The sequence below is a fragment of the Clostridium sp. CAG:265 genome (genome assembly GCF_000436575.1).
GTDB lineage: Bacteria > Bacillota > Clostridia > Clostridiales > Clostridiaceae > Clostridium > Clostridium lentum.
On the sequence record NZ_FR886630.1, the window covers coordinates 1 to 51,548 of the forward strand.

Sequence of the window (51,548 nt, forward strand, 5' to 3'; positions counted from 1 at the left end):
CTACATAAATGATTTAAAAATCATTTATGAGACGTCCCCTTATTTTTTATATTATTTTCTTAATTATTTGCTTAATTGAGCTTTAGCAACTTCTACTAAATCAGCAAATGCTTTTGGATCGTTTATAGCTATTTCAGATAACATTTTTCTGTTCATGTCGATTCCAGCTAATTTCATTCCGTTCATGAATTTTGAATATGATAATCCATTCATTCTTGAAGCAGCATTGATTCTAGCAATCCATAATCTTCTGAAATCTCTCTTCTTTAATCTTCTTCCTACATATGCATTTCTTAATGCTCTTATTACAGTTTCATTAGCAGTTTTAAATAATCTGCTCTTTCCACCGTAGTAACCCTTAGCAAGTTTTAATACTTTTTTATGATTTTTACGTGAATTAACCGCTCTTTTAACTCTAGCCATTCTTAGTTCCTCCTAGGTAATAATATTATAGGTATGGTAATAATTTCTTCATTGCTTTTTCTTGAGTAGTTGAAACATAAGCACCTTTTCTTAAGTTTCTCTTTCTCTTAGCGCTTTTCTTAGTTAAGATATGGCTCTTAAAAGCTTTAGCTCTTTTAAGTTTACCTGTACCTGTCTTTCTAAATCTCTTTGCTGCACCTTTATGTGTCTTCATTTTTGGCATGATAGTAACTCCCCTCTACTTTTGTTTTTTTGGCTTATCTATATGTGCAAACCTCTTTATGAAAAAAATAGAGGCAGCATGAAGCCGCCTCTACTATTTATAAACACTAGAATATCTCTTTTCTAGATATAATTCAATAGCTCTATACCTTACTAAGCTCTGCCGTAAGGTGAGAAACGGCTTGTTTCTACTTTACAAACACTATTGTATCATCTTTTTTTCACCCTGTCAATTTTTTTTATATTTATTATATATAAATTTTTAGTTAAATAACCCTTTATAGTTTGTTTTTATAATTGTTTAACTTATATATATTTTTAATATACTATATACCTAATTAACTATTTATTCTTTTTATTTAAATAGAAACCTACACCTGCACTTACTACACCTATTGCAGATAAAATTTCTGAACTAACCACACTACCTGTTTTTGGCAGTGATTTACTTGGTTTGATTTCTGGTTTAACTTCTGGCTTGACTTCTGGTTTAACTTCTGGTTTCACCTCAACTTCTGGAGTCCCAGGAACTTCAACATTAGTTGGAATAGCAAATCCTTTTTGAGAAGTTGTTTCATTGCCTTCTAATGTATTCTCATACATTAAATAATAAGCTGATGCAGACCAACTGAAGTTTTTAGTATGTAATCCTTCTCCAGTTAATGGATTGTAATTTTCTCTTATTGGTCCATCTCCCATTAATCCTTCAGCATTATTGAACATCTTTTTAGCAGATGTCACTGCTTGATCATAGTAACCATAGTTCTGAAGAGCTTCAACTCCATATAAGGCTTGGTCTAACCAAACTGGTCCTCTCCAATATTGATTTGCACTGAAACTTGGATTATCTTGAGAAGCTGTTCCAAATGGTACAGTTGTATTGAATTTATTTCCATCTAACATATTTTCTACAACTTTATCTGCTTCTTCTTTAGTAGCCATTTTAGCCCATAATGCTATCCAACCTTCTGGTCCTTTTCCTCTATTAACTAGTAATTTCTTCTCTGAACCATCTTCATTTATTTGTAAATCATAGAAATATCCACTTTCTTTGTCAAACATATTTTTACTTACATATTCTCTTACGAACTCTGCTTCTTCAGTATATTTTTTAACATCTTCAGTTTTTCCTAAAACCTCAGCCATTGATTTTAAGAATCCTTTTTCAGCATAAAGGTATGCATTTAAGTCTACTGATTCTTGATTTATAGAATATCCTAAAACCCTTCCATCTTCAGATTTATTTTCAAATACATCTATACCTGTATCTTCTTCACCATATCCTCCAACATCAAATCTTGGAGCATTATCCATTCCACTTTCCCAAGCTGCTGCTAATATAATTTCTTCTTTTGAATTATTTAATTCATGAACCATTCCACCGTCTCCTCCTCTGGCTTCATCTTTGTTATAGAATATAGCATCAATTATTGTTCCAAAATCTTGTGGTCTTAATTTATCATCTTCTTTAATTTGGTAATCAAATAATGCTCTTATATTATTTTTAGCTAATTCTCCATCAAATTTTGCTGTAGCTACTGCTTGTTTCCCTGAATTCCAAGCTCACATTCCAATAAACCATTTATATGACATTGAAGGAACTACACCATCATGTAATATATCTCCTGCTGCACTTCTCCAGTTAGTAGTTAATGTCTCAATAGATTTTATAGCTGCATTTTTATAACTTTTATCATTATTCCCTTTTATATTAGCAAAAGTCTTATCTAAGTAACCTTGCCAACGAATATTATTTTCTTCAAAATATTTTTCTGAATTCTTAAACATATCTTGAATTTTTGATTGCTCTTTATTTAACTCCTCTGTTGTAAATGATTCATTTGACTTAATAACTACTGGAGCTATAAGGTTTGTTTTATAAGAGTTTCCTTCAACTATAGTTTTAGTCTCACCTTCATAATTAACTACAAATTTAGTTTCTTCTGTTGAGAAGTAGCTCCAAGTTTCTCTAATTTTAGAGAAGTTGACTTGCACTCCATTTTCAGTAGCTTGTAAGCTTTGTCCTAATTTATATACTTGGCCACCTTATTTTTCTTTGAATTGATTAAATATATTTCCTGTCCATTCTAAGTTTAAATTTAAATCTTTATCTGTTTTATTATCAATTTTAGTTCTTATTAATGCAGTTCTGTTAGAAACAAATATTAATTCTAAAGTTAATTTAAAATCTGTTAAATCATAAGTTTGAACTAATTTTCATTTAGATTATTTACATGTCCAATTTTCGGAGATTTTTTTGTATAAAAACAACTCCCAATAATTTCATGTTAAAATTTATTCAAATAAATTTCTCTATACTAACATATTTATTTTTTTTATATAAAATTTTAAACTATTTTTTAAATTTTAATTAAAGCCTCCTAAAAATATAAAATATCACCATAAGTAATCGTTGTCAAATAAATTCTACTTCTAAATATATATTTTGTGATAAGCTTTACACTTCAGCCTTAAGACTATCTATTATTTGAGTAGGAACTTTATTTATTTCTTCTATAAATTTATTTATCTTAATTCTTATTTTTGGTAATATTGGAAATATTGAATACATTTTTTATTAATGTTAGACTTATTTATATACATTTTTTTCTAGGAGGTATATTATATGGGATTTTTAAAACCTAATTTTGAAAAGGAAGGTAAAGGTGTTTCTAAAGATACACCTGAAAAGACTGGTTTCGCTTTATTTGTAGATACATTGATTAGGGAATTTTGGAATTTAATAAAACTTAATTTCTTATTTCTACTATTTTCTATTCCAATAATCACCATTCCAGCTTCTTTTGCTGCTTTAACTAATGTTTCTATGAAAATTGCTCGCCAACAACATATATTTGTATTTTATGATTTTAAGGAATCATTTAAAAAGAATTGGAAGCAATCTTCACTTTTAGGTATAATTTTTCTATTATTATTTTCATTAATAACTATTTCCTTAATTTTTTATTCTAATGCATCATCTAATAATAATCTTTTATACGTACCTTTATTTATTTGTATTTTTATTAATTTGCTATTGGCCTTTTCATTTATATACAGTTTCCCTTTATTAACAACTGTAAAATTATCCTTAAAAGATATTTTTAAAAATTCATTCCTTTTAAGTATAATTTCATTAAAAAACACTTTAATTGCTATTGCCCTAGCTATTATAATCTTTTCAATAAGCATATTTTTATTGCCATTTACAATTTTTATAATTTTCACTTTAAGCTTTAGCTTGATTGCCTTTGCCAATTCATTCTTTAGTTGGCCTGGGATACAGCAGTATGTAATAAAAAACTAAAATTAAGAAAGCAAATGAGACTAACAACGCTCATTTGCTTTCTTAATTTTACTAAATATTATATTTTGTACTTATTGGCTCAATTTTCATTAACATACTTTTATATTCAGGAAATTCTTTAATAATTCTTGCTATAAGCTTTTGGCAAAATTGCCTTCTTAAAATTTCATTAGTATTTAAAGTACTTTTATATCCCCATAAATGAGTATATCTTTTTTGCTTTCCGCTTAATAATCTCTCTATTGTTTCCATTTCATAAATCTTCAAATTCATCTTTTCTGCAACCATAGATATTATCCTCTGCTCAGCAAAAACCATATTAGTTATCCTATTGTCATCAACCTTTGCATTCTCCATAAATACTATGGCTGCCTTTGTATATTCCTTGATAAATTTTTTATCATTAAAATAAGCAAAAGCTGTATTACAAGGCTCTACTTTCCAGTTCCATGCATCATCAAAACTATACCCTTCCTTAAGATTAAAATATTCCTTATCTGGGTATACTAAAGGATCTATTCCTTCTCTATGAATAACAGCTAAACTACTTTCTTTTATTAATTCCTCTAGTGGCTTCCATACGATAAAGTCTGTATCTATCATTGCTATAGGCCCATCTTCCATGGATAAAGCATAAACTTTCCCTGCTGCCCAAAATATCTCCTTGTTTACTAAATCATATATACCATCTAATTTACATTCTATACCTAAATCCCATATAGCTTCTATACCGATTTTTTTATAATACTCTTTTCCAGTCTTATCAGTAACCATCTTTATACTGCCATTTTTTTCTCGCCATTTTAATGCAGATAATATGGTCATCAATATTTCATAATCCTTCATTTCATAAGTGCTACTATTTATTAAATATGGTGCTGTCCAGTTTGAATGAAATGCCTTCATTAATTAAATTAACCCCTCATATCAGCTCTACCCCATAGCAACAGTAAGAAGACCCTACTTTTGAGCCCTCTTTTTTTACTGCACTTGTTGAATAGAGTTTCTTTCTTATGTTTTCTTCTCTCATTATAAATAACTCTTTTTCATCTTTTATTGTGTATATCATCTTACCATCGTCTAATCTTATTGGATACCTTAACTTACTATTCATAAATTATATTCTCCTATAAATATGTTAATGCTATTTTAATAAACTTCTAATTATTCTTGTGGCATCCATATATTTTGCTATTGACTTACCATAATTTAACCTGTTTATTATTCTTGATAAAAATTCAGACATATCAACAGCATTAAACCATTTTGCTTCTCTAAGCTCTGGTGAAATATATGTTAAATTAGTTGAATATACTTTAGCAATTATTCCATCACTATAATATTCATTAAACTTTTCAAGTCCTTCCGTAAAGAAAGCAAATGTTGTTGCAACATAGACATTTTTTGCATTCCTCTTCTTTAATTCTAATGCTATATCAAGCACTGATTCACCAGAAGCTATCATATCATCAACAATTAAAACATCTTTCCCTTCAACTTCTCTTCCCATATATTCATGTTCTACAATTGGGTTCTTTCCATTAACAACTGTTGAGTGATCTCTTCTCTTATAAAATAATCCTACATCTACTCCTAATACGCTAGAATAATATATAGCTCTATCCATAGCCCCTGTATCAGGACTTATAACTAATAGTTTTTCCTTATCTAAAGATAAAGTATCTTCATTAGATATTAATGATTTTACTATATCGTAAGTTGGATATAAATTTTCAAATGATAATAGAGGAATTGCATTTTGCACATTAGGATCATGAACATCAAATGTTAATATTTCATCTACACCTAATCTTTCTAACTCTTGTAATGCTAAAGCACAATCTAAAGATTCTCTTCCTTTTCTTCTATGTTGCCTTGATTGATATAAAAGAGGCATTATAACAGTAATTCTTGCAGCCTTTCCTCTTATTGCTGATACTGTTCTCTTAATATCTTGAAAATGTTCATCTGGACCTTTATGATTAGTAAATCCAAACATCTTATATGTACAGCTATAGTTTCCTACATCGCATAATATATATATATCTTTTCCTCTAACTGTTTCTGGAAGTTTAACCTTACCTTCACCATTTGAAAAACGTATTTCATTTGTTGGTATTAATAAAGATTCTTCAGTATTTCTCTTTTGCTGTATAATTTTATTTACTTGCTCACCTAGTTCTCTACAACTTTCTAAAGCAATTATTCCTAGTTCATGATTTATTTCGCTCATTTTTTACACCCCTTCTTCTATCACTTTATTGCCCTTTAGTAATTATATACTATTTTTATATATTTTAAAACATACTTTATACTAAGCATTTTATGCTTTTTTAACTTTTATTAAATAGTATTCTATTGTATTACTCATTAAATTTCTATTAATTTATCATTTACTCTTTTAATATTCTTATTAATTATGTTAAAGTTATGTATATATTTATTATAATTAGGAGGCTAAAATGAAAATAAATTACGATAAGAAATTACTCACATATTCTATTTATGTCATATTTACTGTTATATCCATATTTATTGCTATTAATTTAATGTCTAATATAGGTTTAATATTTAAAACATCACTCTCATTATTAACAAGTTTTTTCTCACTAATTAAACCATTATTAATTGCCTTAGTTATTTCTTATTTGTTATACCCAATAACTAAGTATTTAGAAAAAGTATTTAAAGATAACAAATTATATAAAATAAAGAAAGAATCAAATAGAAGAATACTTTCTATAGTTTTATCCTATGTATTACTAATTGGACTAATTTTTGCATTAATATGCGGAATATATTTTATGATAGGAGGACAATTATCTAAAAATACAACTATTGCTAATATACTCTCAGATATTAATAGTTATATTAACAGTGCTTCATTTTCTAGCAACACTCTTCCTCAAGCTATTAAATCACTTAATATACCTTTATTAAATACTTTAGAGCCTTACATAGTTGATATAATAACTTCTATGCAAAATTACTTAATTACTAATATAGGAAATATGACTGCTAGTATCATGTCTATTGGTAGTAGTATTGCTTCCTTTTTAATTGCTATTGTTCTAAGTATATACCTTCTTAAAGATTCTGAATACTTCATTGGACTATGGAATAAACTTTATTATTTAGTGTTCAGGAAAACTAAAGCTGGCATATACACCAAGAAAATATTCTTAATAATTCATGATGTATTTTCAAAATTTATCCGTGGACAATTATTAGAAGCAGTATTTGTAGGTGTATTATCATCTATTGCTCTTATTATTGTAGGTATTGACTATGCTGTTGTAATTGGTATAATCGCCGGAATATGTAATATGATTCCATATGTGGGTCCTATTGTTGGTACAATTCTAGCAGCTATTATGGGACTTCTTAGTGGTAATCCTATTAAGATAATATATGCTATTATAGCCATGCTTATAGTACAGCAAATTGATAATAATCTGCTAGCTCCTAAGATTGTTGGTGAAAGCGTAGGTTTACATGCAGTATTTACGATGCTTGCCATAATAATTGGTGGAAATGCTTTTGGTCTTATAGGAATGCTTATAGCTGTTCCTTTAGCTGCTTCTTTTAGAGTTTTATTTAACATCTGGTATGAAAAAAAGGTTAATCAGATTTAAAAAATGAGCATCTGTTATATTTTTATACAGATGCTCATTTTTTAACCTGAATTTATAATATGTTCCTTCCATTGCTATCCTAAATGTTAAAAAGCATCAAGATAAACTAAATTATCTTGATGCTTTAAATTATTGTGCTAATCTTGCAGTATCTCTCGCTATCATTAACTCTTCATTAGTTGGTATAACATATACCTTAACTCTTGAATCGTCAGTTGATATTTCACCAATTTCTCCTGCTATTTCATTTTTCTTAGCATCTAAATTGAATCCTAAGAACTCTAATCCTTTTAAGCTTTCACTTCTAACTAAAGCTGCATTTTCACCAATTCCTGCTGTAAACACTATAACATCAATCCCTCCCATTGCACCTGCATATGCTGCAATTTGAGTTTTAATCTTATAATGGAATATATCTAAAGCAAGTTGTGCTCTTTCATTTCCTTCTTGTGCTGCTGCTCTTACATCTCTAAAATCTGATGAAACTCCTGAAACCCCTAAAACTCCTGATTTCTTATTTAACATTTCATCAACTTGTTCTATTGTATATCCTTTTTCTTCAATTAAGAAAGATATAACAGATGGATCTATACTTCCTGCTCTTGTTCCCATCATTATTCCTGCTAATGGTGTGAATCCCATAGAAGTATCTATTGATTTTCCACCTTTAACTGCTGCTAAAGAACAACCATTTCCTAAATGACATGTAACTATCTTTAAATCTTTAATATCTTTTCCCATGACTTCAGCAACTTTATTTGAAACATATTTATGTGATGTTCCATGGAATCCATATTTTCTTACACCATATTTTTCATATAACTCATATGGTAATGGACAAATATAAGCATTCTTTGGCATTGTTTGATGGAATGCTGTATCAAACACTGCTACCATTGGAATATTTGGCATTAATTCTCTACAAGATTCAATTCCGATTATATTTGGTGGATTGTGTAAAGGTGCTAAAGCAATACAGTCTCTTATTGAATTTAAAACTTCATCAGTAATTAATACTGACTCTGAATATTTTTCACCACCATGTACTACTCTGTGTCCAACTGCTGAAATTTGATCCATTGATTTAATAACACCATATTCTTCATTTACTAATGCTTCTAATACTAATTTTATTGCATCTTTATGATCTTTTATTTCTGTATTAATAACATGCTTACCTTTTCCTGGTGTCTTTTGTGTTAAAGCAGAGCCTTCAATCCCTATTCTTTCTACTAAACCTTGAACCATCGATTCTTCATTACTCATATCTATTAATTGATATTTTAATGAAGAGCTTCCACAATTAATAACTAATGTCTTCAACTCTCTTACTCCTTTTTTATTTCATGATTATATTGTACCTAACTATTATTATACTATAAATTTCAGGAAATTAAAAATAATTCATTATTCTAATCTTTCAGAATTGTCAATCAATTTTACTATTATATGCAGTATTAAATATTATTTAGCCATTCTATATATTCTTTATCACTACTTTCATTAGTTAACTTTTCTTTTAATGCTTTAAGTTCGTTTTCCATACCATATATCTTATAGATTTCTGGTATTAATCTCTTCTTAATTTCTTCATTCTTACTCTTCATCATCACTGCTAAAGTTTGCTTTTTAAACTCTAGATATACATTTGATCCGTATTCTTTACTTTTTTCAATTCCTGAAACAAGCATCATTTTAATAGCTTGATTTTCTGGATAAGCCATAACCATATTTAAATACCAATTAAGTAAATTTCTTTCACCTAAAAGTAACTCTTTATCTAAAAACTTTCCTTGAATTAAAGTTTGAGTTAACGAATGCCCTAATGACGCTAAATAATGTAGTACTTCCTTATCTTCTGGAAGACTATAAAACTCAATATTACTTTTCTCTGCTCCAGCTAGTTCACTTCTTAGTTCTTTTATCATTGCGTTAAATCTATTACCAAAATTATCTTTTTGAATGAACATCTCTATTTTCTTTGATGACTTATCACTCATATTATAAACAATATTTTTTATTAAGTATCCTATTTCTGCATTTATTACACTTCCTGTAATTACTATATCAGCATTTATTTTCTTACCTATATCCTCTAGAGCTGCCTCATTATATTGTTTATTTGTTATAACTGGACCGAAATCTTTAACAAATGGCATTACCACTTTATTATTATAATCTGTATAATAATTTATCATTTCACTTACATATAGAGGAATTCCTCTTGATAACATACTTGTCTCATTATCTTTTTGATAGCCTCTTATCTCTTTTTCTCTTACAGTTTCATCTGCATAAGGAAGAACTGCTATATTTCCTTTTACTTCTTTATTATTTATAAACCATTTACTTGTTTTAAGACCATACTGCCAAACGGGATTATCTAGTACCATCATATTTATTTGTACGTCTTTCTTTGCTGTAGATACTTTTTCTTCCACTTTAAGCTTATCGAACTTATTAGATATTTTAAGTAATACATTTTTTAAATCTGCTCTTTCTAACATCATCAATTTATTTAATAAACTTTCACCTTTTTGTATTTCCTTATTTTGAAGATACGCTTGTAATAAATTTAAACCTACTCTAATATCATTTTTATTAAAATCATATACTGGTTCAATTAACTCTATTAATTCTTTGCTATAACCTTTAGCACCTAATTCACCTGAAATTACAAGTAATGCTTCCTGTGTTAAATGCCCCTCACTTAAAGCAATTTTCAGAAGTTCTTTGGCACCTTCAATATTTTTTTCATTTAACTGTTGTCTTGCTAAAAGCAATTGTGGAAGCCAGCTTCCATTTATTTCACTTGCTCTTCTTAACGCATCAATATATCCTTCCATTCCATCTTTATCTTTACATATAGATGCATACCATGGAAGACCGTTGTTTTGATTTGGATTAATAGTAAGTCCTTCCCATAAAACTTCCATTGCCTTTTCTTTTTCATCTTTTCCATAATAACTCTTAGCTAAATTAGTAAGTATTGTTCCTGTCTTTGGATTACTTTCTAGATATTCTAATAATAATTCATTAGCTTTATTAAACTCTTTATTTTTTAAATAAATTATTGCTAATGTATTATAACCTCTTTCCTTTATTGTATCTATTTCTTTCAAATGCATTGCTGCATCTTCCACATCACTTATAAAATTGTTTTGAATTGCCTTTAGTACATCGTTATATAACAAATTAGCATTATACCAATGATTTTTTAAGGCAATTGGTAGAACTTTTTCTCTCCACTCATCCATAGTAATCTGTATTCTTTTTCCATTTTGGTCAATAATATTCATCATCTTTACATTTTCTTTAGAAGATTTATCTATTGAAATATTTGTTATCTTACTTTCTCCACTATCAGTGGAGCTATTAATCTTCTTCACATTTAAATCATTTACATCTTTTTTTTTAATTTCTTCATTAGTTTTTGTACCCTGTTCTTTTTTCCCTAATATTTTATTAAATAAACTCATCTAAATACCTCACTAAATTTTATATTATACACATTTATTGTACCATAATATTACAACTTTTTCTTTTATTAATTAATTTTTATTTATTACTATAAAAAACATTAAAGTTAAAGTTTTTTTACGTAAAAAAAGGACCTAAACTAGATCCTTCTTTTAAATATTATTTTCTCTTCTTATAAATTCCTAAACCACCTAATAATGATAGTACCCCAATTGCTTCCACTGGTATTGGTGCACCAGTATTAGGCAATGTTGAAGTTGATGTTCCCTTAGTACTACTTAATGTTGTAGGTGTAGTTGATATCTTATTAGCACTTCCTAAGCTTCCAATTGTTCCACCTGTTGTTCCGCCTATTGTTCCGCCTGTTGGCCAATTAATTGATGGCCAATTACCTGATGGTTTATTTATACTTATATCTATATTAATGTTATTATCATTACCAATATTAATGTCAGTATCAATATTAATATCGTTATCAGTATCTGGTAAATCAACATCTGGAAGTTCATTTTCTCCTAAAACCCTTACAACTGCTTTTCTAGTTCTACAACTATCAGCTGTAGAAACTGTAATATATGCTTTACCAGGTGCTATAGCAACTACATTTCCATTTCCATCAACTGTAGCTACTTCTGGATTACTACTGGTAAATACTACTTCACCAGGTGAATGTAATACATTGATTGTATAGCTTTCTCCTACATGAACAATCCTTAATATATTATCAATTACAAAAGGTTGTATTAATACATCTTCATTTATACTACCTGAATCTTCTGTAATGTCTGGTGTAACAGAAATATCTGGTGCTTCTGAAGTTTCTGGGGACTGTACTGATGTTTCAGGAACAGTTATTTCAGGAAGTTCACTTACAATTTGCTCTACTGCATCTTTATAAACATTACCTGCATTATTTACATAATCGCTCCAATTAAAATCAACTGTATTATTAGTTGTACCTTCTGTTGCACTTTCATCGGCATTATTACTAAATGAGTAATTATTAATATACTCTATCATCTTATTTTGCACATTAGATAAGGCTTCATCATTTACTGCTGCATTGGCTTCTATTGAAAATCCGCTAAAAGCAATTATTGCCATTAAAATTAATTTTCTTTTCATTCTTATTCCTCCCACAAATTAAAATTAAGCCTGCTTTAAATACCTTCATCCCCTTTAAACCAACTTTTATTTTTTAATATAGATTCACTTTCTATAGTTTATATTACCATATTTTATATTATTTTCCAATTATTTTTTTATTCCTTTTTAGAAAAAAGAACTGTAGCACTAAATAATTAGTGCTCAGCTCCTTTAAATTATCTATAGATTTTTAAATTTAGCTAATAATTTACTAAAAAATCCTTCATCATCTGTTTTAACTGTTTTTTTATTCTCTACTTTACTACTCTTTTTATTTTCTGCTTTTATGGCTTCTGTCCTCATAATAAATTTAATATTGCCAGTCATATTTTCATTTATTCCTGAGTATAATCCATAGTCATCTGCCATTTTCACTAACTCATTTTTTACATCTTTCAATTCCTCTATAGAATCTACTGCCTCATTTCCCAAATTACAAATTTGATCTAGCCCCTCTTCTTTTATCTGCTTTGTTCCATCCACAAGCTTACCTGTGGCTTCTAACACCTGTTTTGATTTATCTCTCAATGTGCTAGTACCACCTGCTAATTCACTACTACCTTCAGCAAGCTTTCCTACTGCATCACTTAACACTGATCCTCCATCAGCAAGTTCATTTCCTCCTTTTGCCAAGGCTTCAACGCCTGTACTTAATTCGCTTGAAGCAGACTCTAATGTCTTTCCTCCTTCTGACAAGCTATTGCTTCCTTCTGCCAGCCTACTTACTCCATCTTTCAAAGTACTAGTTCCTTCAACTAACTTACTACTTCCTTCCGCTAACCTATTTACTCCTGATTCCAATTCACCAGAAGCACTTTTTAAACTTGAGCTTCCTTCTGCTAAATTACTTGTTCCTACATATAATTCATTAGCTCCATTTACCAAATCATTACTTCCAGCATATAAATTAGTAACTCCTTCTTTAATTTGCAAAGCACTTGTATTTATATTATCTGCTCCATTAACAAGAGCATCGAAATTTTCCATAAAAGAGTTGGAGCCCTCTGACACTTCACTTAGCCCTCCCTCAAGCTGACCTGCTGCTAATAATGCTTCATTAGATTTACTTATAACTTCATCTATTCCTTCTCTTTGTGCTGTTGATACATAACTTAAAGAATTACTTATATTAAGTAATTGTTCTGCTGCCTCTGGATTTGATTCTTTTATAGCTTCATATACCTGATTTATTTGAAGATTTAAACCATCTATAGTATCAGTAGAATCTCTTAGACGTCCTATATCATTTATTCCTTCACTTAGTCCAATCTTAAGTTGGGAAGTGCCATCTTTTGCTGCCTTAATACCAAAATCTATTTTATTATATCCATCTCTTAAACTCTTTATACTAGATGTAAATCCATTTACCCCTTCTGTAAATATACTTTCTGAATCATTTAAACTTGCTAACCCTTCATTTAATGAAGTAGCGCCAGCAGCTAATGTTTGCATATTATCATTGACAGTATTTATTCCATTATCTACTGCAGTTATTCCTCCTTCAAGTCCTGGAATCTTACTTTGCAATTCATTTAATCCACTATTTAGTTCTGTTGTTCCATTATATAATTCCGGTGCTTTATTATTTATTTGACTAATACCATCATTTAATTCTCTTGCTCCATCACTCATATCCTTAATACCCTGAACTAATTCAGGAGACTTTCCATACAATTGATTTATTCCATCCCTTAATTCTATCATTCCAGCTTTTATTGTAGGAATCTTATCATTTAGCTGTGATAATCCACTATTTAAATCTTCACTGCCTGAAGCAGCCTTGTCTACCCCTTCATCGAATAAAATGTAATTTTCTTGTAACTCTTTTTGTCCATTTAGTAGTTCCTCTCCACCTTCTTCTAATTGATTTAATTTATCTTTTATATCTGAAAAAGATTCTACTTCATCTAATCCATCAAGTTCTTCATTAATAACTGTACCCACTAATGCTATATAAGGTACTTGAAAATCTGTAGTATTTCCTTCTATCTCTATACTATCCTTTAACTGAATATCAAAAATATTTTCCTTTTTCTTAATACCCTTGGTTAATTCATTTAAATTCAAAGACTCCTCTAATCCTGGTATGGAAATTAAAGTTATCATTGAATTGCTTCCATCATCTATAATCTTCCCTGCACTTACCTTAATATTAGAGAAAACATCATTAGGCAATATACATTCTGTGGCTGTCAATATTGGAAGATATATCTTTCTATCTTCTCCTTTAATCCTCTTTGTTTCATATTTATTATTCTTTACATTAATACTTATCTTAAATGATCCTTCTTTGCCTAAAACATCTTTAGGATCCACTTCTTTATTATTAAATTCATATTTTATTTCTATACTTAAAGGAAGCTCTTTTTCACTATTGCCTTCATAATATAATTCATTAGAATTAACATTCCATTTTAAAGTCTCACCATTTATCTTCGCTTTCTCATCACTTTTAACATTTTTTATATTACTCAAAGATGATTTATCTTCAAATTCACCTAATACCTCATCACTACTTATTTTATCTGATACAATATTACTTGTTGGTTTTCCATTTTCATCTAAAATTACATATACAGTTTCATCCTTATGCATTTCCCCTGCATAAGCAGTAAAATTACTCATTGTTGTTGCCATAACAACTAAAAATACTAATTTTTTAGATAATGACTTTCTTTTCATTTACTTTTCCTCCTTCTTACACATTATAAAAGATTTACTTGTTTTTACAATTATACCTTCAAACATTAATAAAACTCCTGGTAATACAAATAGTATAACTAGCATACTTATTATTGCTCCTCTGGCCATCAACACACATAGTGAACTTATCATTTCCAATTCTGAAATAATCCCTACTCCTGCTGTAGCTCCAAAGAATGTCAATGCACTAGTTATTATTGATCTTGATGAACTTTGTAATGCTTTTATCATTGCTTCCTTCTTATCATTAGTGTTTGATAACTCTTCTTTAAATCTTGAAGTAAGAAGTATTGCATAATCTACTGTGGCTCCTAATTGTATTGTTCCTATTACGATTGATGAAATAAATGGAATTGTGGTACCTGTGTAATACGGTATTCCAAGATTTATAAAAATAGCTAGTTCTATGGCTAGCACTAATAGAACTGGTACTGATATAGATTTAAATATGACCATAATTATTAAAAATATTGCTACTATTGAAAATATACTCACCTTTTTAAAATCACTATCGGCTATTGTTACAAGGTCATTGGTAAGTGGTGCTTCCCCTCCAACTAATCCTTCTGGATCATATTTCTTCACAATCTCATTAATTTCATCTAACTGCACTGCCACTTCATTGGTAGCTGATTTATATTTTGAATTGACAATAATTCCTTCATAGCCACCTTTCTTTACCTGTTCTAATAACTCATTAGGCAAAAAGTTTTCTGGTATTCTAGATCCTAATACAGATTCTAATGCTGCCGCCATGGTAACACCATCTACATTATTTAATTCTTTAACCATTTCTTTAACCTTATATCTATCTAAATCATCTCTCACCAAGATAATGTTGGTTGATACCATATTAAACTCATTCTTCAACTTATCATTAGCAACTATTGAAGGTAAATTATCTGGCAGTGACTCATCAAGATTATAATAAACACTAGCCTTTTCCTTACCTATAGCTGCTGGAATTAATATCAATAGAGAAATTAAAACTATTACTTTATGATGTTTAATAATAAAACTACTGCTTTTTTGAAAAGTAGGTAATATATTTTTATGTTTGTACTTATGAATTACTTTATCGAAAGTTAAAACTAAAGCTGGCAATATGGTAATTGTACAAATAACTCCTATAACAACTCCTTTTGCCATTACTAATCCTATATCTTTTCCTAAAGCTAAATCCATAACACATAGTGCTAAAAAACCTGCTACTGTTGTCAAAGCACTCCCCACAACAGATTCTATGGTAGCTTCAATAGCATTAGCCATGGCTTCAACCTTATTCTCTCTACTTTCCCTCTCCTCATCATACCTATGAAGCAAGAATATTGAATAATCCATGGTAACTCCAAGCTGAAGTACTGCTGATAAAGCTTTAGTTACATAAGATATATTTTCAAAGATCACATTTGATCCCATATTATAAATAATTGCTATTCCTATACTTGATAAAAAAACAATTGGTATCACATATGATTCCATGGTAATTGATAAGATTATAATTGATAATATTACTGCTATCAGTACATAAATAGGAGTTTCTTTATTGGCCAGATCTTTTGTATCCTTTATCACCCCTGCTACACCACTAAGAAAAGCTTGTTTCCCAGCAATCTTACGGACATCACTTAAAGCATTTTCTGTTTCAGTGCTGGCATCTGTGCCAGCAAATTTAATTATCATTAATGTGGAGTTTTCTGAATAGAAAATATCTCTGATATCTTCTGGTAAAATTTCTTTTGGTACAGATAAATCTATTGCATCATCAATCCAGATAACATCATTAACCCCTTCTACCTTCTTAACTTCTTCTTTTAATTTGCTTACATCTTTGTTTTCCATATTTTCTACTATAAGCATTCCTAATGATCCACAATCAAAATCATCTTTTAAAATAGATTGTGCAATCCTCGTATCTAATTCATCTGGTAAATATCCTAAAATATCATAATTAACATCTGTCTTTAAATATCCCAATACTGATGGTATTAATAAAAGAAATGCTATTACTAATATAAGCATCCTACTTTGGGCTATGGCCTTTGATACTTTATTCATCTCTATTCCCCCTCTCGTTGTGATACATTTTAAACTGACTAGTTAGTTTAAGCAAAAGGAATTTTATGGTATTTTTTTACATTTAATCTATCCAACTTTTATTTTGCTTGATTATCACTGTAATTCTTTATTAAACAGCTTATATCTTTGTTTTTAATTAGTAGTACTAATCTTTATTAACTTTTTATTAATTAATTTTAATTTTTTCTGTATCAAGCTAAAAAGAGCCTATTTCTTATAAAATTTATTTTTTATTATATTTACAAATTTGTAAAATTTATTTTTAATTAAGAAATATTTTTTAACTAAAAATAAATGTTTCAGACTATTCTATAAATTATGATATTAAAGATATTTTAATGTATACTATCTTTAGAGGTGATTTTATTATGAATAACAATTTAGATATCATTACTGATTCTGGACATGAAAAAATAGCCTTAGTGCTAAAGTCATTGATAGTTGGTATTATTACATCATTAGTTGTTATATTATACCGATTTGCATTATCATATGCAGAAAAAATAGCCTTTAATATTTATGAATATATTTCTAAAAATAAATGGGCTATTCCTCTATGGTTTTTAATATTATTTTCCATTGCATACATAGTTGGCAAATTAATGGATAAAGAGCCTTATATCAGTGGCAGTGGTATTCCTCAAATAAAAGCTATAATGGGTGGATATATAAAAAATAGACCTGTCAGTACCATAATAAATAAATTTATCGGTGGAACTCTTTCAATTCTAGGAGGACTTTCTTTAGGTCGTGAAGGTCCTTCTGTACAACTTGGTGCTTGTACAGGCGATCTGATAAGCAAGTTTTTTAAAAGTTCAAGGCTACAAAGGCGCCTTTTAATAAGTAGTGGTGCCAGTGCCGGACTATCAGCTGCTTTTAATGCACCATTATCAGGAGTACTTTTTTGCTTAGAAGAAATATATAAATATTTTTCTCCTGTTGTTTTATTATCTACAACAGTAGCTGCTGTATCCGCAGATTTTATTTCAAAACACTTTTTTGGCTTAAACCCAGTATTCAACTTTACTTCAACTAGTGCATTACCACTTAAAAATTATTGGATTTTACTTTTTCTTGGCATAATGCTAGGAGCGTTTGGTTCCTTTTATAATTGGGCAACATTACTTACTCAAAAGTTATACAACAAAATCAAGTTATCTACTTCTATGAAATTATTAATTCCTTTTGCTTTAGCTGGTATTTTAGGACTTACATTTCCAGTATTACTATGTGGTGGACATGCAGCTCTTGAAGAATTTTCTCTAAGTAATACATTATTGCTTTTATCTTTAGTTTTTATTGGTAAATTATTATTTTCTATAATTAGTTTTGGTTCAGGAGCTCCTGGTGGAATATTCTTTCCTTTACTTATTATTGGTGGATCAATTGGTTCAATATTTGGATATATATGCATAAATTATTTTTGCATTAATGAAACCTACTTTACAAGTTTTATTATATTATCTATGGCAGGTTACTTTACTGCCATTGTCAGAGCTCCTATAACAGGTATAATTTTAATTACTGAAATGACAGGTTCTTTCAATCATTTGCTTCCATTATCAATAGTATCAATTATCGCTTACATTATTGCAGACTTATTGAACAGTGCCCCTATTTATGATTCATTAATGGAAAATTTACTGCTTAAAAATAATATTAATGAATATCATAAACATAGCAAGAAAAAAACTCTAATAACAAATATGGTTCACTATGGCTCATTAATAGAAAAAATGTCTGTTAAAGATATTAATCTTCCAGAAAATACATTAATTGTATCTATAAATCGTGGTGAAATATCTATCACACCAAATGGTAATACAATAATTAAGGCTGGTGATGAAATCATTACCATGACAAATCTTAAAGATGAATGGAAGGTTAGAAAATTTATGGATGAATTAACAGAAAAAGAATATACAGACCCAATGGAGTAATACTTTAAAAAAATAAAAAAGCTATCTTAACATTTAACTTAAGATAGCTTTTATTATCCTCTATTTATCCATACTTTTAATAATTCTTGAAATATAGCTTAAAGTATGAAAATCTCTATCAATGTTTTCTTTTATATATTTCATCCCTTTAATTAAGGTTTCCTCTGAAAATCTTTCCTTTAAAATCATTATTGATAATCCGTTTATTGAACCTTCTTTTGTATCTAATACTCTAGATTTCTTAATATATTCATTTTCCATTGCAGAAAGAATTGCCATTTCTAATTCATTACTAATATCTAAATGTGGCATTTCATCATATACTCTAATCTTAGGACTGTTTATATCAAAATTCTTTGCTGTACTTAAATCACAACCTACAAAAGTTGTATTGATAAATTTAGCGTCTCTAAAATCTACATTTGCAAGACTTGCACCTTCAAAAATTGCATCTTCGAACATAGCTTCTCTAAATTTACATCCTTTTAAGTTTGAGCCTATAAATTCTGCTTCTTTAAAGCTACATCTATAAAAATTACATTTCTTAAAATGCGCTCCTCTTAAGCTGGTAAAATCAAAATTTGATCCTGAGAAATCACAATTATAACATTTACTTCTTTTTAAATTTTTATATACAAAATTTTTATTAATTTTACTTGTATTGTCATAAATAAAGTTTTCTGGTGTACTTCTATTTATTGCCATTATTACCTCCATACATATAACTTTTTATTGGTACTATTTAAATATCAATCCTTCTTATGTATAGTATATGTAGTTTTGGTAAAAGTCAACGAAATAATCTAAAAAGTCCTATTAAAAATCTCTTCTAAGTTGTGATTTTAATTTCTTCATCACTAAGTTCTATTCTTTTTTTCTTGGGCTCCATATATCCTTCTACCCTTGTAAATATATCTGTCTTATTCTCATTAGTATTTTCAATAACACATGTTCCTCCGTACATATTACAACTTTCTGATATATACTGTAACAATTCTACTGCACCTTTGGAATAATTTAATAATTTCACTCTAACTAAAAGCCCTCCAGGATTTAACGAAAACCTATAACTAATGTCTTCATTACCATAAATAAAGTCTAAATCATTAAAAACTTTAATATTATCCGGAAACTTTATATAATGAAACTCTACAATTGAAGCAAACCATCTTTTTATTTCAAAAAACATTTTTATGGTATATTGAATATTAGCAATCACTGCCTCAAACTCATTTTCATGTATTTCAATAACTTTTTGATACCTTTTTTTAGATATCTTTAATATGCTATTTAATTTAAACCACTGTTCTTCTTTTTCAATAGTCAGCACCTTAAGCTTTCTTTGTCTTTTGCTATTACTTTTTAAAATATAATTGAAAGTAATCCTAGGTTTACCTTTAAAATGCTTAACTGATGCTTCAAGTTCTCCAAAATCATTAGATTCTATATAACTAGTTATCTTGTCCATATTTATTTCTCCTTAGAAATTTCTTACTTTATTATCGCCTTATATTAAGTTTTCTTAATTATGTTATCAAAAAAACATATTTTTTCCTAATATATTTGATCTATATTTATATTATAACTTTATTTTACACCTTCTTATATCTAAATATATTACAGTTTTATTACATTTTTGTAATTCTATTTTTATAATTAAAAAAGAAAAGCATTAGGTATTTCCTAATGCTTTTCATGTTGCGAGATAATCCATAAGCGGAGTTCTGTATTAAGCAATCATCTATCTAGGCTTACTGTTGCCAGCAAGCTCAAGCGACACACCACATGGCGGGACGGGCCGCCCCATAAAGCCATTACTCGGTCTTGCTCCAGGTGGGGTTTACATAGCCGATATGTCTCCATACCGCTGGTGAGCTCTTACCATCACCTTTCCACCCTTACCAATTGCTTTAAGCAAACTCAAATCCTAAGATTTTCTGGCGGTATATCTCTGTTGCACTATCCTTCAAGTCGCCTTGACTGGCCGTTAGCCAGCACCCTGCCCTTTGGAGCTCCGACTTTCCTCTCCTAGCTTAAAGCTAGCAGCGATTGCACGTATCACTCGCAAGATTTATATTATCATAAATTCTATAATAAAACAAATGTTTTTTAGATAAATTGTAAAATTATAAAAAGCATTATTATTATTAACCAACTGTAAAAACTTATGCCAGATAATAAAAGGGTCAATATCATTAAAACCAATACACAAATGCGTGCTCTTGGATTTGGAGTACTTGGTAACTTAGGACTATTTTTAATAGCACAAATTACATCATTAACAGTATCTCTAACCACTTTGCCCCAATCTGTTTTTTTAGACATATGTTCCTCCATAAAAATCTTGCTTATAATTATTTATATGCAAAAATAGAGCGTAAATCGCTCTATTTAAATAAGTATTTATATAAATGTATATGGATCTTTACATTTTTTACTTTCTATAACTTCTACATCTTTAAAATCTTTATATAAACCTTCCATAACCTTTAAGAATATAGTCCACTCTGATCCAAAATGCCCTATATCTATAATGTTTATTCCCATTTCTTTATAATCTGAAGCAAAATGATATGTAGTATCACCTGTTACCACAGTATCTGCTCCCATTGCTACTGCTTTACCTATAAAATCCTGTCCGCTACCATTGATTATTGCAATCTTCTTAGCACTTTCATTACCTTTTACCAATCTTCCATGGTTAATCCCTAATGCTGCCATTACTTTTTTAGCATAATCTTCTATGGAAACTTCCTCTTCTAGCAAACCTATTCTTCCTATTCCAGCTTTATTATCTTTAAAATTTACTTCTATAAGCTTACTTTCTTTTAATCCTAATATTTTTGCTATAGTTTCATTCATACCATTTTTAGCACTATCCAAGTTAGTGTGAGCAGAGTATAAGGCTATATCGTGCTTTATAAGCTCCATAATCTTACTTCCCTGTAAAGTATCAGTTGTTATACTACTTGGCTTTCTAAAAATCAATGGATGATGAGTAATAATTAAATCTACGCCATTTATTTTAGCCTCTTCAATAACCTCATTTGTGCAATCAAGAGCAAGTAATATTTTAGAAATACCTCTCTTCTTATCACCTACCATTAATCCTACATTATCAAAATCTTCCTTGATATATTTAGGAGCAAAATCTTCAATTAATTTTATAATATCACTTAATAACATCATAACTATATCACCTTATTTTATAAATAATTCATCATGGAATTTATTATACTAATTTTTTCTTCTACTTCTTTCTTTCTCAAAATAGCACTTTCGCTATCTTCAGATATGAATCCTAATATTTTAGAATAATTTTCTATTTTACTTTCTAGATATTCTTTCATTAAAGGATGTTTTTGTTTTAATAACATTGGACTTACTTCATAATAGATACTGTCTAGTTCAGTTGCATGATCTTCTGCTCTTTTAACCTTAAATAATTCATAATAAACACCTTCATCAAAACATAAATCTTCTTTTATTATTTCATAATTATTTTCATATAAGTATTGTCTTAAAACTTCTGGATTTTGTGCTGGAACTAATATTAATTCTTCTAATGAATTTACCTTTTCTATATCAGCTTCAAGAATATCTCTTATTAAATTTCCACCCATTCCAGCAATAACAACTGAATTAGCTTCTTTAATTTCTAATGGTTTTAGTCCAGAACCTAATCTAAAATCTATTTCATCTCCAACTATACCTTCAAGAATAGCATTTAATTTAGCCTTATCTAAAGGATCCTTATTTATATCACATGCAATTACCTTATCAGCCTTTTCTCTTTCTAAAGCTAAAAGGGGAACATATCCATGATCAGTTCCTATATCTGCTAAACATCCAACTTTATCTAAGCTATCTACTATAAATTCTATTCTTTTACTTACATCCATTTTTCGTACCTCTTTTTCTTCGTATTTTAAAAATATTTATCTACAAAATAAACAATTTAATTTATTAATGTACATTTTAATATTTTTATTTTCTCATTATTTTCCATGAATCACAAAACATAAAAATTAGCACCACAAGGTGCTAATTCTTAATCTAAATAATCTTTTAATTTCTTACTTCTAGATGGGTGTCTTAATTTTCTTAAAGCCTTTGCTTCAATTTGTCTAATTCTTTCTCTAGTTACATTAAATTCTTTTCCTACCTCTTCTAATGTTCTTGCTCTTCCATCATCTAATCCGAATCTTAATCTAAGTACTTTTTCTTCTCTAGGTGTTAATGTATCTAAAACATTGATTAATTGTTCCTTTAACATTGTAAAAGCTGCAGCTTCAGCTGGTGCTGGTGCATCATCATCAGGTATAAAGTCTCCTAAGTGTGAATCTTCTTCCTCACCTATAGGTGTTTCTAATGAAACAGGCTCTTGAGCTATCTTTTGAATTTCTCTTACCTTTTCTACAGGTAAATCCATAACTTTTGATATTTCTTCAGGGAATGGATCTCTTCCTAATTCTTGAAGTAATTGTCTTTGTACTCTTATAAGCTTATTTATAGTTTCTACCATGTGTACAGGTATTCTAATAGTTCTAGCTTGGTCAGCTATAGCTCTTGTTATCGCCTGTCTAATCCACCATGTAGCATAAGTAGAGAATTTATATCCTTTTCTATAATCAAACTTCTCTACAGCTTTAATTAAACCTAAATTTCCTTCTTGAATTAAATCTAAAAATAACATTCCTCTACCAACATATCTTTTCGCAATACTAACAACAAGTCTAAGGTTAGCTTCTGCAAGTTTTTTCTTTGCATATTGGCTTCCTTCTTCTATTTTCTTAGCTAATTCTATTTCTTCTTCTGAAGAAAGTAGTGGCACTTTACCAATTTCCTTAAGATACATTCTTACAGGATCATCAATTGCAACACCTTCTGGTATTGATAAATCTAATTCTAATTCTTCTTCTTCAACACCACTAACTTCGTTCATATCTCCTTGAACTTCAATTCCCATTGATTCAAGAACTTCATAAATCTTTTCAATTTGTTCAGGTTCTAAATCTATATGGTCTATTTCATCCATTATTTCCTTATATGTTAGTATACCACTCTTTTTACCTTTTTCAATTAAACTCTTAACAATAACCATTTTATTAGTTCTATCTTTATTTTCTTTTACCTTAGCTACGTTTGCTTTTGTTTTTCCTTCCACTAATCAATTACCTCCTTCATGACCACTTACCCTCTTTTTCCATTATTTAACCGTTGCATTAATTGTGATAATTTAATAGCTAATTTAATGGACTCTTCTACCTCGCCTTTACCTTCTAATACCTTTTGTTGTCTTTTTAAGTTTTCAATTTCAATTTTTAAATTTTGAGTTTTTATTTCATTAATAAAATCATCAATTTGCTTATTAACATCACCATCTAAGAATATTTTGCATTCTTTAATTTTTACTAGTTCTGCAATTGTTTCTGCAGAACCTAATTTGGACTCTAAGTAAGATATAATATTATTAATATTTTCCCCTCTACCCTCAATAATAACAGTGAAAATTTGTTTATGTTCTTCCAAAATAAAGTCTTTTTCAGATATTCTTTCCATTATATAGAATAAATACTCTGCTTCTATAATCATAAACTTAAGTAATGATCTTTCTGCCTTTATATATCCTGCTTCAGCATGTATTTTTTTTTCACTTTCTCTACTAAATCTGTTTTTGCTATTTTCCATAGCACCATTTAGCTTTTTACTTAAAATATCATATAAAGCTTGCTCTTTAATTCCTGTATTTTCAGATGCCTTTTTTATGTATACATCTTTTTCTAAAGGATTTAGATCTGCAATAATTTCCATAACATTTTGTGAATATTTAATTATTGCTTCAGTATTTTTAAAATTAATACCTTCTTCAGCTTTTCTAAGCCTGTAATCTATCAAGGGCTCTGCTGAATTTACTAATTTTAAAAATGCTTCCTTACCATTACTTTTTATGAATTCATCTGGATCTTTACCTTTTGGTATCGATAAAACTCGTACATCAAAGCCTGCATTCCTAAGTATTTCAAGTCCTCTCATAGTTGCCATTTGTCCTGCCATATCAGCATCATATGATATTACTACCTTATCGGCATATCTCTTTAATAACCTAGCCTGATTGATGGTTAGTGCTGTTCCTAAAGAGGCTACTACATTAGTTATTCCACTTTGATATAAAGCAATTAAATCCATATAGCCTTCAACTATAATAAAATATCTTTCTTGCATATTGCTTTTTAAAGCAAAATTCAAACCATATAAATTAGTTCCTTTTTGAAAAACTAAAGTTTCTGGTGAATTCAAGTATTTAGGCTTTGAGTCATCTAAAACTCTTCCTCCAAACCCTATAACCTTTCCTCGATAATCAAACACAGGAAACATTACACGATTTCTGAACCTATCATATTTTCTACCTTTTTCCGCGTTAATAGATATTAATCCTGCTTCAGTCATAAGTTCTTCAGAAAAACCTCTTTTTCTTAAGTGATAAATAAGACTGTTCCAACTATCATTTGAATAGCCTAAACCGAACCTCTTTATAGTTTCAATCTTTACTCCTCTATTTAAGAAATATTCTTTAGATTTTTGATTATTCATTAAATTTGAAAAGAAAAATCTTGCTGCCTCTACATTTATCTTATATAACAAATCTTTTTTTTGTGCAGTCTTATTATTTTCTTTATTACCAAAATCTAAATGTATATTTGCCCTATCTGCAAGATATCTTACAGCTTCTAAAAATTGCATATTTTTTGTCTTCATGACAAATGAAATTACATTACCTGCTTCACCACATCCAAAACATTTATAAATCTGTTTTTCCTGTGATACAGAAAAGGATGGGCTTTTTTCATTATGAAATGGGCATAATCCACTAAAGCTTCTTCCTGTCTTTTTTAACTTAACAGTTTCTGAAATAATATCTACTATATCATTTTGTTCTTTAATTTTTTGAATAATTTCTTCTGAAATCTGCAAGGAGATTCCCCTCCCTACTTTATATTTAAATTAATGCACATTATATAATTCGACATATTTTAATAAATTCCTTCTCAATTTATTTAAAATTTATTATTATGATTTTTTAATAATAAATACTTATAAAACTTTATATTTTATAACATATATTCTACCCTAAAACTCTATTTTAAACTGATTTTTCTAAAAAATTACAAACTTAGGTACATAAATTTTATTAAAGGTTGCTAAGCAATAATCATCACTCATTCCTGCAATATAATCTGCTACAGCTCTTTTAATTCCTTCACTCTCTTCTATTTTTTTATATACATCTGGCAGTTCATTAGAGTTTTTAACATAGTAATTAACTAACTGCTCTAATACAAATTTAGCTTTATTTCTCTCTTCTTTTAAATGTGCACCTAAATATATATTTTTAAACATAAATTTTCTTAATTCAATCATAGCTTCTTTAACTTCTTTGCTTTGAGCTACACCATATTTACCATCACCAATATTCTTGATTGTCTCTTTAATAATATCATTTACTAAAGTATCTATTCTTTCTGAACGGCTATTTCCTAATACGCGTATTATTTCTTTGGGCAAAGATTTCTCAGTTAAAAGTCCTGCTCTAATAGAGTCATCAATATCATGATTTAAATAGGCTATTTTATCACTATACCTAACTATACGACCTTCTAAAGTCTTTGCTTCTGAGGTACTTTCCCCCAGCCCGCTATGATGAAGTATTCCATCGATAACTTCTTCTGTCAAATTAAGACCTCTTCCATCATTCTCTAATCTCTCCACTACTCTTACACTTTGTTCGTTGTGCCTGAACCCTTCATCTAAAAAAGCATTTAACACTTCTTCTCCATTATGAGCAAATGCTACATGCCCTAAATCATGTCCTAAAGCAATGGCTTCTATCAAGTTTTCATTAAGACCAATACCAACTCCTATAGTTCTTGCAACCTGTGAAACTTCTAGTGTATGCGTAAGCCTAGTTCTATAATGATCTCCAAAGGTCTTTATATATACTTGAGTTTTATGCTTTAACCTTCTAAAAGACTTTGAGTGAATTATTCTATCACGATCGACCATAAAACAAGTTCTAACGTTGTCACTTTCTTCTGTTACCTTTCTTCCAGAACTATTTTTACTGAAAGTTGCTTCTCTTATTAATGTCAAGTCCTCAAACTTTTCTATTTTTTCACGTATTATCATTTAACTCACCTCAAAGTAATTTATTCTATAAGTATCTCAAAATTCCTCTATTATTATATAAATAATATATACATCCTAATGAATGTATATGTATATTTCCAATATAATTCTAATATTATTATAATGAATATTGATGAAGGAGTTTTAATATGATAAATTCAGAAAATTCTTCAATAGATGAACTTTTGACAATTGATACTATTAAAAATAATATTTTACCTAAATATTCTATATATAATGCTGATATAAATACTGTTAAAATCAAAGATACCACTAAGCAACGGGCTGTATTTAAGATAAATTATAATAATAATTGCTATTGTATAAAAAAGGTTTATTATGATGAAGCAAATCTTTTATTTGTGTATTCTGCTATGGAATGGCTATATAGAAACGGTATTAAAGTCCCAAAACTTCTCCCTGCAAATAATGGTAATAGGTTTGTTATATATAATAACATGTTATTTATTTTAACTTATTGGGTAGAAGGAGACAAGTGTGATTTTGATAATATTAATCATCTTTATTTATCATCTAAAACTCTTGGCAAAATACATAAAACAAGTAAGAATTTTACTCCAATTTTTGGCAGTGTCAAAAGACAATCTTTAGATGATTACCACCTTACACTAACTAAACATTTAAATTCAATTTTGAAATGTGCTAATTTAGCTAATAATTATCAGGATAAGTTTTCTAAAATATTTCTGAAAAATTTAGACTACAATTTAGAACTTGCCAAACTTGCCCTTTCTTTTACTTCATCTATGGATAAAGATGATTTATCCACCTCGCTTTGCCATGGTGACTATGTAAATAAAAATATAATAATTAATAAAGATTGTATATGGATAATAGATTTTGATAAATGTTCTTATGATTATTGCTCACATGATATCGCCTATTTCTTAAGAAGATTATTAAAACGTCCATCTTCTAACTGGAGCACTTATCTTACTTTAAAAGTTATTGATTCATACTTAGAAAATAATTCTTTAACTGAATCTGATTTTAAATATATTTTAGCTTATATTGCTTTTCCTCAAAAATTTTGGAAAATCTCAAGAGATTACTATAACAATATCAAGAAATGTAATCCTATTTCCTTTTGCACATTGCTTGAGAAAGGCTTAGAAAGAAGTGAAACTCAATTAGATTTTATCTATAGACTTGTTCGAATTTTAAAAGATAAATATTCCATAAATATTTTATAAAATTAATAAGAGACTATATCATTTCTAATATAGTCTCTTTATTAATTATCTAGGATTTTTAACTTGAGCTTGTGCAGCAGCAAGTCTTGCTAGAGGTACTCTAAATGGTGAGCATGATACATAATCTAAACCAACATTATGACAGAATTCAACTGAAGATGGGTCTCCTCCATGTTCACCACAAATACCTAATTTAATACTTGGTCTTGTAGCTCTTCCTTTTTCTGCTGCCATCTTAACAAGTTGACCTACACCAACCTGATCTAATTTAGCAAATGGATCTTGTTCATAAATCTTTCTTTCATAATAATCATTTAAGAACTTACCTGCATCATCTCTTGAAAAACCAAAAGTCATTTGAGTTAAATCATTAGTACCAAATGAGAAAAACTCAGCTTCTTTAGCAATCTCATCAGCTGTTAATGCAGCTCTAGGTATTTCAATCATTGTACCTACGTGATATTCTAATGTAACACCCTTTTCATTCATTACAGCCTTAGCAGTACTATCAACAATATCTTTAACAAACTTAAACTCTTTAACTTCACCAACTAATGGAATCATTATTTCTGGTACTATATCATACCCTTTTTCATTCTTAACTTCTATAGCAGCTTCTATTACAGCTCTAGTTTGCATTTCAGCTATTTCTGGATAAGTTACAGCTAATCTACATCCTCTATGACCAAGCATAGGATTGAATTCATGTAATCCCTCCACAGTAGCTTTTAATTCATCGAAATCTAATGACATCTGTCCTGCAAGTTCTCTGATTTCTTCATCACTATGAGGAACAAATTCATGTAGTGGTGGATCTAAGAATCTAATAGTTGCTGGTCTTCCTTCCAAAGCTTCATACATGGCCTTAAAATCTCCTTTTTGCATTGGAAGAAGTTTTCCAAGTGCTCTTCTTCTTTCTTCTTCTGTTTTAGCAACAATCATTTCTCTCATTGGCATAATTCTATCTTCATCAAAGAACATATGCTCAGTCCTACATAATCCAATACCTTCTGCACCAAATTCAACAGCTTGCTTTGTATCCCTTGGAGTATCAGCATTAGTCCTAACTTGAAGCTTTCTTATCTCATCTGCCCAAGACATAAATGTTGCAAAATATCCTGATATTTCTGGAGTAACAGTCTTAATTGCTTCTCCATAAATATTACCAGTTGACCCATCAATAGAAATATAATCCTTGTCAGTATATACCTTACCTCCAACTTCTAAAGTTCTCTTTTCTTCATCTACTTTTAATTCTCCACATCCAGCTACACAACAAGTACCCATACCTCTAGCAACAACAGCAGCATGTGATGTCATTCCTCCACGAACTGTTAAAATACCTTCAGCAGCTATCATACCTTCGATATCTTCTGGTGAAGTTTCAAGCCTTACTAAAACTACCTTTTCACCTTTCTCTGCTCTTTCCTTTGCTTCTTCTGCTGTGAAAGCTATCTTTCCACAAGCAGCACCTGGTGAAGCTGGTAATCCCTTAGCTATTTCCTTAGTACTTTTAAGTGCTGAAGCTTCAAAGGTTGGATGTAAAAGTGAATCTAATTGTTTTGGTTCCACCTTTAAAATAGCTTCTTCTTTACTTAACATACCTTCTGAAACTAAGTCAACAGCAATCTTCAAGGCTGCTTGAGCTGTTCTCTTACCATTTCTTGTTTGCAAGAAGAATAACTTTCCTTCTTCAATGGTAAATTCCATATCCTGCATATCTTTATAATGATTTTCAAGTTTATTAACTATATCAATAAACTGTTTATACAAAGCTGGATTTTGCTCATTTAATTTAGTGATTGAAAGTGGTGTTCTAATACCTGCAACAACATCTTCTCCTTGTGCATTCATTAAATATTCACCATATATTCCTTTTTCACCTGTAGCTGGATTTCTTGAAAAAGCAACACCTGTTCCAGAAGTATCTCCCTTGTTACCAAATACCATCTCTTGAACATTAACTGCTGTTCCCCATTCCCCTGGAATATCATTAAGTCTTCTATAAACTATTGCTCTTGGATTATCCCATGATCTAAATACAGCAGTTATAGCTTCAACTAATTGTTCCTTAGGATCTTGTGGGAAATCTTTTTTCATTTCCTTTTTATATAAATCCTTAAATTTAACTACCAATTCCTTCAAATCATCTGCTGTTAATTCAGTATCATAATGAACACCTCTCGCCTCTTTCATTTCATCAATGATATTTTCAAATAGCCTTTTTTCAACACCCATTACAACATCTGAAAACATTTGCACAAAACGCCTATATGAGTCGTAAGCAAACCTTGGGTTATTTGTTTGCTTTGCTACCACTTCCACTGCTTCATCATTCAAGCCAAGATTTAAAATAGTATCCATCATTCCTGGCATAGAAACTCTTGCACCTGACCTTACAGATACTAATAGTGGATTTTCTAAACTTCCAAATTTTTTACCTGTTATTTCTTCTAATTTTGCAATATGATTTTGAATTTGTTCAAGAACTTCTTCTGAAATTACTTTTCCATCATTATAATATTTATTGCAAGCCTCAGTTGTAACAATGAATCCTTGTGGAACAGGAATTCCTAATATGGTCATTTCTGCTAAGTTTGCTCCTTTACCTCCAAGTAGGTTCCTCATTGTTTCATTTCCCTCTTTGAAAAGGTAAACATACTTTTTATTATTCATCTCAATACTCCTCCGATCATTTTAATCTATAAATGTATATACTATCGAAGCTTAGCTCCGTAGCGCACTTAAGTATAAAAGCTTTCATAAGCCTTTATTTTGAGAGTAATAATAAATACTTATAAATAAACTATTTATAAGTATTTAAATTAGCTAAAAGCCACTATTAAATAGCTCTTATCCTACGTATGATATAAACCCTTTTCTTTTGCAGTTAATTTTATTAACCTTAGTTCTCTTCCCCTAATCCTGCAAATAGTTTTGTAATATTTGTCTTTGACATCTTACCAACTATCTTAATTACTTCCCTAGAACCATCATCACTTTTTACCTTTTCAACAATTGGTATACTGTCTATTTCATGTTCTATTATTTTTTTAGCTAGAATTATTGCACTATCGTCCCTGCTACCACATATTATGTTAGGCATTCTTGTCATTATTACACCTACAGGTACCTTATGAATATCAGTGCCACCAATAGCTATCTTTAAGAAATCCTTTCTAGACACTGCTCCAACTAAAGCATCATTATTTTCTACAAATAAAGTTCCTACATCGTTTAAAAATAAATATACTATCGCATCGTAAACCATAGTATTTTCATTAACGGTTACAGGCTTTGACATTACGTCTCCTGCTCTTATTTTTAGTAGGTTTTCCAAAACATCTCCATTGGTTTTTCGTCCTAAATAAACATATCCTACTTTAGGTCTTGCATCTAAAGTCCCTGTCATTGTTAGTATAGCCAAATCTGCTCTTAAAGCTGCCCTAGTAACACCTAGTTTTTCGGCTAAATTTTCACTAGTTATAGGCTGTCCCTCTTTGACTAACTTTATTATTTCCTCTTGTCTTTGTGAAAATTTCAAATTAATCCCTCTTTCTAAACAAATAGAAATATTCAGATAACTTTTATATTTTCATATTTACAGTATAATTATAACATTTTATCTTTTTTTTTCTATGCTGATTTTTCTGAAAATTCAATCAAATTATCTGAATACATATAGTTTATCATTATTTCAAATGAAATATCTCTATTTTTCTTTTATTTTCTTCGCTATTCTTTTTTATCATCTATATCTTCAAATTTAACAGTGTAAGTAAACGTATTTTCACCTAGGTCTGTATCCTTATTTTTTGAAGTACTACTGCCTATATCTACATTAATATCTTCAAATTTTTCTTTTACTTTTTCTGTTAAGTCTGCTGCTTTTTCTTTTACATCATTAACAGTCTTGGTAATGTATTTGTTTACGACTTCTACATTTCCATCACTCTTTGTTATTTCAATAGTAACTTGCGTTACCACCGCAGCCACTACTACAAAAGCTAAGATTGGTGGAATTATGATACTGATTATACCAGCTGCAATTCCTGCATTTACTGGAACATCAACTAATACCTTTTCATCCTTTGATACTCTTATTCTAGATATATTTCCCTTGTTAATAAGTTCTTTAAGCCATACCTTAAATTCTTCAATAGTTTCTGTAGTATTATTTCCTGCCATTTTATCATTAGAGGAATTTTCATTTTTCATTTCATCTTCTAAAAGAATAATTGCATCTAAAACATCGCCTTTAGTATGCTCTAATGTTTCTTTTGCCTTAGCATAAGATACTCCTGTCCTTTCCCTTACCTGATCAACTTTTTCAAGTGTTATTTCCATACCTATCACTCCTTTATATAACTTAACATTTCCAAGCTCTTTGGTCTTTTAGAGTAATTATTAGCAATTATATTAGTAACCACTCTTTCCATCTGCTTTTTTATTTCATTATTTACGTTTAGCCTATATACTTTATCCATTGGTGTATTCTTTAAAAATCTCAATGCATTATATGCAGGTTTACTGATAAAAAAACCATATTCTTTATTGCATTCATCACAAACTCCACCATAATGTGATAATGATATATAATCAGCTACTGCTATCTTATTTTTACAAATACAACATTTATCTAACTCTAAGTTATATCCTGTTGCTTCTAAGAGCCTTAGTTCAAATGCTCTTACCAGTAGCTCATAATCTAGTACATCTGTATTTAATAAATAAAGACAGACCATAAATTCTTTAAATAGTGTAGCATTTGTTTCATCACTTTCTACACATATATCAATTAGTTCACATAAATAAGATGAATATGTTAACTTTTCCAGATTATTCAATAACCCTTGGAATGAATTTATTATTTTTCCTTCCTGAAGATTATATAAATTCTTGCCTTTAAATAACAGATATTCACCAAAACATAGAGGTAGTGTAACTGATAAAAGCTGGCTTTTACTTCTCTTTGCACCTTTAGCTATACAAGTTACCTTACCTAACTCCTCTGTATACATCCATAGCAGTTTATCATTTTCCTTGTAATCTTGTACTTTTATAATGACTCCCTTAGTTTTTACCAGTGCCAAAACTGTCCATCCCCTATTATTTTAATTTCTTATATCCTAATTCCTTAAGTAGTAAATTATTATCTCTCCACTCTTTTCTAACCTTAACCCATATTTTTAAGTTTACCTTTGCATTTAAAAGTTTTTCTATTTCATATCTTGCAGTTTCACCAATTTTCTTTAGTACTGCTCCATTTTTACCTATTATTATTCCTTTATGTGATGTTTTTTCACATATTAAGTCTACTTCTATATGATATGTTCCTTTTTCATTTTGCTTCATTTGTATTATATCTACAGCTATACCATGTGGTACTTCGTCTCTTAAATTTCTTAATGCTTTTTCTCTTACTATTTCTGAAACTATAAATCTTTCTTGTACATCTGTTATCATATCTTCTGGATAGAATTGTGGACCTTCTGGAAGATTCTGAACCATAAGCTCCACTAAAGTATCAACATTTTTTCCTCTTAAAGCTGATATCGGTATTATTTCTTTAAAATCATATTCTTTTGAATACATATCAAGTGTTTTTGCTACTCTTTCATGAGTATTTTCATCAACCTTATTCACAACTAAAAATACTGGAGCATTTTGTGATTTTAATGCTTCAATGATAAATTTATCACCTTTACCAATTTCATCACATGGATTAATAAGGAATAAAACTAAGTCCACTTCTTTAATGGAATCCTTTGCTGAATTAACCATATACTCACCTAATTTATGTTTAGGTTTATGTATACCTGGAGTATCAACAAATACTATTTGATAATCTTCCCCAGTAAGTATTGTTTGTATATTATTTCTAGTAGTTTGTGGTTTATTAGATACTATAGATAATTTTTCACCCATTATTTTATTTGTTAACGTTGATTTCCCAACATTTGGTCTTCCTACAATTGTTACAAATCCTGATTTAAACATCATTTCCTCCTGTTTACTTAAGTCTCCTCTTGAGACTTTTTACGCTAATACATCTTTTATTGAACTTTATTATATACTATTTCCTCAATTTATTACAGCTTAAATATTGTAAATACTAATAATGTCAGTAAAATACCTAAAAGTCCACCTACTATTACTTCAAAGACAGAGTGAACTTCTGAATCTACCCTACTTTGGGCAGTAATAAAAGCCATAAGATAAGCTAGAATTATGCATATAGGTTTCTCTGTTATAAGGGATATTGCTGTAGATAGTGAAAATGCTAATGCACTATGCCCACTTGGCATTCCTCCCTTAAGCGGCGTTCCTTCACCAAAAATTGCTTTAACTATCACCGTTGTTATTATTACAATCACAAGAGCTATAAATATCATATATGGCTCAGATTTTTTTACTTTATGGACAATCTCATAAGAAAATTGTGATAACTTATCCCAAAAAACTATGTAACCTACCAAAACTGCATTTATTGCAGTAATTAGAACTGCACCTGCTGCTGTATTCTTAGCTACTTTTGACAATGGATGATAGAAATTTGTATTTAAATCAACCACTGCTTCAATAGCTGTATTAATCATTTCAGCAACAATAACCATAGTTATGGTTATTGCTAAAGCTAAAAACTCACCCTTAGATATATCTAAGAAAAAACATGCACCTAGCACCAACACTGCTGCCACCAAATGAATTTTCATATTTCTCTGTGTTCTAGCAGTATCAACAATTCCATTTATTGCATGATTAAAACTCTCCAGCATTTTCTTCATTCCCATTAATCCTTCAACTCCCTAAAAATTACCTACCTTGAAATATTTAATTCTCCTAGTAACTCTTCTTCTCTTTTTCTCATAATTAATTTGTCATCTTCCTCCATATGATCATATCCTAGAAGATGTAATATTGAATGTACAACTAAATATGATACTTCCCTTTTATATGAATGATTATATTCCTCACTTTGTTCTAACGCTCTTTCTAATGATAAAACTATATCACCTAAAACTAATTCGTCGCCATCTAAAAAAGTTTCATCAAATTTGTAATCCATATAAACATCTTTAAAAAACTTTTTGTTTGGATAATCAAGCATAGGGAATGATAACACATCAGTTGCTCTATCAATATTTCTTGTTTCTCTATTTATTTCTCTAATCCCATCATTATCTACAAATAGTAATGAAATTTGATACCTACAATTTACTTCCTCTTTTTTTAATACAAAATCACATACTTTCTCTAAAGAATTAATAAATTCTTCATCAACATTTAATTTTTCTTGTCTATTATCAGTATAAATCATTTTTAAACTCCTTTTATGTATACTTCTAAAATGATTAATTTTACAAATCATAAATAAATAAGAAGGCTTTCACCTTCTCATCTACTTTTCCTCCTTCGGATACTCTATCCTTTTATGATAAAGTCCGTTTAAAACTTTTAAAAAACATTTCTTTATAGTAGCAATATCTTTTAAAGTTAGTTCACAGTCATCTAATTGATGAGAATTCAACTTATCATTAATGATATTATTAACCATATCTTCTATTTTTTCAATAGTAGGCTCTTTGATTGAACGTACTGCTGCTTCAACACTATCTGCCAACATTACTATCCCAGCTTCCCTTGAACTTGGAATTGGTCCTTCATATCTAAAATCCTCTTCCTTAACATCATCTGGATTATCTGCATTTTTCTTTGCTGTAAAATAAAAATATTTCACCATAGTTGTTCCATGATGCTCTAATATTATATCTTTTATAACTTTAGGTAGCTTATATTCATCTGCTAACTCTCCACCATCTTTTACGTGAGAAATAATAAGTGATGCACTTAAATTAGGATTTATTCTATTATGAGGATTATCCTGACCAATTTGATTTTCTCCAAAGAAAAGAGGTCTTACTATCTTTCCAACATCATGATAATATGCTCCAACTCTTACAATTACTGAATTAGCATTTATTTCTTCTGCTGCCACTTCCGCCAGATTAGCTACCATGATACTATGGTGATATGTTCCTGGTGCTTCCATCAAAAGTCTCTTTAATAACGGACTATTAGGGTTTGCCAGTTCTAACAAACTCATATTAGTATTTATATTGAAACTTGATTCTAAAAATGGTAGCATACCTATAGCAAGAATTCCAGAAATAACAGAACTAACAGCTACACAACTTGTATTTTTTAATATTACAGTTATATCACTTGATAAAAGCATTCCTGTAGCAAAAACTACTATAGCTGCTACTATTCCTACATATACCGTTGAGTATAATATGTCATTTCTTTGATTAGCTCTTTTCAATGTACTTACGGCAACAATTATACTTAATAAAGCCATAAGAATAAATTGTGGATTGAATTCAACTATGATACTTACCAAAATTAGATTTATTATATTTATTAAAAGAGAGATTCTATAATCTATCAGCACTGCCATAATCATTGGTACACAAGCAATAGGAATTATAAAAATCGATAAACTCTTTAAACCAAAAGATAATATAAGTGTTATTATATTAAGCAATAAAATTAAAATAGCCATCTTATAATTTTGTGCTATTTCTTTCTTTATTATGAAATACTCCAACACAAAAACAGTCATCACTAAAACTCCTAATATTATATAAGTAACCAGTGAGCCTCTTCCCATATAATCTCCAACTAGACCTAATTCAGTAAGTATTTTTATTTGCCTTTCTGTAATAGGCTCACCTTCCTTAACTACTGTCTGATTCTTTTTAATCATCACCTTTTCTACAGATTTAAGAGCTTCCTTAATTAATTCTTCTCTTTTTTCAGTATCTTCTACATAATTAGGCTTTATCTGGCTATTAATCATTTTAATCATAATAGATTTAATATTTGCATCGATCTCAGTATCTAATATTTTTTCTTCTGCTACTTCTTTAGCAGATTCTAATTCTTTATCATTGTCTTCAGATATGCTATCTGCATATACCGTATCCAGTATATTTAGCATTATTCTTTGAATCTCTGTATCTTTTTCAACTGTCAAACCTAGCAATGCTCTATATTCTGTATCACTAAGTGTAAAACTTCCAAATTTCTTTAATGCCGTTATTTTTAATGTTTCATCCTCTTCACTACTTTTTAAATTAATTAATTTATTAAAAAAATTTGTTATATTTTGAAAAGCTTCTATTTTTACATCAGTCTTTAAAGAAAACTGTTTAGGAACTAATTCCCGTGCTTCATTTTCTTTCACTTCAGTAGCCTCTTCATCTACAATATCTCTTGTAGCCTTAATATCTTCACTTGCTATATCTCCCTTAACTAAATTGTACTTTTTAGGAGTTACAGCAGTTAATAAAATGAAATAAGTAATAAAGATAAGTGCAGAAAATATATAGAACTTCTTCCAATTTCTTTTACTATTATTTTGTTTTTTCATCATTTAAATCACCTTCTCATCCTTTAGTAACCTCAATACTCTACAACCTCATCACTTACAATATTTTGTTCTACAACAAAAACAACTTTTATGTTTAAGTATTCATCATCAATTCTTTCTTTTGTGACTATTTTATCTATAATTTTACTATCCCTTTTTAAATCCTTAGACAATGATTTTTCTAAAGTATCTAAAACCGATTTAACGCCTTCACTTTCAGTAATTTCAATGGTGGATGCTACTCTTTCATAATATATCACTTCATTAAATATTTTGCCACTCTTTTCTATTTTATCATACTTTTCAAAATCTTTTGTAGATTTTTTAAGATATATTTTCTTACCAAAAAGCTCTATATAAATATCTAAATCTTTGTTTCCACTTCTCTTATATTCAACTCCTGATATTTTAATATTCATTTCCTTTTCATAAAATGTATTAGCAATAACCATACCACTTGGTCTTACTACATATTCTCCACCTTCATTACCATCTATCCCTTCAATAACTACTGCACCTTTTTTTACTATATCATCATTTTTTACAACAGCTCTTCCTGAATAAGTATAAATCCTCTTTATCTGACCATCCATATCAGCCACAAGGTTACCATACTTATCTTCATCTTTCACTGGCGGATTTACTTTTTCAGTAATTACAACCTTTAATGTTGACCCTTCAACCCTTACCCTTAACCACAAAATTTCAGAATTTAAGCTTTCTAATTTCCTTTCTATTGCTTTTTCATCTAAAGAGCTTTTCCTTACCCCTGGAGATACTCCTATTTCCTTAAGTTGTTCTCTTATTTCAAAGGGTGTAACATTCTTCCCTACAGTTATATCTATAGACCATATATACGTTGATAAAAAATATATAATTGCAAAAAACACTACAACAGCTATTACTATTGAATATCTCTTCTTCATCTTTCCTAGTAAAAATATAAGCCCTTTTCCTTCTAATACTCTTACCTTACCACCAACAGAACGTACTACCTCACATAATCTACCATAATTTATATAATCTACTTCCAACCTTAAGGTAGTTATATTTACTTTTATAACTTTACTTACTGCTATATTTTGAAGCCATAGTATATTAAGTATCTTCTCTATATCTTTTACTAGTATTTCAACTTTTATTTTCCCTTTTTTTATCCCTTCCATATATTAAACATCACTCCCCATACCCTATATAATCAAAATATCCACTTATAATCAAAGTAGAAGTAGCTATATATAATATTTCAAAAGAATTTCCTTTTATCGTTAACGGCTCAAGACTTGTTTTTATTTTTATTTCATTCTTTTCAAAAATAAGTATTCCCTTATGATTTTCAATAGTTATTTCGTTACGCCCAATTACAGTAATCCTAGGTACATCTAAAACAATTTCCTTAGGCATTTCCAATTTATCTACTAAAACCTTTTTTCTCTTTTTTAGCTTATCTTCCATGAGACCTCTCCTAAATAATATTCCTTCAATGTACTTTATGTTTATGTAACTAATAAAATCACAATTTATATAAAAAAGTATCTAGCAAAAATTATTCATATTTTTGCATAAAAAAAGGACTCAATATAATTGAGTCCTTAAATATTTAACATTATTATCTAACTATTTAATTTAAAACATAATCTATATGAACTATAAGTCTCTAATTCACTTATGACAAAAGCTTATCTATGCTTTATGCTATTTTGCCAATTTAAGTAGCTAAGCTTCTTACGACCGTAAAATTTATCTTCTTTAAAATGCTGAGGAAGGCAATTCATAAAATATACATAAATATATTTTATCATTCCTTTTTTGAAGTCTAGCAAATATTTAATCATTGCTTACTTCTCTCTTTCTAATGAATAATCTCATTGTCTTAAGCATAATATATAGACCAAAAAATAGTTTTATAAATCCTACTTGAACTTTCTCTTTCTCGCAGCTTCTGATTTCTTCTTTCTCTTAACGCTTGGTTTTTCATAGTGTTCTCTCTTTCTAACTTCTGAAAGAACTCCAGCTCTTGCACATTTTCTCTTAAATCTTCTTAATGCGCTTTCAAGTGTTTCGTTTTCTCCAACTTTGATTTCTGACATCTATTATCCCTCCCTCCGCTAGCTCAATTTAGTCCGACAAACTAAAGCTACAGGCTTAATAACACATACTATATTATACTATAGTTTAACTTAAAATGTCAATAAAATTTATTTTTCTTATTAGCCTGGTGGCCACTTCATATCCCTTGCACCTAACACATGGAAATGCATATGTCCTACAGTCTGACCACCCTGTTCTCCACAGTTATTTACTATTCTATAGCCCGTTTCATTAATTTTTAACTCTCTTGCTATTTTATTAATAACAACAAATATATGTGAAACAACTTCTGCATTTTTTTCTGTTATATCATTAGCACTTACTATATGCTCTTTTGGTATAACTAAAAAATGAACTGGCGCTTCTGGACTAATATCATAAAAAGCTAATACTTTTTCATCTTCATATATTTTTTTTGAAGGTATTTCACTTTTTATAATCTTACAAAAAATACAATCACTCATAAACTTCACCACCCTTCTTTATAATTAAACGTTATAGTAATTAGTTAAGTAGCCTTTGGCTAGTTAAACACTTCCATAGTTAAAATTAATACTTCACTAATTAATAATCGTAGCGTTATTCAGTGTTTAACTATAAGAGATCTCCAATAGCATATTCTCCCTCTGCTTTTTCAATCTTTATATCTACTATTTTACCAGTTATATCTGCTGCCATACAATCAATCTCAACTTTTATATAATTTTTCGTATACCCTTCAAATATATTAGGTCTATCTTTTAATTCTTTTTCAACTAAAATATCCATTTCTTTTCCTACAAACTTTTCAATAAAGTCATGTTCATTTTTGTTACTAAGTTCAATTAAAAGCTTACTTCTTTCATCTTTAGTCCTTCCATCAATTTGATTAGGCATATCTGCTGCCTTTGTACCTTTTCTTGGACTATATTTAAATACATGTGTTTTTGTCAACTTAATATCTTGTAAAAATTTATATGTTTCATTAAATTCTTCTTCAGTTTCTCCTGGGAATCCAACAATTACATCTGTAGAAATCGATACATATGGTATCGCTTTTCTTATGTTTTCTACAGCCATTTTATATTCCTCAGCTGAGTATCTTCTATTCATTCTCTTTAACACTGTATTACATCCACTTTGAAGAGATAAGTGGAAGTGAGGGCATAATTTCTTAAAACCTTTGATTTTTTCAATATTTTCTTCACTAAAGAATCCTGGTTCTAATGAACCTATTCTTATTCTTTCTATACCATCAATAGCTTCAATGTCTTCAATTATAGTAAGAAGATTTACTGTACCTTCTAAATCAAGACCATATGATGCTGTGTGTATACCTGATAAAATAACTTCTTTAAATCCATTAGCTGCTAATTCTTTTACTTCTTCTATAACCTTATTTGGGTCTTTTGAACATACAGACCCTCTTGCATATGGTATTGTACAGAAAGTACAAAATCTATTACATCCATCTTGTATTTTTAAGAAAGCTCTTGTTTTATCTTGATATTCTTCTATCTTTAAATCTTCAAACTTCTTATTTTTAAGTACGCCTTCTACATGAACTTGAGGCTCACCTTCTTCTCTAGCCTTATTTACATAATAAACTACGTCTCCTTTATTACGTGTTCCAAGGACTACATCAACACCTTCTATTGCTGACACTTCTTTAGGAGACATTTGTGAATAACATCCTACAGCAGCTATTATAGCCTCTGGATTGCTTCTTCTAGCTCTACTTATAATTTGTCTTGATTTTTTATCTCCCATATTTGTAACAGTACAAGTGTTTATTACATATACATCAGCAAAAGTATCAAAGTCTACAACTTCATACCCCTCTCTAATAAATTTTTCAGCCATTGCTTCTGACTCATAAAAATTAACTCTGCACCCTAAAGTAGCAAATGCAACTTTCATTAAATAATTCCTCCTAAATCTCCAAGCTCATATTGAATTAATGAAGCTGCCGTAAAACCAGCAGTTTCCGTTCTTAAAATTCTGTTTCCTAAAGTAACTATATGAGCTCCTATTTCTTTCAATTTTAATATCTCATCTTCCTCAATTCCACCTTCAGGTCCAATAAATATTCCTACTTCACTAATTTCATTTAATGTAGCATTTTCTTCTCTTAATTTATTAATCAACGATTTTATGCCAAACCCTTCTGCATTTTCATAAGGAACAATTATTAAATCTAACTCCTTCATACTTTCTAATGCCTCATCAAAACTTATAGGTTCTAATACCTTAGGCACTATACTTCTTTTACTTTGCTTTGCTGCCTCTAATGCTATTCTATTAAGCCTATCTAGTTTTTTAAATTCACCTTTCAGTTTTACATCAACTCTTAAAGTTATTACAGGTATGAAATCACTAATTCCTAGCTCTGTTCCTTTTTGTACTATTAAATCCATCTTTTGAGCCTTTGGAAGCCCTTGATATAGGTGTATTTTAACAGGACTTTCATTGTTTACATCTAGCTTCTCAAGTATTTCAAATTCAACTTCTTGTTTGCTAGTAGAGCTTATCACTGCAAGGTATTCTGTACCTTGACAATCGTTCAAAACAACCTTTTCTCCTGCTTCTATCCTTAAAACCTTAATAATATGCTTAACATCTTCACCTATTATTTTGGCTATATTTTCACTTATTAATTCTTTAGGTGTAAAAAATTTATGCATTTTCCTTAGCTCCTATAAACTATTTTAATTTAGCTACTATACAATTCCATTCTCCATCTCTGTTCTTTTCTATAACTTCAAACCCAGTAGCTTCTAGTTTTTCACATACCATTTCCACTCTATCGTGAATTATTCCTGATGTAATAAATATACCATTATCCTTTAATACTCTCTTAACATCATCTGTTAATATACATATTATTTCCGCTAATATATTAGCAACAACAACATCAGCTTTACCATCTATTACTTCCACTAAGTTTCCTTCTAAGATTTCTATGTTGTTTAATTTATTGTATGTTACATTTTCCTTTGATGATTCAACAGCTACTGGATCTAAATCTACCCCAACTGATAATTTTGCTCCTAATTTAGCCGCTGCAATTGTTAATATTCCTGAACCACATCCTACATCAAACACTGTAGCATCTTCATTTACATATCTTTCTAATGCCTGTATGCACATTCTTGTAGTTTCGTGAGTTCCTGTACCAAATGCCATTCCTGGATCTAATTCAACCAATAATTCATTGCCCTTTGGCTCATACTCTTCCCATATCGGTTTAACCACTATTCTTTCTCCAACTAAAACTGGTTTATAATATTGTTTCCAAGTGTCAGCCCAATCTTTTTCATATTTAACTTCACTTTCAACCTTTCCTTCACCAACGTTTATTCCCAGTTCTTTTATTTCATTAACCTTTTCTTCTATATATGTAACTATCTCTTCAACATTATCTTCTTCTGAGAAATAACCTTTTACTACAGCTGCTTCTCCTCTATGTTCTAAAACATTAATATCAGCAAAATCCCAAGTTAAAGGTCCTTGCTCTCTTCCTAATATATCATTAGGGTCTTCTATTGCAACTCCCTTACAATCTAATCCATAAAATATTCCTGCTATTGGTTCTAAAGCTTCACTTATTGTTATAACTCTAACTTCTACCCAAGTTCCATTCATCTATATCATCCTTTCTTCTTTTTAACATAATGACTAATACTTTATTTTACACGGTATGACAAATAAAGTCCACCCTATTTAATTGAAATTTGATAATGGATAATTATCTATATTTTAAAATCTAATATAAAAGGAACTCATCAGAGTCCCTTCCTTAATTTTTCATTTTCAATTACTAACTTATCAATTATTTTAGTTTGCCACCATATCCTTATTGCAATCTTCAATTTCTCCTTCCTCTATCTTATCATTTTCCTTTATCCTTCCATTTGCTATATTAAACAGTATTGAATTAGCAGCAATAAACAACATACCTAACTGGGGCGCATAAACACTACAATCTACTAGTCCTTGAATTATAACCATCATATTCAAAGCAGTTAATAAACATACATAATGATCATATCTTATATATATTATCATCAAATCTTTAAAAATTTTAATTTTAACAAAAATATATATACTAAATGCTAAAATTCCACCAGAAACTAAAAAAGTTAACCAAATATTATGTGAATGAATTACATTGCCATTATTATACATGAAGTCAATTCCATGCTCTAATGTTCCTAGTGCTCCCCATCCTAACAACGGCTTTATTAAAAACATTTCAGCTGAACCAAACCAAATATCATAACGAGAACTAAAAGATGTTCTCAATTCATCTATTACAGTTATTGAATTAATTCTTCTTTGAAAAAACACAAATGATACTATAACAAATATAATGGTCATAATCATTATTATACTCTTCTTAGTTTCTCTATTTTTATCCACCAAAAAATAAGCTCCCATAGATGATAATAGAGCAATAAAAGCTCCTGTTGATTCAGTTAGTAGTAACGCTACAGTCATAAGTACCAATAAAAGATTTAACTTTTTATTTTCAGTTTTATCACTATGACCATCTTTTAAAAACATGGCTATTAGTATCATACTGCCAAACCATGCACCTGTCATATTAGGATTTCCATATGTACTAAATATTCTATGATTTTCTTTCCCATTAAAAATAAATACTATCTTTTCTACAATACCAATTAAAGCTGTTAAGGATGATAGCTTTAATAATAACCTTAAAACATCATTCACTCTCTTTTGAGTTACAAAATATTTCTGACTTAATATGGCTATCCCTATATAGATTAATAGTAAAAAAGAGCCACATACAGATAAAATGCTTGCATTAACCACCCCACTAAGGAAAAAGCATAAAAAAAGTAACATCAAACTTACAGTTAGATAGTTTTTAAGCACCTCTGCTTTTTTCTTATATAAGATATATATCCCATATATTCCAGGTATAACTGCTGTAAAAGGTGATAATACTACCATTAAAACAAATAAATTCATAATAACCACCATTAAGATATTATTTTTGAAATCAGCTAATTAATCCTTCAAATAATATTCTTTAATTCCTTATTGTTTTTGGTATTTACTTTTTACTTATTAATATTATTAACCTTTAAGTGTAAATCTATAATTATTTTAGAGATAGTTTTTAATTTTTACTAAAAAATAATAAAGGCTTAATTACAATTTTATTTATAATTAAACCTTTTTATTCTTTATTTATTATATTGTAGAATTATGAATTTAGTCTTTATCCCTTGCTCTGTAAACATTCTTTCATGCTCTGTAACTACATTTCCTTCAAATCCACTGTTATGTAAATCCCTTGTGATAAATTTTGTTTCCAAATTACATTCTTTAAAGTATTCTAAAGATTCATCAAACAGTTCATCATCATCTGTCTTAAACCAGATTTCTGAACCATCCTTTAAAAATTTTTTATATTTTTCAATTTGTCTAGTATGAGTAAGTCTTCTTTTTTTATGTCTATCTTTTGGCCATGGATTACAGAAGTTAATGTATATTCTACTTATTTCATCACCGTCACCTAACATGTTATCAATTATAGCAATTTCTTGTGACATTAATGCAACATTATCTATTTCTTGCCCCTTTTTCTCATAAGCTGCTTCAATATTTCTCTTAGCTAACACTAAAACTTCATCTTTTATATCTATAGTAATATAATTCTTATCAGGATTTTCTGAACCATGAACAGCCATGAATGTTCCTTTTCCACATCCTAATTCCATGTATATAGGCTTATCATTGCCGAAAAACTCTTTCCATCTTCCTTTATACTCACTTGGATTTTGTATAAAGAACTTACATGCCTCTAATTCTGGTCTAGCCCAAGGCTTTTTACGCATTCTCATATTTTTTCACTCCAACTTCCATCTATAATCAATAAATTCCTTCTAACTATTCCTTGCTATAAATTAATTATACAGATTTATAGACTTATTTCAACAACAAAAGAAAGTTAGACTTTATAAAATACTTCTATAAACATAGAAATATTAATCTAACTTTCTTTATACTATATATTCTAACTATTATATTTTTCTACTAGTTCTTTAAAATCATCATTTTTAACGCTTATATATTCTCTGAAACTCTTATTACTTTCTTTTAAAGTATTAGATAGTTCTAGCATAAATTTAGGTATATCTCGTTTTAAAATTTCTCCATATTTTTCAGCTAATCTAACTTCATTTGCTTTATGACTTCCATCAACAAATAACTCAAAACATTCTAATAATTCATTATCTACTCTTTTTTTCTTTCCAGCAAAACCTATTGCTCCAATTTCTTGAGCACCACAAGAATTTCCACATCCTGATATATATACTTTTGGAAGATACTTAGTATCTCCTTTATTTTCTTTTACATAAGTAATCATTTCTCTTAAAGTGTCTTGACTATCACAAATTCCTATTTGGCAAGTTGGTACACCTATACATGAAATACTTTGTTCGAAATCACTTTCTCCACCCATATCTTTAGTAATTTCTAAAAGATCTTTAGCTTCAACTCCATTAAGGTTTCTAAAATATATTCCTTCTGTTTTAGATAATCTTATCTCTGGTGATTCACATGTTTCCAGTATCATTATTATCTCTTTTAAATTTTCTAATGCTATTTGCCCTCCAACTGGATGTAAATATACACTATATAACCCTTCTTGCTTTTGCTCAATTAATCTATTATCAATAATATCAACTTTTATACCTTTTTTTGTATTTTTAATTTCTTCACACTCTAAACTTAATCCACCTTTAGCTTTAGCTGCTTCCACATGTTTCTTATAACATTCTATAAAACCTTCTTCACCTAATTTTTCAACTATATATCTAATTCTTGCTTTACTCTTATTTTCATAATTACCTTCTGAAATAAAGAAATCTACCATTCCTTGAACGTAGTATAAAACTTCATTTGCATCTATTAATTCTGGATAAACTAACGCTTTTTTAGGATTTCTTCCTAGACCTCCCCCTACATATACTCTAAAGCATTTTTTCCCTTCATTATTTACAGCCATAAATCCTAAATCTTGAACTGTACAACATGCTGTATCCTCTTCTGAGTTAGAAAATGCTACTTTTATTTTTCTTGGTAATTTATATGAAGTTATTCTCTTCATAAAATAATTATCACAAGCTATAGCATATTGAGTTACATCAAATGCTTCATTTTTATCTACTCCAGATAAAGGAGATAGTGCTACATTTCTTGGATAATTTCCTCCAGCACCTCTTGTAAAAATATTATAATTTAATGCCTCTTCCATTAAGCTACATGTATCATCTATAGTCAATCCATGATATTGAATAGATTGGCGTGTTGTAAAATGCAAATATTCTACTTCATATTTATTAGCCCATTCATATATTTTCTTTAATTGATCTAAGGCTATAACTCCAGAAGAGGTCCTAAGTCTAATAACAAAATCTTTTTGATTTCTTTGAGCATATACTCCAAATCCGCATGATATTGATCTAAAATCCATTTTTGACATATTCTTATTTAGAAATTCATACCCATTTTCTTTAAAAGGCTCTATTTCACATAATATCTCTTTTTTTATTTCTTCCATTGCTTCACCTCATACTAATCTTTTCTATCTTTACTATGCCTTCTTATTTAAATAAATATTCAAAATATATTATATATTGTTTTCATATTTCTACAATATTTTTTTTATTTTTTATTATATTAAAGAAGTAAAAATTTTATAAATTTCATTGATTTTTGTAATTTTTTTCTATAAACTTAACTTAAGTAAACATATACATAAATCAGGAGGATAATATGGAAAAAGAAACACAACTTGATTCTGAAATATCAATTAAAGAAAAATTCAAAGCTTTATCTCCCAAAGAAAAATATAGATATATATGGGAATATTATAAAATTCATATAATTATTACATTACTTTCTATAGTAGGACTAGCTTCTTTCATTCATACAATGATGACTAAAAAATCTACTTACTGTACCATAACTTATTATAATTCTTATATAGATGAAAATCAGTTATACTCCCTTAGGGATACACTTAATGATCTACTTATTGAAAATCCTGAAAAGTCAACAATACTTATTAATCCTATCTGGAGTGACTCAAATACTGGATATAGATTAACCCCTACTGAAGAAATCGCTATAAAAATAGCTGCTAAAGAAATTGATCTTGCCATTGTTAATGAAGAATACTTCAATGCGCAAGTATCACAAGATATGTTTGAAGATATCTCCACTATAGATGGTTTTGAAAACTTAAATATTCCAGAAGAACTGCTTGTTAAAGCTTCTGACTCAAATGATACTGAAGGTATATATGGTATTAAAATAGATTCTTTAAATTTACTTAAAGAGATTGACTTTCCTTCCAAGGATAATATCCTTACAATCATTGTTAACTCCGAAAGAAAAGAACATGCCATGGATGTTTTAAATGTATTAACGAAATAAACAGCCTGTCGCTTTAAATACAACAGGCTGTTTTTAATTAAAATATATCTATTTTTTAAAGATGTTTTTAAATCCTTTTTTGTGTGGAACTTCAACATTGTCTGGTTCTTCTCCACAAGCTTCCATAAATGCTTTTAATGCTTCCACTTGCTTTTCATTTAAATTCTTAGGAATTTCAACTACAACTTTTACGTACTGATCTCCTCTTCCCGAACCATTTACTCTTGGAACTCCTTTTCCTTTTAATCTGAAAAGTGTACCTGATTGCGTTCCTGCTGGAACAGTATATTTAACATCACCATCTACTGTAGGTACTGTTATTTCACATCCTAGTGCAGCTCTAGACATAGATATATGAGTATCTATATAGATATCATTTCCACGTCTATCAAACTTGCTAGATCTAGCAACATTGATTCTTATATATATATCTCCTGGAGGCCCTCCGTTAGCACCGTGCTCACCTTGCCCTCTAAGTGGTAGTACATTTCCTGTATCAACACCTGCTGGTATCTTAACACTTATCTTTCTACTCTTTCTTACTTTACCTTTTCCTGCACATGAATGACATGGTTCTTCAACTACAGTTCCTCTACCTCCACATCTATCACATGTAGATGTAGTTACGAAGTTTCCTAATGGAGTTTGTCTTTGAACCCTTACTTGCCCTGAACCATTACATGTTGGACATGTTTTTGGAGACGTTCCAGGTTTAGCTCCTGATCCATGACACTCTTCACAGTTTTCACTTCTATTAATTGTGATTTCTTTTTCAACACCAAATATAGCTTCTTCAAAGGATAAATTAATAGTGTATTCTAAATCAGCACCTTTAACCGGTCCATTTCTTCTTCTTGATGAACTTCCGCCACCACCAAAGAAACTTTCAAAAATATCTCCAAAACCACCCATATCATTGAAGTCAAAACCACCAAATCCACCTGCTCCAAATCCACTTCCATCAAAGTCAGCTGATCCAAATTGATCATATCTTGCTTTCTTTTCAGGATCAGAAAGTACTTGATAAGCTTCATTTATCTCTTTAAACTTAGCTTCTGCTTCTGTATTTCCTTGATTCTTATCAGGATGGTATTTAATAGCTAGCTTTCTAAAGGCTCTTTTTATTTCATCTTCACTTGCCCCTTTTTGAAGGCCAAGCACTTCATAATAGTCTTTACTTGCCATCTACAAATGTCACCACCTTATTACAAATTTACCTTTATATAATAACATTATAATAATAATTATTAAATACTGTACTTTTAAAAAGGGAAGACGACTTTTGTCTTCCCTCTAAATTAATTTTATTATTTGTCATCTTTAACTTCAAAATCAGCATCTACTACATTGTCATCGTGAGCTGTACCAGCATCTGCATTTGCTCCACCCATATTGTTTGGATCAAATCCTTCAGCACCTTGTTGTCCTCCAGCTTGTGCATACATCTTAGAAGATATAGCATAGAATTCTTGATTTAATTCATCCATTGCTTTCTTAATTGATTCTAAATCTTCACCATCTTTAATAGCCTTTAATGCATCTAATTTAGCTGTAACCTTAGCTTTATCATCAGCAGATACTTTATCTCCTAATTCTTCTAAAGTTTTTTCAGTTTGATATACTATTTGATCAGCATTATTCTTAACTTCTATGCCCTCTTTTCTCTTCTTATCTTCTTCAGCAAATCTTTCTGCTTCTTTTACTGCCTTTTCTACTTCTTCATCTGAAAGGTTAGTTGAAGCTGTAATTGTGATGTTTGCTTCTTTTCCTGTTCCCTTATCTAAAGCTGAAACTTTAACTATACCATTTGCATCTATATCAAATGTTACTTCAATTTGTGGAATTCCTCTTGGAGCTGGAGCAATTCCTGATAGAGTAAATCTTCCTAAAGTCTTGTTATCAGCTGCCATTTGTCTTTCACCTTGAACTACGTGAATTTCCACTGATGTTTGACCATCTGCTGCAGTTGAGAAAACTTGACTCTTCTTAGCTGGAATAGTTGTATTTCTTTCAATTAATGGTGTAGCTATACCACCCATTGTTTCAATTCCTAATGTTAATGGTGTAACGTCTAATAATAATACGTCTTTAACCTCTCCAGTTAATACACCTGCTTGTATTGCAGCACCTACAGCAACACATTCATCTGGATTAACTCCCTTAGATGGTTCTTTTCCTGTAAAGTTCTTAACTGCTTCTTGAACAGCTGGTATTCTTGTTGATCCACCAACTAATATAACCTTGTCTATTTGACTAATTGAAAGTCCTGCATCTGCTAAAGCTTTCTTCATTGGTTCGATACTTCTTTGAACTAAATCATGAGTTAATTCATTGAATTTAGCTCTAGTTAAATCTAAATTTATGTGCTTTGGACCTGTTGCATCAGCAGTGATGAATGGTAAGTTAATATTTGTTTGCATTGAAGATGATAATTCAATCTTAGCTTTTTCAGCTGCTTCTTTTAATCTTTGAAGAGCCATCTTATCATTTCTTAAATCAATACCATTTTCTGCTTTGAATGTTTCAGCTATATAATCCATAACTTTATTATCAAAGTCATCTCCACCAAGCTTAGTATCTCCATTTGTTGATAATACTTCGAATACACCATCACCTAATTCTAGTATAGATACGTCGAATGTACCACCACCTAAGTCATATACGAATATCTTTTCGCTGTGATCTGTTTTATCTAATCCATAAGCAAGTGAAGCTGCTGTTGGTTCGTTTATTATTCTTAATACTTCTAATCCAGCTATTCTACCAGCATCTTTAGTTGCTTGTCTTTCAGCATCATTGAAGTAAGCTGGCACTGTGATAACTGCTTGAGTTACTGGCTCACCTAAATAAGCTTCTGCATCAGCTTTTATCTTTTGAAGAATCATTGCTGATATTTCTTGTGGTGAATATTCTTTATCATCAATATGAGTTTTATGGTCTGTACCCATCTCTCTCTTTATTGAAATTATTGTATGATCTGGATTAGTAATCGCTTGTCTTTTAGCTACTTGACCAACTAATCTTTCTCCATTAGCTTGGAATGAAACTACTGATGGAGTAGTTCTTGCTCCTTCTGAGTTTGCTATTACGACTGGTTCTCCACCTTCCATAACTGCTACACATGAATTTGTTGTACCTAAGTCAATACCTATAATTTTTCCCATAATTATTTCCTCCTAAATTTCTAGTTAGTGTAAAGTTTTTTACACTATTTTTATTTTAAAATCT

The 51,548-nt window shown here is 29.4% G+C and carries 44 protein-coding genes, 1 other RNA gene, 1 pseudogene and 1 other annotated feature; of the genes and pseudogenes, 5 read left to right on the forward strand and 41 right to left on the reverse strand.

From position 1 onward, the window contains the following. Positions 1–63 precede the first annotated feature (63 nt). From rplT to Q5O29_RS08555, 4 genes and pseudogenes are all read right to left on the reverse strand, one after another. A complete protein-coding gene (rplT, locus tag Q5O29_RS08540; RefSeq protein WP_022167232.1) occupies positions 64–423 on the reverse strand; it encodes a 50S ribosomal protein L20 in 360 nt (119 codons plus the stop codon). A gap of 25 nt (positions 424–448) precedes the next feature. Continuing rightward, positions 449–646, reverse strand: coding sequence for a 50S ribosomal protein L35 (gene rpmI, locus Q5O29_RS08545; protein WP_022211151.1), 198 nt, complete (start codon positions 644–646; stop codon positions 449–451). A gap of 55 nt (positions 647–701) precedes the next feature. After that, positions 702–845: a sequence feature (ribosomal protein L20 leader region), on the reverse strand. A 142-nt stretch (positions 846–987) separates the two neighbouring features. Beyond that, a complete protein-coding gene (locus Q5O29_RS08550; RefSeq protein WP_022212538.1) occupies positions 988–2,022 on the reverse strand; it encodes a trehalase family glycosidase in 1,035 nt (344 codons plus the stop codon). A gap of 186 nt (positions 2,023–2,208) precedes the next feature. Continuing rightward, positions 2,209–2,847 (reverse strand): annotated as a pseudogene (locus Q5O29_RS08555) (hypothetical protein); the annotation flags it as partial. 424 nt (positions 2,848–3,271) lie between these two features. On the opposite strand from Q5O29_RS08555, the gene Q5O29_RS08560 reads away from it, so the two are divergent. Next, positions 3,272–3,952 carry a DUF624 domain-containing protein gene (locus Q5O29_RS08560; RefSeq protein ID WP_022212540.1) on the forward strand — a complete coding sequence of 227 codons (681 nt, stop codon included), beginning with the start codon at positions 3,272–3,274 and terminating at the stop codon, positions 3,950–3,952. A 51-nt stretch (positions 3,953–4,003) separates the two neighbouring features. Here the strand turns inward: Q5O29_RS08560 and Q5O29_RS08565 are convergent, their stop codons facing one another. The 3 genes from Q5O29_RS08565 to Q5O29_RS08575 are packed head-to-tail and all read right to left on the reverse strand — an operon-like array spanning position 4,004 to position 6,185. Next, positions 4,004–4,858 (reverse strand): DUF6734 family protein, encoded by an 855-nt coding sequence (locus tag Q5O29_RS08565; RefSeq protein WP_022212541.1) that lies wholly within the window; start codon positions 4,856–4,858, stop codon positions 4,004–4,006. Positions 4,859–4,874: 16 nt separating this feature from the next. After that, positions 4,875–5,066: a hypothetical protein gene (locus Q5O29_RS08570; RefSeq protein WP_022212542.1), complete on the reverse strand. Its 192-nt coding sequence runs from the start codon at positions 5,064–5,066 to the stop codon at positions 4,875–4,877. A 30-nt stretch (positions 5,067–5,096) separates the two neighbouring features. Further along, positions 5,097–6,185 carry a ribose-phosphate pyrophosphokinase gene (locus Q5O29_RS08575; RefSeq protein WP_022212543.1) on the reverse strand — a complete coding sequence of 363 codons (1,089 nt, stop codon included), beginning with the start codon at positions 6,183–6,185 and terminating at the stop codon, positions 5,097–5,099. A gap of 229 nt (positions 6,186–6,414) precedes the next feature. On the opposite strand from Q5O29_RS08575, the gene Q5O29_RS08580 reads away from it, so the two are divergent. Continuing rightward, positions 6,415–7,587 carry an AI-2E family transporter gene (locus Q5O29_RS08580; RefSeq protein ID WP_022212544.1) on the forward strand — a complete coding sequence of 391 codons (1,173 nt, stop codon included), beginning with the start codon at positions 6,415–6,417 and terminating at the stop codon, positions 7,585–7,587. Between the two features lie 129 nt (positions 7,588–7,716). On the opposite strand, the gene Q5O29_RS08585 is transcribed toward Q5O29_RS08580, so the two are convergent. From Q5O29_RS08585 to Q5O29_RS08605, 5 genes are all read right to left on the reverse strand, one after another. Next, positions 7,717–8,910: an acetate/propionate family kinase gene (locus tag Q5O29_RS08585; protein ID WP_022212545.1), complete on the reverse strand. Its 1,194-nt coding sequence runs from the start codon at positions 8,908–8,910 to the stop codon at positions 7,717–7,719. Between the two features lie 134 nt (positions 8,911–9,044). Beyond that, positions 9,045–11,066 (reverse strand): lipopolysaccharide assembly protein LapB, encoded by a 2,022-nt coding sequence (locus tag Q5O29_RS08590; protein WP_022212546.1) that lies wholly within the window; start codon positions 11,064–11,066, stop codon positions 9,045–9,047. Positions 11,067–11,226: 160 nt separating this feature from the next. Continuing rightward, on the reverse strand, positions 11,227–12,192 hold the full coding sequence (locus Q5O29_RS08595; protein ID WP_022212547.1) for an Ig-like domain-containing protein: 966 nt from the start codon (positions 12,190–12,192) through the stop codon (positions 11,227–11,229). Positions 12,193–12,393: 201 nt separating this feature from the next. After that, the gene (locus Q5O29_RS08600) at positions 12,394–14,895 is read right to left on the reverse strand and encodes a hypothetical protein (RefSeq protein ID WP_022212548.1); all 2,502 of its coding nucleotides are present in this window, start codon (positions 14,893–14,895) and stop codon (positions 12,394–12,396) included. Continuing rightward, positions 14,896–16,974 carry an RND family transporter gene (locus Q5O29_RS08605; RefSeq protein ID WP_022212549.1) on the reverse strand — a complete coding sequence of 693 codons (2,079 nt, stop codon included), beginning with the start codon at positions 16,972–16,974 and terminating at the stop codon, positions 14,896–14,898. 389 nt (positions 16,975–17,363) lie between these two features. Here Q5O29_RS08605 and Q5O29_RS08610 point away from each other — a divergent pair, with 389 nt between their 5' ends. After that, a complete protein-coding gene (locus Q5O29_RS08610; RefSeq protein WP_022212550.1) occupies positions 17,364–18,935 on the forward strand; it encodes a ClC family H(+)/Cl(-) exchange transporter in 1,572 nt (523 codons plus the stop codon). Between the two features lie 60 nt (positions 18,936–18,995). Here Q5O29_RS08610 and Q5O29_RS08615 read toward each other — a convergent pair whose 3' ends face one another. From Q5O29_RS08615 to Q5O29_RS08655, 9 genes are all read right to left on the reverse strand, one after another. Continuing rightward, positions 18,996–19,640, reverse strand: coding sequence for a pentapeptide repeat-containing protein (locus tag Q5O29_RS08615; RefSeq protein WP_022212551.1), 645 nt, complete (start codon positions 19,638–19,640; stop codon positions 18,996–18,998). Positions 19,641–19,764: 124 nt separating this feature from the next. Further along, entirely contained in the window at positions 19,765–20,403 is a 639-nt protein-coding gene (locus Q5O29_RS08620; RefSeq protein WP_022212552.1) for a hypothetical protein, read from the reverse strand. Between the two features lie 229 nt (positions 20,404–20,632). After that, positions 20,633–21,000, reverse strand: an RNA gene (gene rnpB, locus Q5O29_RS08625) — RNase P RNA component class A. A gap of 44 nt (positions 21,001–21,044) precedes the next feature. Next, positions 21,045–21,260 carry a hypothetical protein gene (locus Q5O29_RS08630; protein ID WP_022212553.1) on the reverse strand — a complete coding sequence of 72 codons (216 nt, stop codon included), beginning with the start codon at positions 21,258–21,260 and terminating at the stop codon, positions 21,045–21,047. A 78-nt stretch (positions 21,261–21,338) separates the two neighbouring features. Beyond that, positions 21,339–22,121: a Nif3-like dinuclear metal center hexameric protein gene (locus tag Q5O29_RS08635; protein ID WP_186834917.1), complete on the reverse strand. Its 783-nt coding sequence runs from the start codon at positions 22,119–22,121 to the stop codon at positions 21,339–21,341. Positions 22,122–22,141: 20 nt separating this feature from the next. Continuing rightward, entirely contained in the window at positions 22,142–22,837 is a 696-nt protein-coding gene (locus Q5O29_RS08640) for a class I SAM-dependent methyltransferase (protein ID WP_022212555.1), read from the reverse strand. Positions 22,838–22,986: 149 nt separating this feature from the next. Then, positions 22,987–24,102 (reverse strand): RNA polymerase sigma factor RpoD, encoded by a 1,116-nt coding sequence (gene rpoD / locus Q5O29_RS08645; protein ID WP_022212556.1) that lies wholly within the window; start codon positions 24,100–24,102, stop codon positions 22,987–22,989. A 26-nt stretch (positions 24,103–24,128) separates the two neighbouring features. Further along, on the reverse strand, positions 24,129–25,910 hold the full coding sequence (dnaG, locus tag Q5O29_RS08650) for a DNA primase (RefSeq protein WP_022212557.1): 1,782 nt from the start codon (positions 25,908–25,910) through the stop codon (positions 24,129–24,131). Between the two features lie 183 nt (positions 25,911–26,093). Then, positions 26,094–27,122 (reverse strand): deoxyguanosinetriphosphate triphosphohydrolase, encoded by a 1,029-nt coding sequence (locus tag Q5O29_RS08655; RefSeq protein WP_022212558.1) that lies wholly within the window; start codon positions 27,120–27,122, stop codon positions 26,094–26,096. A gap of 149 nt (positions 27,123–27,271) precedes the next feature. On the opposite strand from Q5O29_RS08655, the gene Q5O29_RS08660 reads away from it, so the two are divergent. After that, on the forward strand, positions 27,272–28,336 hold the full coding sequence (locus tag Q5O29_RS08660) for a CotS family spore coat protein (RefSeq protein WP_022212559.1): 1,065 nt from the start codon (positions 27,272–27,274) through the stop codon (positions 28,334–28,336). A 45-nt stretch (positions 28,337–28,381) separates the two neighbouring features. On the opposite strand, the gene ppdK is transcribed toward Q5O29_RS08660, so the two are convergent. From ppdK to Q5O29_RS08750, 18 genes are all read right to left on the reverse strand, one after another. After that, the gene (gene ppdK, locus Q5O29_RS08665; RefSeq protein WP_022212560.1) at positions 28,382–31,012 is read right to left on the reverse strand and encodes a pyruvate, phosphate dikinase; all 2,631 of its coding nucleotides are present in this window, start codon (positions 31,010–31,012) and stop codon (positions 28,382–28,384) included. A gap of 229 nt (positions 31,013–31,241) precedes the next feature. Further along, positions 31,242–31,880 carry a helix-turn-helix transcriptional regulator gene (locus Q5O29_RS08670; protein ID WP_022212561.1) on the reverse strand — a complete coding sequence of 213 codons (639 nt, stop codon included), beginning with the start codon at positions 31,878–31,880 and terminating at the stop codon, positions 31,242–31,244. Between the two features lie 191 nt (positions 31,881–32,071). After that, complete coding sequence (locus Q5O29_RS08675) at positions 32,072–32,683, reverse strand: DUF4342 domain-containing protein (RefSeq protein WP_022212562.1); 612 nt, start codon at positions 32,681–32,683, stop codon at positions 32,072–32,074. A 5-nt stretch (positions 32,684–32,688) separates the two neighbouring features. Continuing rightward, positions 32,689–33,429: a DNA repair protein RecO gene (gene recO / locus Q5O29_RS08680; RefSeq protein WP_022212563.1), complete on the reverse strand. Its 741-nt coding sequence runs from the start codon at positions 33,427–33,429 to the stop codon at positions 32,689–32,691. Between the two features lie 16 nt (positions 33,430–33,445). Further along, a complete protein-coding gene (gene era, locus Q5O29_RS08685) occupies positions 33,446–34,336 on the reverse strand; it encodes a GTPase Era (protein WP_022212564.1) in 891 nt (296 codons plus the stop codon). A gap of 92 nt (positions 34,337–34,428) precedes the next feature. Next, the gene (locus Q5O29_RS08690; RefSeq protein WP_186834858.1) at positions 34,429–35,130 is read right to left on the reverse strand and encodes a diacylglycerol kinase; all 702 of its coding nucleotides are present in this window, start codon (positions 35,128–35,130) and stop codon (positions 34,429–34,431) included. 26 nt (positions 35,131–35,156) lie between these two features. Beyond that, the gene (ybeY, locus tag Q5O29_RS08695; RefSeq protein ID WP_022212566.1) at positions 35,157–35,657 is read right to left on the reverse strand and encodes an rRNA maturation RNase YbeY; all 501 of its coding nucleotides are present in this window, start codon (positions 35,655–35,657) and stop codon (positions 35,157–35,159) included. A gap of 81 nt (positions 35,658–35,738) precedes the next feature. Further along, a complete protein-coding gene (locus Q5O29_RS08700) occupies positions 35,739–37,775 on the reverse strand; it encodes an HD family phosphohydrolase (RefSeq protein ID WP_022212567.1) in 2,037 nt (678 codons plus the stop codon). Positions 37,776–37,804: 29 nt separating this feature from the next. After that, entirely contained in the window at positions 37,805–38,938 is a 1,134-nt protein-coding gene (gene yqfD, locus Q5O29_RS08705) for a sporulation protein YqfD (RefSeq protein WP_022212568.1), read from the reverse strand. 10 nt (positions 38,939–38,948) lie between these two features. After that, entirely contained in the window at positions 38,949–39,227 is a 279-nt protein-coding gene (yqfC, locus tag Q5O29_RS08710; protein ID WP_022212569.1) for a sporulation protein YqfC, read from the reverse strand. Between the two features lie 458 nt (positions 39,228–39,685). Then, positions 39,686–39,862 (reverse strand): 30S ribosomal protein S21, encoded by a 177-nt coding sequence (gene rpsU / locus Q5O29_RS08715; RefSeq protein WP_003441547.1) that lies wholly within the window; start codon positions 39,860–39,862, stop codon positions 39,686–39,688. 120 nt (positions 39,863–39,982) lie between these two features. After that, a complete protein-coding gene (locus tag Q5O29_RS08720; protein ID WP_022212570.1) occupies positions 39,983–40,327 on the reverse strand; it encodes a histidine triad nucleotide-binding protein in 345 nt (114 codons plus the stop codon). A 130-nt stretch (positions 40,328–40,457) separates the two neighbouring features. Next, positions 40,458–41,762 carry a tRNA (N(6)-L-threonylcarbamoyladenosine(37)-C(2))-methylthiotransferase MtaB gene (gene mtaB / locus Q5O29_RS08725; RefSeq protein ID WP_022212571.1) on the reverse strand — a complete coding sequence of 435 codons (1,305 nt, stop codon included), beginning with the start codon at positions 41,760–41,762 and terminating at the stop codon, positions 40,458–40,460. Then, positions 41,762–42,526: a 16S rRNA (uracil(1498)-N(3))-methyltransferase gene (locus Q5O29_RS08730; protein WP_022212572.1), complete on the reverse strand. Its 765-nt coding sequence runs from the start codon at positions 42,524–42,526 to the stop codon at positions 41,762–41,764. Before Q5O29_RS08730 ends, mtaB begins: the two co-directional genes overlap by 1 nt. A gap of 19 nt (positions 42,527–42,545) precedes the next feature. Next, complete coding sequence (prmA, locus tag Q5O29_RS08735; protein WP_022212573.1) at positions 42,546–43,487, reverse strand: 50S ribosomal protein L11 methyltransferase; 942 nt, start codon at positions 43,485–43,487, stop codon at positions 42,546–42,548. A 192-nt stretch (positions 43,488–43,679) separates the two neighbouring features. Continuing rightward, the gene (locus tag Q5O29_RS08740) at positions 43,680–44,840 is read right to left on the reverse strand and encodes an O-antigen ligase (RefSeq protein WP_022212574.1); all 1,161 of its coding nucleotides are present in this window, start codon (positions 44,838–44,840) and stop codon (positions 43,680–43,682) included. Positions 44,841–45,058: 218 nt separating this feature from the next. Continuing rightward, positions 45,059–45,718 (reverse strand): tRNA (guanosine(46)-N7)-methyltransferase TrmB, encoded by a 660-nt coding sequence (gene trmB / locus Q5O29_RS08745; protein WP_022212575.1) that lies wholly within the window; start codon positions 45,716–45,718, stop codon positions 45,059–45,061. 173 nt (positions 45,719–45,891) lie between these two features. Beyond that, complete coding sequence (locus tag Q5O29_RS08750; RefSeq protein WP_022212576.1) at positions 45,892–47,442, reverse strand: nitrite/sulfite reductase; 1,551 nt, start codon at positions 47,440–47,442, stop codon at positions 45,892–45,894. Between the two features lie 215 nt (positions 47,443–47,657). Between Q5O29_RS08750 and Q5O29_RS08755 the strand changes: the two genes are divergently transcribed. After that, positions 47,658–48,320, forward strand: coding sequence for a hypothetical protein (locus Q5O29_RS08755; protein WP_022212577.1), 663 nt, complete (start codon positions 47,658–47,660; stop codon positions 48,318–48,320). Between the two features lie 48 nt (positions 48,321–48,368). Here the strand turns inward: Q5O29_RS08755 and dnaJ are convergent, their stop codons facing one another. Together dnaJ and dnaK are read right to left on the reverse strand one after the other, a co-directional pair. Further along, positions 48,369–49,505 (reverse strand): molecular chaperone DnaJ, encoded by a 1,137-nt coding sequence (dnaJ, locus tag Q5O29_RS08760; RefSeq protein WP_022212578.1) that lies wholly within the window; start codon positions 49,503–49,505, stop codon positions 48,369–48,371. A 122-nt stretch (positions 49,506–49,627) separates the two neighbouring features. Further along, positions 49,628–51,484 (reverse strand): molecular chaperone DnaK, encoded by a 1,857-nt coding sequence (gene dnaK, locus Q5O29_RS08765; RefSeq protein ID WP_022212579.1) that lies wholly within the window; start codon positions 51,482–51,484, stop codon positions 49,628–49,630. Positions 51,485–51,548: the final 64 nt, after the last annotated feature.

Excerpts from the sequence above, each read along its gene's own strand:
- rplT (WP_022167232.1), bottom strand. The coding sequence starts at position 423 with ATGGCTAGAGTTAAAAGAGCGGTTAATTCACGTAAAAATCATAAAAAA.
- rpmI (WP_022211151.1), bottom strand. The coding sequence starts at position 646 with ATGCCAAAAATGAAGACACATAAAGGTGCAGCAAAGAGATTTAGAAAG.
- Q5O29_RS08550 (WP_022212538.1), bottom strand. The coding sequence starts at position 2,022 with ATGGTTCATGAATTAAATAATTCAAAAGAAGAAATTATATTAGCAGCA.
- Q5O29_RS08560 (WP_022212540.1), top strand. The coding sequence starts at position 3,272 with ATGGGATTTTTAAAACCTAATTTTGAAAAGGAAGGTAAAGGTGTTTCT.
- Q5O29_RS08565 (WP_022212541.1), bottom strand. The coding sequence starts at position 4,858 with ATGAAGGCATTTCATTCAAACTGGACAGCACCATATTTAATAAATAGT.
- Q5O29_RS08570 (WP_022212542.1), bottom strand. The coding sequence starts at position 5,066 with ATGAATAGTAAGTTAAGGTATCCAATAAGATTAGACGATGGTAAGATG.
- Q5O29_RS08575 (WP_022212543.1), bottom strand. The coding sequence starts at position 6,185 with ATGAGCGAAATAAATCATGAACTAGGAATAATTGCTTTAGAAAGTTGT.
- Q5O29_RS08580 (WP_022212544.1), top strand. The coding sequence starts at position 6,415 with ATGAAAATAAATTACGATAAGAAATTACTCACATATTCTATTTATGTC.
- Q5O29_RS08590 (WP_022212546.1), bottom strand. The coding sequence starts at position 11,066 with ATGAGTTTATTTAATAAAATATTAGGGAAAAAAGAACAGGGTACAAAA.
- Q5O29_RS08595 (WP_022212547.1), bottom strand. The coding sequence starts at position 12,192 with ATGAAAAGAAAATTAATTTTAATGGCAATAATTGCTTTTAGCGGATTT.
- Q5O29_RS08600 (WP_022212548.1), bottom strand. The coding sequence starts at position 14,895 with ATGAAAAGAAAGTCATTATCTAAAAAATTAGTATTTTTAGTTGTTATG.
- Q5O29_RS08605 (WP_022212549.1), bottom strand. The coding sequence starts at position 16,974 with ATGAATAAAGTATCAAAGGCCATAGCCCAAAGTAGGATGCTTATATTA.
- Q5O29_RS08610 (WP_022212550.1), top strand. The coding sequence starts at position 17,364 with ATGAATAACAATTTAGATATCATTACTGATTCTGGACATGAAAAAATA.
- Q5O29_RS08615 (WP_022212551.1), bottom strand. The coding sequence starts at position 19,640 with ATGGCAATAAATAGAAGTACACCAGAAAACTTTATTTATGACAATACA.
- Q5O29_RS08620 (WP_022212552.1), bottom strand. The coding sequence starts at position 20,403 with ATGGACAAGATAACTAGTTATATAGAATCTAATGATTTTGGAGAACTT.
- Q5O29_RS08630 (WP_022212553.1), bottom strand. The coding sequence starts at position 21,260 with ATGTCTAAAAAAACAGATTGGGGCAAAGTGGTTAGAGATACTGTTAAT.
- Q5O29_RS08635 (WP_186834917.1), bottom strand. The coding sequence starts at position 22,121 with ATGTTATTAAGTGATATTATAAAATTAATTGAAGATTTTGCTCCTAAA.
- Q5O29_RS08640 (WP_022212555.1), bottom strand. The coding sequence starts at position 22,837 with ATGGATGTAAGTAAAAGAATAGAATTTATAGTAGATAGCTTAGATAAA.
- Q5O29_RS08655 (WP_022212558.1), bottom strand. The coding sequence starts at position 27,122 with ATGATAATACGTGAAAAAATAGAAAAGTTTGAGGACTTGACATTAATA.
- Q5O29_RS08660 (WP_022212559.1), top strand. The coding sequence starts at position 27,272 with ATGATAAATTCAGAAAATTCTTCAATAGATGAACTTTTGACAATTGAT.
- ppdK (WP_022212560.1), bottom strand. The coding sequence starts at position 31,012 with ATGAATAATAAAAAGTATGTTTACCTTTTCAAAGAGGGAAATGAAACA.
- Q5O29_RS08675 (WP_022212562.1), bottom strand. The coding sequence starts at position 32,683 with ATGGAAATAACACTTGAAAAAGTTGATCAGGTAAGGGAAAGGACAGGA.
- era (WP_022212564.1), bottom strand. The coding sequence starts at position 34,336 with ATGTTTAAATCAGGATTTGTAACAATTGTAGGAAGACCAAATGTTGGG.
- Q5O29_RS08690 (WP_186834858.1), bottom strand. The coding sequence starts at position 35,130 with ATGGGAATGAAGAAAATGCTGGAGAGTTTTAATCATGCAATAAATGGA.
- ybeY (WP_022212566.1), bottom strand. The coding sequence starts at position 35,657 with ATGATTTATACTGATAATAGACAAGAAAAATTAAATGTTGATGAAGAA.
- Q5O29_RS08700 (WP_022212567.1), bottom strand. The coding sequence starts at position 37,775 with ATGATGAAAAAACAAAATAATAGTAAAAGAAATTGGAAGAAGTTCTAT.
- yqfD (WP_022212568.1), bottom strand. The coding sequence starts at position 38,938 with ATGGAAGGGATAAAAAAAGGGAAAATAAAAGTTGAAATACTAGTAAAA.
- yqfC (WP_022212569.1), bottom strand. The coding sequence starts at position 39,227 with ATGGAAGATAAGCTAAAAAAGAGAAAAAAGGTTTTAGTAGATAAATTG.
- rpsU (WP_003441547.1), bottom strand. The coding sequence starts at position 39,862 with ATGTCAGAAATCAAAGTTGGAGAAAACGAAACACTTGAAAGCGCATTA.
- Q5O29_RS08720 (WP_022212570.1), bottom strand. The coding sequence starts at position 40,327 with ATGAGTGATTGTATTTTTTGTAAGATTATAAAAAGTGAAATACCTTCA.
- mtaB (WP_022212571.1), bottom strand. The coding sequence starts at position 41,762 with ATGAAAGTTGCATTTGCTACTTTAGGGTGCAGAGTTAATTTTTATGAG.
- Q5O29_RS08730 (WP_022212572.1), bottom strand. The coding sequence starts at position 42,526 with ATGCATAAATTTTTTACACCTAAAGAATTAATAAGTGAAAATATAGCC.
- prmA (WP_022212573.1), bottom strand. The coding sequence starts at position 43,487 with ATGAATGGAACTTGGGTAGAAGTTAGAGTTATAACAATAAGTGAAGCT.
- Q5O29_RS08740 (WP_022212574.1), bottom strand. The coding sequence starts at position 44,840 with ATGAATTTATTTGTTTTAATGGTAGTATTATCACCTTTTACAGCAGTT.
- trmB (WP_022212575.1), bottom strand. The coding sequence starts at position 45,718 with ATGAGAATGCGTAAAAAGCCTTGGGCTAGACCAGAATTAGAGGCATGT.
- Q5O29_RS08750 (WP_022212576.1), bottom strand. The coding sequence starts at position 47,442 with ATGGAAGAAATAAAAAAAGAGATATTATGTGAAATAGAGCCTTTTAAA.
- Q5O29_RS08755 (WP_022212577.1), top strand. The coding sequence starts at position 47,658 with ATGGAAAAAGAAACACAACTTGATTCTGAAATATCAATTAAAGAAAAA.
- dnaJ (WP_022212578.1), bottom strand. The coding sequence starts at position 49,505 with ATGGCAAGTAAAGACTATTATGAAGTGCTTGGCCTTCAAAAAGGGGCA.
- dnaK (WP_022212579.1), bottom strand. The coding sequence starts at position 51,484 with ATGGGAAAAATTATAGGTATTGACTTAGGTACAACAAATTCATGTGTA.